This is a genomic window from Blautia sp. HCP3S3_C12 (genome assembly GCF_052064155.1).
Classification (GTDB): Bacteria; Bacillota; Clostridia; order Lachnospirales; family Lachnospiraceae; genus Blautia_A.
Genome location: NZ_JBQHWC010000020.1, coordinates 1 through 57,671, shown reverse-complemented (window position 1 = coordinate 57,671; position 57,671 = coordinate 1). Strand labels below are relative to the sequence as shown.

Annotated in this window: 49 protein-coding genes, 3 pseudogenes, 1 CRISPR repeat array and 1 riboswitch (1 of these 54 running past the window's edge); of the genes and pseudogenes, 3 read left to right on the top strand and 49 right to left on the bottom strand. The window is 41.0% G+C overall.

Annotation, left to right across the window (positions count from 1 at the left end; all coding sequences use genetic code 11):
* A protein-coding gene (locus tag ACTNDS_RS13830; protein WP_441036411.1) for a transglycosylase domain-containing protein crosses the window boundary here: on the top strand, window positions 1-946 show its 3' end. 1,649 nt of this gene lie to the left of the window's left edge; only the last 946 of its 2,595 coding nucleotides appear in the window; its start codon lies off the left edge, out of view; it ends in the stop codon at window positions 944-946.
* Between the two features lie 78 nt (window positions 947-1,024).
* Here the strand turns inward: ACTNDS_RS13830 and ACTNDS_RS13825 are convergent, their stop codons facing one another.
* From ACTNDS_RS13825 to ftsH, 4 genes are all read right to left on the bottom strand, one after another.
* Window positions 1,025-1,960 carry an ROK family glucokinase gene (locus tag ACTNDS_RS13825; protein ID WP_433845150.1) on the bottom strand — a complete coding sequence of 312 codons (936 nt, stop codon included), beginning with the start codon at window positions 1,958-1,960 and terminating at the stop codon, window positions 1,025-1,027.
* A 67-nt stretch (window positions 1,961-2,027) separates the two neighbouring features.
* Window positions 2,028-2,963, bottom strand: coding sequence for an HPr(Ser) kinase/phosphatase (gene hprK / locus ACTNDS_RS13820; protein WP_441036408.1), 936 nt, complete (start codon window positions 2,961-2,963; stop codon window positions 2,028-2,030).
* 78 nt (window positions 2,964-3,041) lie between these two features.
* Complete coding sequence (gene uvrC / locus ACTNDS_RS13815) at window positions 3,042-4,898, bottom strand: excinuclease ABC subunit UvrC (protein ID WP_441036407.1); 1,857 nt, start codon at window positions 4,896-4,898, stop codon at window positions 3,042-3,044.
* 231 nt (window positions 4,899-5,129) lie between these two features.
* A complete protein-coding gene (gene ftsH, locus ACTNDS_RS13810) occupies window positions 5,130-7,067 on the bottom strand; it encodes an ATP-dependent zinc metalloprotease FtsH (protein ID WP_441036405.1) in 1,938 nt (645 codons plus the stop codon).
* A 225-nt stretch (window positions 7,068-7,292) separates the two neighbouring features.
* Between ftsH and ACTNDS_RS13805 the strand changes: the two genes are divergently transcribed.
* A complete protein-coding gene (locus tag ACTNDS_RS13805) occupies window positions 7,293-8,774 on the top strand; it encodes a DUF1846 domain-containing protein (RefSeq protein WP_441036403.1) in 1,482 nt (493 codons plus the stop codon).
* Between the two features lie 121 nt (window positions 8,775-8,895).
* Here the strand turns inward: ACTNDS_RS13805 and ACTNDS_RS13800 are convergent, their stop codons facing one another.
* The 13 genes and pseudogenes from ACTNDS_RS13800 to ACTNDS_RS13740 all read right to left on the bottom strand — a co-directional run.
* The gene (locus tag ACTNDS_RS13800; RefSeq protein ID WP_441036401.1) at window positions 8,896-9,645 is read right to left on the bottom strand and encodes a glycerophosphodiester phosphodiesterase; all 750 of its coding nucleotides are present in this window, start codon (window positions 9,643-9,645) and stop codon (window positions 8,896-8,898) included.
* Window positions 9,646-9,876: 231 nt separating this feature from the next.
* The gene (locus tag ACTNDS_RS13795) at window positions 9,877-11,208 is read right to left on the bottom strand and encodes an ABC transporter substrate-binding protein (RefSeq protein WP_441036399.1); all 1,332 of its coding nucleotides are present in this window, start codon (window positions 11,206-11,208) and stop codon (window positions 9,877-9,879) included.
* Window positions 11,209-11,256: 48 nt separating this feature from the next.
* A complete protein-coding gene (locus ACTNDS_RS13790) occupies window positions 11,257-12,096 on the bottom strand; it encodes a carbohydrate ABC transporter permease (protein WP_226840044.1) in 840 nt (279 codons plus the stop codon).
* Window positions 12,097-12,179: 83 nt separating this feature from the next.
* Complete coding sequence (locus ACTNDS_RS13785; protein ID WP_022379913.1) at window positions 12,180-13,037, bottom strand: carbohydrate ABC transporter permease; 858 nt, start codon at window positions 13,035-13,037, stop codon at window positions 12,180-12,182.
* A gap of 61 nt (window positions 13,038-13,098) precedes the next feature.
* Complete coding sequence (locus tag ACTNDS_RS13780; RefSeq protein WP_441036396.1) at window positions 13,099-14,232, bottom strand: ABC transporter ATP-binding protein; 1,134 nt, start codon at window positions 14,230-14,232, stop codon at window positions 13,099-13,101.
* Window positions 14,233-14,328: 96 nt separating this feature from the next.
* Window positions 14,329-15,123 carry an HAD-IIA family hydrolase gene (locus tag ACTNDS_RS13775; protein WP_441036394.1) on the bottom strand — a complete coding sequence of 265 codons (795 nt, stop codon included), beginning with the start codon at window positions 15,121-15,123 and terminating at the stop codon, window positions 14,329-14,331.
* 455 nt (window positions 15,124-15,578) lie between these two features.
* Window positions 15,579-15,719, bottom strand: coding sequence for a hypothetical protein (locus ACTNDS_RS13770; RefSeq protein WP_441036393.1), 141 nt, complete (start codon window positions 15,717-15,719; stop codon window positions 15,579-15,581).
* A gap of 123 nt (window positions 15,720-15,842) precedes the next feature.
* The gene (locus tag ACTNDS_RS13765; RefSeq protein WP_441036392.1) at window positions 15,843-16,652 is read right to left on the bottom strand and encodes a carbon-nitrogen hydrolase family protein; all 810 of its coding nucleotides are present in this window, start codon (window positions 16,650-16,652) and stop codon (window positions 15,843-15,845) included.
* 163 nt (window positions 16,653-16,815) lie between these two features.
* Complete coding sequence (gene galE / locus ACTNDS_RS13760) at window positions 16,816-17,832, bottom strand: UDP-glucose 4-epimerase GalE (RefSeq protein ID WP_177285109.1); 1,017 nt, start codon at window positions 17,830-17,832, stop codon at window positions 16,816-16,818.
* 341 nt (window positions 17,833-18,173) lie between these two features.
* A pseudogene (locus ACTNDS_RS13755) lies at window positions 18,174-18,874 on the bottom strand (hypothetical protein).
* Window positions 18,875-18,878: 4 nt separating this feature from the next.
* On the bottom strand, window positions 18,879-19,805 hold the full coding sequence (locus ACTNDS_RS13750) for a nucleotidyltransferase family protein (protein WP_022380562.1): 927 nt from the start codon (window positions 19,803-19,805) through the stop codon (window positions 18,879-18,881).
* A gap of 159 nt (window positions 19,806-19,964) precedes the next feature.
* A complete protein-coding gene (locus ACTNDS_RS13745; RefSeq protein WP_441036390.1) occupies window positions 19,965-20,843 on the bottom strand; it encodes a carbohydrate ABC transporter permease in 879 nt (292 codons plus the stop codon).
* A gap of 13 nt (window positions 20,844-20,856) precedes the next feature.
* Window positions 20,857-21,099 (bottom strand): annotated as a pseudogene (locus ACTNDS_RS13740) (sugar ABC transporter permease); the annotation flags it as partial.
* 126 nt (window positions 21,100-21,225) lie between these two features.
* Here ACTNDS_RS13740 and ACTNDS_RS13735 point away from each other — a divergent pair.
* A complete protein-coding gene (locus tag ACTNDS_RS13735) occupies window positions 21,226-21,546 on the top strand; it encodes an AraC family transcriptional regulator (protein ID WP_291816165.1) in 321 nt (106 codons plus the stop codon).
* Between the two features lie 18 nt (window positions 21,547-21,564).
* Here the strand turns inward: ACTNDS_RS13735 and ACTNDS_RS13730 are convergent, their stop codons facing one another.
* From ACTNDS_RS13730 to ACTNDS_RS13575, 32 genes and pseudogenes are all read right to left on the bottom strand, one after another.
* Window positions 21,565-22,821: an ABC transporter substrate-binding protein gene (locus tag ACTNDS_RS13730; RefSeq protein WP_441036387.1), complete on the bottom strand. Its 1,257-nt coding sequence runs from the start codon at window positions 22,819-22,821 to the stop codon at window positions 21,565-21,567.
* A gap of 144 nt (window positions 22,822-22,965) precedes the next feature.
* The gene (locus ACTNDS_RS13725) at window positions 22,966-24,303 is read right to left on the bottom strand and encodes an ATP-binding protein (RefSeq protein WP_441036385.1); all 1,338 of its coding nucleotides are present in this window, start codon (window positions 24,301-24,303) and stop codon (window positions 22,966-22,968) included.
* A gap of 8 nt (window positions 24,304-24,311) precedes the next feature.
* Complete coding sequence (locus ACTNDS_RS13720) at window positions 24,312-24,980, bottom strand: response regulator transcription factor (RefSeq protein ID WP_441036383.1); 669 nt, start codon at window positions 24,978-24,980, stop codon at window positions 24,312-24,314.
* Between the two features lie 240 nt (window positions 24,981-25,220).
* Entirely contained in the window at window positions 25,221-26,990 is a 1,770-nt protein-coding gene (locus tag ACTNDS_RS13715) for a Na/Pi cotransporter family protein (RefSeq protein ID WP_441036382.1), read from the bottom strand.
* A 347-nt stretch (window positions 26,991-27,337) separates the two neighbouring features.
* Complete coding sequence (greA, locus tag ACTNDS_RS13710; RefSeq protein ID WP_008705914.1) at window positions 27,338-27,838, bottom strand: transcription elongation factor GreA; 501 nt, start codon at window positions 27,836-27,838, stop codon at window positions 27,338-27,340.
* Between the two features lie 15 nt (window positions 27,839-27,853).
* Window positions 27,854-30,616, bottom strand: a complete 2,763-nt coding sequence (locus tag ACTNDS_RS13705; protein WP_441036379.1) for an NYN domain-containing protein — start codon at window positions 30,614-30,616, stop codon at window positions 27,854-27,856.
* Window positions 30,617-30,721: 105 nt separating this feature from the next.
* Window positions 30,722-31,010: a CRISPR direct-repeat array (repeat unit 30 nt; unit sequence CTTTACATTCCAATATGGTTCTACTTTAAT).
* A gap of 190 nt (window positions 31,011-31,200) precedes the next feature.
* Window positions 31,201-33,114: a CRISPR-associated helicase Cas3' gene (cas3, locus tag ACTNDS_RS13700; protein WP_441036377.1), complete on the bottom strand. Its 1,914-nt coding sequence runs from the start codon at window positions 33,112-33,114 to the stop codon at window positions 31,201-31,203.
* Window positions 33,114-33,443 carry a CRISPR-associated endonuclease Cas3'' gene (locus tag ACTNDS_RS13695; protein WP_441036375.1) on the bottom strand — a complete coding sequence of 110 codons (330 nt, stop codon included), beginning with the start codon at window positions 33,441-33,443 and terminating at the stop codon, window positions 33,114-33,116. Before ACTNDS_RS13695 ends, cas3 begins: the two co-directional genes overlap by 1 nt.
* Window positions 33,444-33,522: 79 nt before the next feature.
* Window positions 33,523-34,623: a CRISPR-associated protein Cas5 gene (gene cas5, locus ACTNDS_RS13690; RefSeq protein ID WP_173720708.1), complete on the bottom strand. Its 1,101-nt coding sequence runs from the start codon at window positions 34,621-34,623 to the stop codon at window positions 33,523-33,525.
* Between the two features lie 20 nt (window positions 34,624-34,643).
* Window positions 34,644-35,525, bottom strand: a complete 882-nt coding sequence (gene cas7i / locus ACTNDS_RS13685; RefSeq protein ID WP_441036373.1) for a type I-B CRISPR-associated protein Cas7/Cst2/DevR — start codon at window positions 35,523-35,525, stop codon at window positions 34,644-34,646.
* On the bottom strand, window positions 35,518-36,882 hold the full coding sequence (cas8a1, locus tag ACTNDS_RS13680) for a type I CRISPR-associated protein Cas8a1/Csx8 (protein ID WP_118587920.1): 1,365 nt from the start codon (window positions 36,880-36,882) through the stop codon (window positions 35,518-35,520). The genes cas7i and cas8a1 overlap by 8 nt, the downstream gene beginning before the upstream one ends.
* 9 nt (window positions 36,883-36,891) lie before the next feature.
* The gene (locus ACTNDS_RS13675; RefSeq protein ID WP_441036371.1) at window positions 36,892-37,629 is read right to left on the bottom strand and encodes a CRISPR-associated endoribonuclease Cas6; all 738 of its coding nucleotides are present in this window, start codon (window positions 37,627-37,629) and stop codon (window positions 36,892-36,894) included.
* Window positions 37,630-37,967: 338 nt separating this feature from the next.
* Complete coding sequence (locus ACTNDS_RS13670) at window positions 37,968-38,909, bottom strand: hypothetical protein (RefSeq protein WP_441036369.1); 942 nt, start codon at window positions 38,907-38,909, stop codon at window positions 37,968-37,970.
* 448 nt (window positions 38,910-39,357) lie between these two features.
* On the bottom strand, window positions 39,358-39,666 hold the full coding sequence (locus ACTNDS_RS13665; protein WP_441036367.1) for a CGGC domain-containing protein: 309 nt from the start codon (window positions 39,664-39,666) through the stop codon (window positions 39,358-39,360).
* 67 nt (window positions 39,667-39,733) lie between these two features.
* Entirely contained in the window at window positions 39,734-40,489 is a 756-nt protein-coding gene (locus tag ACTNDS_RS13660; protein WP_008705921.1) for an ABC transporter ATP-binding protein, read from the bottom strand.
* The gene (locus tag ACTNDS_RS13655; protein WP_441036365.1) at window positions 40,489-41,574 is read right to left on the bottom strand and encodes a FecCD family ABC transporter permease; all 1,086 of its coding nucleotides are present in this window, start codon (window positions 41,572-41,574) and stop codon (window positions 40,489-40,491) included. Before ACTNDS_RS13655 ends, ACTNDS_RS13660 begins: the two co-directional genes overlap by 1 nt.
* A 14-nt stretch (window positions 41,575-41,588) precedes the next feature.
* On the bottom strand, window positions 41,589-42,713 hold the full coding sequence (locus ACTNDS_RS13650) for an ABC transporter substrate-binding protein (RefSeq protein WP_441036363.1): 1,125 nt from the start codon (window positions 42,711-42,713) through the stop codon (window positions 41,589-41,591).
* Between the two features lie 115 nt (window positions 42,714-42,828).
* Window positions 42,829-43,104: riboswitch (cobalamin riboswitch) on the bottom strand.
* Between the two features lie 78 nt (window positions 43,105-43,182).
* Complete coding sequence (locus ACTNDS_RS13645) at window positions 43,183-43,833, bottom strand: ABC-2 transporter permease (RefSeq protein WP_441036362.1); 651 nt, start codon at window positions 43,831-43,833, stop codon at window positions 43,183-43,185.
* Window positions 43,830-44,675, bottom strand: coding sequence for an ABC transporter ATP-binding protein (locus ACTNDS_RS13640; protein ID WP_441036360.1), 846 nt, complete (start codon window positions 44,673-44,675; stop codon window positions 43,830-43,832). Before ACTNDS_RS13640 ends, ACTNDS_RS13645 begins: the two co-directional genes overlap by 4 nt.
* 3 nt (window positions 44,676-44,678) lie before the next feature.
* Window positions 44,679-45,050, bottom strand: a complete 372-nt coding sequence (locus ACTNDS_RS13635) for a GntR family transcriptional regulator (RefSeq protein WP_008705927.1) — start codon at window positions 45,048-45,050, stop codon at window positions 44,679-44,681.
* A gap of 134 nt (window positions 45,051-45,184) precedes the next feature.
* Entirely contained in the window at window positions 45,185-46,435 is a 1,251-nt protein-coding gene (uraA, locus tag ACTNDS_RS13630) for a uracil permease (RefSeq protein WP_441036358.1), read from the bottom strand.
* A 331-nt stretch (window positions 46,436-46,766) separates the two neighbouring features.
* A complete protein-coding gene (locus ACTNDS_RS13625) occupies window positions 46,767-47,360 on the bottom strand; it encodes a hypothetical protein (RefSeq protein WP_441036356.1) in 594 nt (197 codons plus the stop codon).
* A complete protein-coding gene (locus tag ACTNDS_RS13620) occupies window positions 47,347-47,838 on the bottom strand; it encodes a type III toxin-antitoxin system ToxN/AbiQ family toxin (protein ID WP_441036354.1) in 492 nt (163 codons plus the stop codon). The genes ACTNDS_RS13625 and ACTNDS_RS13620 overlap by 14 nt, the downstream gene beginning before the upstream one ends.
* Before the next feature lie 233 nt (window positions 47,839-48,071).
* Window positions 48,072-48,314, bottom strand: a complete 243-nt coding sequence (locus ACTNDS_RS13615) for a DUF1016 N-terminal domain-containing protein (RefSeq protein ID WP_441036353.1) — start codon at window positions 48,312-48,314, stop codon at window positions 48,072-48,074.
* Between the two features lie 377 nt (window positions 48,315-48,691).
* Window positions 48,692-49,450, bottom strand: coding sequence for a hypothetical protein (locus tag ACTNDS_RS13610; protein ID WP_441036351.1), 759 nt, complete (start codon window positions 49,448-49,450; stop codon window positions 48,692-48,694).
* A complete protein-coding gene (locus ACTNDS_RS13605; RefSeq protein ID WP_441036349.1) occupies window positions 49,434-50,393 on the bottom strand; it encodes a MarR family transcriptional regulator in 960 nt (319 codons plus the stop codon). The genes ACTNDS_RS13610 and ACTNDS_RS13605 overlap by 17 nt, the downstream gene beginning before the upstream one ends.
* A 173-nt stretch (window positions 50,394-50,566) precedes the next feature.
* Window positions 50,567-51,142, bottom strand: a pseudogene (locus ACTNDS_RS13600) (M15 family metallopeptidase); the annotation flags it as partial.
* Window positions 51,143-51,515: 373 nt separating this feature from the next.
* Window positions 51,516-51,788, bottom strand: coding sequence for a VanW family protein (locus ACTNDS_RS13595; protein ID WP_441036347.1), 273 nt, complete (start codon window positions 51,786-51,788; stop codon window positions 51,516-51,518).
* A gap of 93 nt (window positions 51,789-51,881) precedes the next feature.
* Window positions 51,882-53,015 (bottom strand): sensor histidine kinase, encoded by a 1,134-nt coding sequence (locus ACTNDS_RS13590; protein WP_441036418.1) that lies wholly within the window; start codon window positions 53,013-53,015, stop codon window positions 51,882-51,884.
* Window positions 52,999-53,718: a VanR-ABDEGLN family response regulator transcription factor gene (vanR, locus tag ACTNDS_RS13585; RefSeq protein ID WP_118582214.1), complete on the bottom strand. Its 720-nt coding sequence runs from the start codon at window positions 53,716-53,718 to the stop codon at window positions 52,999-53,001. Before vanR ends, ACTNDS_RS13590 begins: the two co-directional genes overlap by 17 nt.
* A gap of 970 nt (window positions 53,719-54,688) precedes the next feature.
* Window positions 54,689-55,900 (bottom strand): tyrosine-type recombinase/integrase, encoded by a 1,212-nt coding sequence (locus ACTNDS_RS13580; RefSeq protein WP_002576318.1) that lies wholly within the window; start codon window positions 55,898-55,900, stop codon window positions 54,689-54,691.
* Window positions 55,901-56,045: 145 nt separating this feature from the next.
* On the bottom strand, window positions 56,046-57,257 hold the full coding sequence (locus tag ACTNDS_RS13575; RefSeq protein ID WP_002576319.1) for a tyrosine-type recombinase/integrase: 1,212 nt from the start codon (window positions 57,255-57,257) through the stop codon (window positions 56,046-56,048).
* Window positions 57,258-57,671: the final 414 nt, after the last annotated feature.

The following is a 57,671-nucleotide window of genomic DNA, read 5'->3' as shown; positions in this document are numbered from 1 at the left end:
AGTAACCCCTGATCTGGGACTGAAATATCTGGATAATTTTGGATTTACCACCCTGGCACACGGAACAGAAGCAGATAAGGATGCCAATGGCAATATCTGGAGTGATGCCAACCTTGCCACAGCACTTGGTGGTATTACCAAGGGTGTCACAAATGTAGAATTATGTGCTGCCTATGCATCTATCGCAAATAGCGGTAATTATATCAAACCAATTTACTATACCAAAATCCTGGATCATAACGGTAATGTACTGATCGAGAATACCTCTGTAGAGCGTTCTGTAATCAAGGAAAGCACTGCTTATCTCCTTACAAGTGCTATGGAGGATGTTGTCAAATACGGTACAGGTACCGCCTGCCAGCTTGATAATATGGCTGTAGCCGGTAAAACCGGTACTACTGAAGCTTATAACGATGTTTGGTTTGTGGGATATACCCCTTATTATACCTGTGCAATATGGTCCGGTTATGATAACAACGAAAAGCTTCCTGATTATGCACGTAAATATCACCGTAATCTTTGGAAAAAAGTTATGACAAGAATCCATGAGGGACTGCCTCAAAAAGATTTTGAGAAACCTGCAAGTGTAGAAAAACTGAGCATCTGTGCTATCTCCGGACTTCTTCCAAGAGCCGGCTGTCCTGTAACCACAGAATATTTCGATGTAGGTACTATGCCAACAGAATACTGTGAAGAACACTTCTACGACGAAAGCAGTTATGATTATGATACTTCAGATCAGACAGATTCTTCCAGCACAGACACTTCTGATGCCGAAAATACGGACACTTCCGATGCCGAAAATACAGACACTTCTGATGATAGCACTGATGGCACCGAAAACACGGATGGCACTGACGGTGACAACACCGGAGATAATGATTATGATAATACTGGTGATACCGATGATGGCGGCGATGATAGTCAGTATCAGATTGATTATTAATTACTCTTCAAAAAAACCGCATTCTGCAAAAACAGAATGCGGTTTTTTAATTTTCTAATTTTATCTATATCTTCTTTATCAGATCACCATTCTGGCAGAACCATAAATTCCTGCATCATTTCCCAGCTTTGCCAGAATGATCGGAGTTTCCTTGCATGCTGAAAATGCATACTTTTTATAATGTGTTTCAATACAATCGATCAAAGGCTGTCCTGCTCTGGAAACACCACCACCTATTACAATGGCCTCTGGATCAACAACGCAGGCAAACACAGCAAGGGCACTTCCCAGCTTCTCTCCAACCTCATCCATAACTTTTGCAGCCAGCTTATCCCCTTCTTTGTATGCATCCAGAACATTTTTCGCAGAAAGTCTGGAAAAGCCACGAAGAACACTCTCCTCATCAGTAGCTTCCATAACTCTTTTTGCCACACGTACAATGCCTGTTGCAGATGCGTACTGTTCCAAACAGCCTCTGTTTCCACAGTTGCATTTTTCTGTCTCATCATGCTGAACAGCTGCATGACCAATCTCTCCTCCAGCTCCATGGGAACCGGAAATAATTCTGCTATCCAGAATAATTCCGCCTCCAACGCCTGTGCCAAGGGTAACCATAATTACATTTTTAGCTCCTGCTGCCGCGCCCTTCCAGGCTTCGCCGAGAGCAGCTACATTGGCATCATTGCCTGCCATAGATGGAAGACCTGTCAACTCTGTCAGCTCTTTGGTCACCGCTTTAAATCCCCAGAAGAGATTTACTGCACACAAAACCTCCCCTTTATCATTGACCGGTCCCGGAACGCCAATTCCCACACCATCGATTTCCGCCTTATCCAACTTTCGTTCTTCGATCTTATCCAAAATTGTTTTCGCAATATCCGGAAGAATGGCCTCGCCGTTATTCTCCTTACGCGTAGGAATTTCCCACTTTTCCATCAAAATACCATCCGTCTGAAAAAGTCCGCATTTTACCGAAGTACCACCTACGTCAATTCCAAAACAATACTTTCCCATATTAGCCTCCATTATTTATCTTTTTCAGTATTTATACCGTACCTTCTTGCCCGGTCATACTCATGCATTATTTAGTCTCCCGTTTCTTGGCAATATTAGCCTGTACTCGCTTATAAAGCTCCTCCGCCGCATTATAGCCCATTTTTTTCTGTCGATGGTTAACTGCCGCAGATTCAACGATAATTGCCAGATTTCGTCCCGGACGAATTGGCAGGGAATGGCATACTATCTTATTGCCCAGATATTCCGTGTATTCCTCATGAAGTCCCAGACGATCATACTCTTTATCTCTGTCCCACTCCTCTAGCTTGATCACCAGATCCACCGACTGTGTATCCTTAACACTCTCAACACCAAAAAGAGTCTTTACATCAATAATTCCAATACCACGAAGCTCAATAAAATGTCTGGTAATATCCGGTGCAGAACCAACCAGAGTAACATCACTAACTTTTCGAAGTTCTACCACATCATCGCTTACCAGACGGTGTCCTCGCTTGATCAGTTCCAGAGCAGCTTCACTTTTACCGATTCCACTCTCGCCTGTAATAAGTACACCTTCACCATATACATCCACCAGAACACCATGAATAGAAATACAGGGTGCCAACTGAACTCCCAGCCAGCGGATAATCTCAGCCATAAAACTTGATGTTATTCTCTCTGTCACAAATGTAGGCACATGATATTTCAACGCCAGATCAATCATATCCTGAGATGGTCTGGTCATCGTGCTGAAAATCACACACGGAATCTTGCTTGAAATAAACCTCTCATATTTAAACTTACGTTCTTCGTCACTGAGCTGCATCAGATAAGTATACTCCACATATCCGATAATCTGCACACGTTCATTTGCAAAGTGCTCCAGATACCCTGTAAGCTGAAGTGCCGGTCTGTTGATCTCAGCAGTTTTTATCCAGATCTCAGCCAGATCAATTTCGGGAGTAAGATTGTGAAGTCCCAGCTCCTGTACTAATTTTGTCAACTGCACACCCTTCATTTGTTTTCTCCTTTTCAGTTAAAATCTCCTGTTTTTTATTATAGCACACTCCTATATATAATGTAACCCTTAACCTGATTACTTACTATTTGACACATGAAAAAAATCATATACCTGCTGTGCACTTCCTGCGTTCATACTCTCTGTCTCTGTCAGTTCTTCCAGGGAGGCATCCCGGATATTTTCCAGGGATTTGAATTTCCGCATCAACGCCTTACGTCTGGTTTCTCCGATTCCCGGAATATCATCCAGCAGAGAATGTACCTGTTCTTTGCTTCGCAGAGACCTATGGAATTCTATAGCAAATCTGTGGGCTTCATCCTGAATTCTGGTGATCAGACGAAAGCCCTCGCTTCCTGCATCAACAGGAATTTCCGCATTGTTATAATAAAGCCCCCTGGTCCTGTGATGATCATCCTTTACCATACCACATACCGGAATATTAATTCCCAGTTCTTCCAGAACCTTCAGTGCAATATTCACCTGTCCTCTGCCTCCGTCCATCAGAATCAGATCCGGCAAAATAGAAAAGCTATCAAACTCATCCTTTCCTTCATGGGTGAAACGTCTGGTCAATACCTCTTCCATACTGGCATAGTCATTGGGGCCCTGCACCCACTTAATCTTAAACTTACGGTAATCACTGCGTTTTGGCTTTCCTTTTTCATAAACTACCATAGAGCCAACAGATTCAAATCCACTGATATTAGAAATATCATAAGCCTCCATCCTTCTGATCCCGGAAAGTCCCAGCCAGGTCTCTATCTCATGGACAGCACCGATTGTTCTGCCCTCCTCACGCCTGATACGTTCTCTGTCTTTATCCAGAACCATTCTTGCATTTTCTTCTGCAAGCTCCACCAGTTTTTCTTTGGTTCCTTTTTTCGGCACCCGGATATATACTCTCTGTTTTCTCCTGGAAGTCAGCCATTCTTCAATAATCGAAGCATCCTCTATTTCTCTCTGGAGCATGATCTCCCTGGGAATAAAAGGCGTCCCTGCATAAAATTGTTTGATAAAACTGGATAACACCTGTGATCTGGTATCACCCCTTGCCACTCTAAGAAAGAAATGTTCTCTGCCGATCAGTTTACCTCCTCGGACAAAAAATACCTGCACTACCGCGTCCTGCTCACGCAGATCCAGACTGTCATCCATGGCAGCTGCAATAATATCCTTATCTTCTTCCCCGTAGCTTGTAATTTTCTGTCTCTCCCCAATCTTCTGAATACTGCGGATAAGATCCCGGTATTCCATAGCATCTTCAAACCGCATTTCTTCGGATGCTGTCACCATTTTCTCTGTAAGCATGTCAATGGTATCCTGAAAGTCTCCATTTAGAAATTTCAACAGTTTACCGATGCTCTTTTTGTACTCCTCAGAAGTTACATATCCCTGACAGGGAGCAGCACACTGTTTCATATGATAATACAGACATGGTCTGTCCTTTCCACAGTCCCTGGGAAGAACACGGCTGCATGAACGAACTTTATACAGCTTGCGCACCAGTTCGATCACATCCTTTACTGCCCCTGCACTGGTATAAGGGCCAAAATATTTAGCTTTATCCTTACGCATTCTCCTGGCAAACAGTACTCTGGGATATTCTTCATTTACCGTTACTTTGATAAAAGGATAACTTTTGTCATCCTTAAGCATGGTATTATACTTTGGCCGATGCTCCTTGATCAGATTACACTCCAACACAAGGGCTTCCAGTTCAGAATCTGTAATGATATATTCGAATCTGGATATATGTGTTACCATCTGTTCTATTTTGGCCCCTTTATTCCGGCTACTCTGAAAATACTGCCGAACCCGGTTTTTCAGGCTTACTGCCTTTCCCACATAAATGATCTCATCCTTCTCGCCATGCATAATATAAACCCCCGGTTTCCCCGGAAGCTTTTTTAATTCTTCCTCTATCTGAAACAATATCTATTACCTGTTCCTTTCACTTACCATAATATCAGAAGCATTCATTAGATAGTCATAATAATTGTAAATTATGACTCTGACTTCGTCAATCATCACCGCAATATTTCCGATTAAGAAAAAAGGCTGTGTTACTGTTCACTCCGTTCCCAGCAACACGCTTCGCGGGATGTTACCAGCGAACAGTAAAAAGGCTGTTACATCATTTTAACGTAACAGCCCATTTTTCACCTATTCTTCTGTTTTATCTTTCAGTTCAAACTCGTCCAGATTCTCCGGAATATCCATTCCCATCTCCACGGCACGAAAAATCTTCATAAACTCTTTGCCTGTGATTGTTTCCCTTCGGATCAGATATTCAGCAATCCTGTCCAGTGCTGCTCTGTGACTGCCAAGAAGCTGCTTCGCCTCCTCATAAGAATTATGAAGAAGTATCATTACTTCATGATCTACCTCTGTTGCTGTATCATCTCCACAATTCAGCACAGCTCTTCCGCTTAGATACTGATTCTCCTGTGTAGCCAGTCCCATCAATCCAAATTTCTCAGACATACCATATTGCGTAACCATAGCTCTTGCTACCTTGGTAGCCTGTTCAATATCATTTGCCGCACCTGTAGTCACTGTATCAAAAACCAGCTCTTCTGCCGCACGGCCGCCAAGATAACCTACAAGCATAGCTTCCAGTTCCTTCTTGGTATTAAGATACTTCTCTTCCTCAGGTACCTGCATAACATATCCCAGTGCTCCCATGGTTCTGGGCACAATGGTAATCTTCTGTACTGGCTCTGCGTCTTTCTGCAGTGCACTGACCAATGCATGTCCCACCTCATGATAAGAAACAATCTTTCGCTCCTGAGCACTGAGAATCCTGTCTTTCTTCTCCTTGCCCACCAGAACTACTTCCACTGCTTCCAACAAATCTCTCTGAGATACTGCACGCCGGCCATTTTTCACTGCCAAAATCGCAGCTTCATTGACCATATTTGCCAGGTCTGAGCCAACTGCACCGGAAGTTGCCAATGCAATGTTTTCAAAATCCACAGTCTCATCCAGACTGACATTTCTGGCATGTACTTTCAGAATCTCAATTCGGCCTTTCAGATCCGGACGGTCAACAATCACCCGCCTGTCAAAACGTCCCGGACGGAGAAGAGCAGGATCCAGAACCTCCGGACGGTTGGTAGCCGCCAAAATCAGAAGCCCCTTGGAAGTGTCAAAACCATCCATCTCCGCCAGTAACTGATTCAAGGTCTGTTCTCTCTCATCATTTCCGCCGCCGTAATGGGAATCACGACTCTTTCCTATGGCATCAATTTCATCAATAAAAATAATACAGGGAGCATTTTTCTTTGCTTCCTCAAACAGATCACGAACACGGGATGCACCCACGCCTACAAACATTTCTACAAATTCAGAACCTGATAAAGAGAAAAACGGCACATGCGCTTCTCCTGCAACAGCCTTTGCCAGAAGGGTTTTACCTGTTCCGGGAGGTCCAACCAGAAGCGCTCCCTTGGGAAGCTTAGCTCCAATAGTTGTATATTTACCGGGATTATGAAGGAAGTCCACTACCTCCTGCAAGGATTCCTTGGCCTCATCCTGTCCTGCCACATCCTTGAAGGTTACTCCTGTATCCTTCTGGATATAAGCTTTGGCACGGCTCTTACCAACTCCCATCATTCCGCCGCCTTTATTCATTCGGCGCATAAATATCATGAGAAGTGCAAACAGCAACAGTGTTGGAAGCAGAACACTTACCAGCATAGCCACTACTTCACTGACAGCGTCCGGCGGCTGTGACTGAAATTTAATTCCTGTCCCTTCCAGACGTTCTGTGAGCTTATCCTCTGACTCCATCTGATTGGTATAATAAACCTTTTCCGAAAAGTCCGAATCCTGCTGCTTGGGCACAATCGTCAGGGTATCTGATTGCAGTGTGACTTTTTTCACTTCTCCGTTGTCTACCATTTTGATAAATTTATCATAACTGATCTCACTGGAATTATCTTTGAGCATATTGGTAAACATAGCAAAACACACCAGAGTGATCAGAAGGCACACCAGAAAGGCAAGGATCGACTGATGATTTTTATTCGGATCCATTTTACCCGGACCCTTATTATCAGGACCATTGCCATTTGGGTTATTGTCCATGTGATTATCCATTTTGTTCCTCCTATTTATTATCTATTTTATTATAAAGAGAATTTTCCTATAAATCAACCTGGATATTTGGAAATCCTGTCTGTTTTTGAAAAAAATAGAAAAATATATTTATTTTTAATTTAAATTTATCGTTACAAACCTGTTCTTTTGTAGTATACTAATGGCAAAGTGTTTTTAAACATAGGAACAGATAGAAATAATAGGGAGAGGAAAGGAAACGAACAAATGAAGATAGGATTTGACAACGACAAATATCTGAAAATGCAGTCCGAACATATTCGGGAACGTATCAATAAGTTTGGCAACAAGCTTTATCTGGAATTCGGCGGCAAGCTTTTTGATGACTACCATGCTTCCAGAGTTCTTCCGGGATTTGAGCCGGACAGCAAACTGCGTATGCTGATGCAGCTTTCTGATCAGGCAGAGATCGTTATTGTAATCAGCGCCGCTGATATTGATAAAAATAAAGTCAGAGGTGACCTGGGTATCACTTATGATGAAGATGTACTCCGCCTTATGGAAGTCTTTACAGAGCGCGGACTTTATGTAGGAAGTGTCTGCATCACCCAGTATTCCGGACAGGAAAGCGCAGATGCGTTTAAGAAACGTCTGGAGAAGCTTGGAATCAAAGTATACGTGCTTTATCTGATCCCGGGTTATCCGAATAATACTTCCTTTATTGTAAGTGATGAGGGATATGGCAAGAACGATTATATCGAAACAACAAGACCACTGGTTGTCATCACTGCTCCAGGACCCGGAAGCGGAAAAATGGCCGCCTGCCTTTCTCAGCTTTACCATGAATACAAGCGCGGTGTCAAGGCAGGATATGCCAAATTTGAAACTTTCCCAATCTGGAATATTCCTCTGAAGCATCCGGTAAACCTGGCATATGAAGCAGCTACTGCAGACTTAAATGATGTGAACATGATCGACCCGTTCCATCTGGAAGCATATGGAGAAACTACCATCAACTACAACCGTGACGTTGAAGTTTTCCCTGTTCTTCAGGCTATGTTTGAAAAGATCATGGGCGAGTGCCCTTACAAATCTCCCACAGATATGGGCGTTAATATGGCCGGTAACTGCATCGTTGATGATGAAGTCTGCAAGGAAGCTGCACGTCAGGAGATCATCCGCAGATATTATAAGAGCATGGAAGCTCTGGTTCGCGGAGCCGGACGTGAGGAAGAAGTTTTCAAAATCGAACTTCTGCTGAAACAGGCTCATGTAACCATCGAAGACCGCAAGGTGGTTCCTGCTGCGTTGAAACGCGAAGAAGAAACAGGTGCACCTGCTGCTGCCCTGGAACTTCCTGACGGACGTATTGTTACAGGTAAGACTTCTGAACTTCTCGGGGCATCCTCAGCACTGCTTCTGAATGCACTGAAAGAACTGGCAGGAATCGATCATGACAAACATGTTATCTCTCCGGAAGCATTAAGACCGATTCAGGCACTCAAAACAGAATATCTGGGAAGCAGGAACCCAAGACTTCATTCTGATGAAACTCTGATCGCGCTTTCCATCAGTGCTGCTGATAACGAAGACGCAAAGCTTGCGCTACAGCAGATTCCGAAATTAAAAGGCTGCCAGGTTCATACTTCCGTACTCCTGTCTCAGGTGGATATCCTGGAATTCCGTAAGCTGGGTGTTGAACTTACCTGTGAGCCGAAATCTGAGCATGCTAAGAAACTGCAGAAATAATTTCTGAAATGGTTTTCAAATAGCAGCAGAAAACTCTGAAAATCCACAATATCTATATAATGATACAAGAAAGAATCCTGCCTGAACATATGACAGTTTCATATGAACAGGCAGGAATTTTTTATTTCTCTATAATCTCAATCGCTCTGTCCGGATAATTGGTAATGACTGCTTCTGCACCTGCGTCTTTTACCAGCTGGATGTGTTCTGGTTTGTTGGCAGTCCATACGTGCATTTTCAGTCCGGCACGTTTGACTTCTTCTATGAATTGTGGGTATTTCAGGTGATAAACTGCAGGGTGTACGGCGTTGATTCCGAGATTTTTGGCGTACATGGCTGGATTTACCCATCCGTCACTGAAAAGGATTCCGGTCTGTACCTGATTGTCTAACTGTTTTAACTGCAACAGGCTATAATGATTAAAGGAAGAATAGATCAGTTGGTCTTCCATATTCATTTCTTTTACCAGTTTCAGAATCTTCTCTTCCATTCCCGGATAGAAGCAGATGCTGTTCTTTAGTTCAATGTTTATCATCATGTCTGTGGTGCGCATGAGCTCCAGTACTTCTGCCAGAGTTGGAATGTGATAAATTCCCGATGGTTCTGCGGGTGTGCTGACTTTTAATTCTTTCAATTGAGCCAGTGTCATATCTTTGATCAGTCCGGTTCCGTCTGTGACACGATCTACGTTTTCGTCGTGCATAACGATGAGTTCGCCGTCTGCGGAAGTATGTACATCCAGTTCGATTCCGTCTGCGCCCTGTCTGATAGCAAGTTCAAATGCTTCCAGAGTGTTCTCCGGTCTGTATCCGCTGGCACCCCTGTGTGCCCATACTTTTGTTGTTCTCTTTATTGTTTCTGTCATTTCCATATGCCTCTCTTATATAAAATTCATTTACAATATCCCCCAATAATATATTTCACCTTTTCCATCTCCGCTTTTTTGCAAAATACCCAGACAGCTAGGCTGTCATATTGTGGAAATTACCGTAAATCTTCATAAACAGGGAACCGCATACGCAGCCCCCTGTCCTCATTTAAGTATAAATATTTTTCCTGTGAATGATTATAACACCTCTCGGTATACTGTTTTCAATATTTTTTATTCATTCAGCAAGTTATAATCTTCGATAGATTTGTTCATATCAGAAGCCATTTTGCTCACCGCATCCTCTGCAGATTCTTTTCCGTTGAGCATATTCTCTACTTCTGTCTCTACAATCGCACGTGCTTCCGGGAATACACTGAGAAGTGCACCTGCATATTCCGGTGCAGAATCATGAAGCTGGTCAATGGCTGTCTGGAACTGTGGGTATTTTGCAATGTTGTCTTTGAATACCTGCTCGTCATGTGCTGCTGTTGTTACAGGGAAGTATCCTGTCTGTGCATTCCAGTATGCCTGTGATTCCGCAGATACCAGATATTTTACAAATTCCCATGTAGCTGCTTTCTTTGCATCATCCTGGTTGTCAAGCATCCAGAGAGAAGCACCACCGATGGATACACCACCTTTATCATCATCTGTAATGGATGGGAAGTATGCGGTACCTACTTCAAAGGAACCGTTTACATCCTGCAGAATCTGTTTCAGGGACGCTGTGGAACCTAATGTCATAGCTGCTTTTCCGGAAGAGAAATCTGCAAGTCCGGAATCTCCGCCTCTTCCTACGTTTGGTGCATAGCCTGCGTCATAAAGTTTCTTCCACTCATTAAGAATATTCAGTGCACCTCCGTTTTCATCGAATGCAACCTTTGTAGCTGCTGCCTCACGTCCGTTTCCGTTATCTACATATGGCAGACCCTGTTTGCACATAAACTCTTCGAAAAACCATCCATAGATTCCCATGGATAATGCTTCTCCCGCACCGCCTTTGTTTACAAGGTCATCTGCAACCTCTGCGATTCCCTCAAGGCTTGTAGGTACCTCTGTCACACCTGCTTTGTCAAACATATCCTTGTTGTAATAAAGAATCGGTGTAGAGGAGTTAAATGGCATGGAATATAATTTATCATCTACTATATAATAAGCTGTGATATTTGGTTCCAGATCAGATACATCATATCCTTCGCTGTCAATCATGTCCTGCATTGGGATCACCCATCCGGAATCGATCATGAAACGGGTTCCGATATCATAAATCTGCACCAGATCAGCTCCCATATTTCCAAGCTGGGCACTTTTTAACTTATTGATCTCATCGTCATATTCTCCCTGATACTGAGAATCCACTTTAATTCCATATTCATTTTCTTCATTAAATTTATTTACCAGATAGTCCAGTGCTTCCCCGTTGACACCGCCCATTGCGTGCCAGAATGAAATCGTTGTTCCCTCCGGAATGTCTGCCTTTTTCTCTGCTGCCATGCAGGTAGTTGGAAGAATTGCGCTGAATACTGTTGCTGCTGTTAATAATACTGCGAGTTTACGCTTCATAACTTACCTCTTTCTTTTCATGTTGTTTGTTTTTGTTTTCTCTATTTCTCAGCCTTTTACGGCACCTGAGAACATACCTCTGATCAGCTGCTTCTGTCCTGCAATGAATATGGAAATGGACGGAAGGATAATCAGTACTACGCCTGCGATCATCAATGTAATAGACTGGGAGTCTACGCTGTCCAGCATACCGATACCGATCTGCACAGTACGCATCTTGTCTGATCCTGTCACAAGTAATGGCCACATGTACATATTCCATGCATTAATAAATGTGTACACTGCCATAGCTCCCATTGCTGATTTTGTCAGCGGCATCAGAATCTGCCAGATAAATCGCAGATTGGAGCAGCCGTCAATCTTCGCTGATTCATACAGCGAAATCGGAAATGTAAGATAAAACTGTCTGAACAGGAAGATTCCCATTGCAGATGTGAGATAAGGCACGATCAGTACCTGATAGGAATCCAGCCAGTTCCATCCGCTGACTGTCAGGTAATTGGAAATAATCGTTGCCTCTCCCGGAATCATCATAGTTGCCATCACCAGCATAAACAGCACATTTTTTCCTTTGAAATCCAGAAAGGAAAAGGAAAACGCTGCCAGTGAACAGGAAATGATCTGTCCGAAAGTGATGAGACCTGCTACCAGGAAAGAGTTTACTACAAAACGAACCAGTGGAACCTTCTGCAGTGCCTGTCGGAAATTCTCCAATGTCGGATGTTTGGGCAGGATATTCATATCCAGAGTAAAAAGTTCACCGGATGGCATAAATGCAATACTTACTGCGTATAAAAGAGGCAGAAGAACAATTAACGCCACGACAATATTTAATGCAATGTGTCCGGCAGTTCTGGCCACTCTTTTATATTTCTGCTGCGCCAGCATTTTTGCTTTTACTTCCTGAAACCTCTGGCGTTCCAGAGCCATCTGTTTTTCTTTTTCAGCAGTGATGCTGCCTATCTGTGACATTAATATTTCACTCCTTTTTTCTCGATTTTAAACATTACCAGTGTAAGTACCAGCACGATCAGGAAAAGTACAACTGACTGGGCTGCTGCACTTCCAAAACGGTAGTTAAAGAATGCATCTCTGTAAATAGAGTACACGATCAGGTTTGTAGATTCTCCCGGACCGCCCTGTGTCAGGATCTTGACCTGTCCGAATGACTGAAATGCCTGGATGATGTTTACTACTAATGTATAGAACATCATTGGTGCCAGTCCCGGAAGTGTCAGGCGGTAGAATTTCTGAAATGAACTTGCTCCGTCTACAGAAGCCCGTTCATAAATAGTTTCATCAATGTTACTTAATCCTGCTGAAAAATACAGGAAGTTGATCCCGCTATTGAGCCATGCAGTAAGAACTGCTACGCAGATCAGTGCATATTTCGGATCACTGACCCAGTTGATATCCAGATGGAAAATCTTGTTGATGATTCCCACGGACGGATGAAGCATGATCTTGAAGATCATAGCTGCTGAACTGGATGCGATTGCCATTGGCAGTGCATATGCAGTACTGAAAAAACGGATTCCCGGAAATGTTTTGTTGCAGAGGACTGCTGTTGTAAGTCCCAGGATCATACTGACTGCAACTACGATCACAACAAAGATCAGAGTAACTGCCAGACTGTTCCAGAATGAGGATGACTGTAATAATTCTTTGTAGTTGCCAAGTCCTACGAATAGTTTTGCCTGTCCCATCTTATTCGTTTTAAAAAGACTTAAGTATAAAGTCTTAAAAAACGGGTAGAATAAGAAGATTCCAAAGATCAGAAAGCTTGGAAACAGGTATGCGTAGGCACCTGTGTTTTTTAACTTCTTCATGTATTGAACACCTTTCCTGTTTTTATGAGTTTTATATTGAACTTTTGAACAATATCATTGCTTATGAAAACATCCCTTTTCTCAGAGTGATATTCTCCTGAGTTTCCAGATCAAATGCTGAAATGTATGCCATGTCGATCCAGAGTGTTACTTTATCGCCTTTATCAAGCAGACTGTCACCGGAAACTTTTGCACAGCAGTCCTGACCATCGTGATTGAAATGAAGGATTACTTCTGCCCCAAGCAGTTCTCTGGCTGTGACTGTGACTTCCATTTTCCACTCTCCTCTGGTATCTGCTTCTGCGGGTTTTTCCAGGAAATGTTCCGGACGGATTCCGAGTTCAATGTTTCTTCCAACATAGCCCTGACGTTTCAGGATTTTCCATAAGAAATCCGGGATTGGGATGTCTCCGTCGTTCTCTGTACGGAATGTAGGGATTCCTACCTTTTCCATTGCCAGACCTTTGATAAAGTTCATAGATGGAGAACCGATGAATCCTGCAACAAACCGATTTACCGGATAAGCATACAGATTCTGCGGAGTATCTGCCTGCTGTACCACTCCCTGATTCATCACTACGATCCTGTCTCCCAGAGTCATTGCTTCTGTCTGATCATGAGTAACGTAAATAATGGTGTTTCCAAGGGCTTTGTGAATACCTGCAAGTTCTACCCTCATCTGGGTACGAAGTTTTGCATCCAGATTGGATAATGGCTCATCCATAAGAAGTACTTTCGGCTCACGGATGATGGCATTTCCGATAGCTACTCGCTGACGCTGACCGCCTGAAAGATTCTTCGGTCTTTGTTTCAGCAGATTTTCCAGTCCCAGAAGTTCTGCCACATGGTGAACTCTTTTATCAATTTCTTTTTTCGGTACTTTTCTTACCTGCAAAGAGAAAGCAATGTTATCGTAAATATTCATCTGTGGATAGAGAGCATAGCTCTGGAAAACCATTGCAAGGTCGCGCTCTTTTGGTTCCAGATAGTTGACCAGTTTGTCTCCGATCCATAATTCACCGTCGCTGATATCTTCCAATCCTGCGATCATTCGGAGTGTGGTTGACTTTCCGCATCCGGACGGACCAACGAAAACTACCAGTTCCCCTTTTTCTATTTCAAGATTAAAATTCTTTACTGCCTGAAAGCCGTTTTCATAGCTTTTGCAGATGTCTCTTAATATGATTTCCGACATTTGATTTTCTTTCCTCTCCTGCTTTTACAATTAATATTTTTCACTGATATTTTGGGGTCGGGCTGTTTTGGCAATGTAATACCTTTTCAGTTATCTTTATGAAAAATATCCGGCAAGTTTCCCCAGTGACTGGCACCGGAAACCGTTTTTCCATTCTTCTGCACTGGCTTCGCCTGTCAGTACCAGACAACTGTCAATGCCTGCCCGTTTCCCGCATTCCATATCTGTGTAGATTCTGTCACCGATAAGCAGGGTCTGTTTCGGAGTGCATCCTGTTTCTTCCAGACAGGCATATACCATTCCGGGTGCAGGTTTACCGATATATTCCGGTTCTCTGCCAACAGATGCCGTAATCATCCGGCAGATGGAACCGCAGTCCGGTACCATTCCGAAATCAATGGGGCAACGCAGATCCGGATTTGTTGCAAACCAGGGAACCTTTGTCTCTGTGAGCTGTTTGCAGACCTGAACCAGTTTCTCATAGGTAAGCTCTGTATCATAAGCGCAAAGTACGCAGTCTACATCATCCCCTGCCTGATCTGTGATGTTCAGGCCTGCTTTTCGCAATTCGCTGCAGTAGGTTTCGGTAGCTGCTACCAGGATTTTCTCGTTTCCGTAATATTTCTTCATGAAATCTCTGGCGTAAGTTCCTGCAGTGATAAATTCCTCTTCCGTAGTTTCAATTCCCCAGTCATGAAACTGCTCTACATAATCACTGACTGCTTTGGACGAGTTATTTGTCAGAAACCGGAAAATTCCACCGTTTTCTTTTACTGTCTGAAGAAAGTCTGCTGCACCCGGAAGAAGTTCACTTCCCAGAGCAACAGTTCCGTCAATATCCAGGAGGAACAGCTTTTTTTCTTTTATCATTGATGCAAGATTGTTCTGCATATTAATATTTCTCTCCTCTTTTTGAGCTATATTTCTTTTTATTGTCATTGCACTGTTCACCGATATTTTGCTTTTGACCACTAGAGCGTGTTTGAAAAATGCTCTGGTATTATTATAAAAACTTTTTGGCATCACCAACAATCTTATTTTGGTCAAATGAATGTTAAATGCGCATAAAAAAATCACGACTGTTCGCCGTGATTTTTTTACATTTTGATTTTATTGCTGTTGCCTTAATTACCTGTTTCTGCCTTATTCAGGTATTGAGAATGAGCTCTTTTCTCATTTTACTTAGATTTTATTTGTTTATTTTACAGAGATTCCGGTCTTTCTACCTCATAGTTTGACCAGTCAGTCAACTGTAGTAGATGCAGATGTATCTGCACTGTCCTGATAAGAGCCTACTGTGATTGTATAATCACTGTCGCCTTTTACATAAGTTGTTCCGTCTGTTTCTACGATGGAGACTGTTTTGCCGTCTGCATCTGTGATAGTTCCTGTGTTTGACAGGGATGTGATGGTGCTGTTGCCGTAGAGCCCACAGATATTGCTGTTATCATAACTCCCATGATCATTGCCAGATGTTTATATTTCATAGTAATACCTCTCTGTTCTTTCTATTTTGAATTTTCTCTGTTTCTTTTGTTTTTGTTGATGGTATTACTATATCTAATAAATATGTTTGATCTATGGTCAGTCTGCGAAAAAAATGTGTTCTCCTATAAATGGTACATTTCAGATTTGCGGTGTTTTAATAATGGAAGCTGCTCTCTGATCTGGTCTTCCCGGTCCAAATCTATTTCTTCTATTAAAATGCCCTCTTTCTCATCCAACTGTTTCATGACCCTTCCCCAGGGATCTGTTACAATAGAATGTCCCCAGGAAATATATCCTGCCTGTGTATCTCTGGCAGGAGCACATCCAAGCATATATATCTGATTGTCAAGGGCTCTTGCACGGAAAGTCAGTTCCCAATGTGCAGGGCCTGTAGTCATATTAAATGCTGCAGGGACGAAAATCATCCTTGCATCGTCCAGTGCCATTGTGCGGGCAAACTCCGGGAAGCGGATGTCGTAGCAGATCATGACACCCATTTTCCCAAATTCAGTATCAAATACTGTGGCATGATCTCCCGAAGTCAGAGTATCTGATTCTTTAAAGTACTGGCCATTTTTTACATTGATATCAAAGAGATGAGCTTTTCTGTGCTTGCCAATCTGTTTTCCATCTCTGTCAAAAATATAAGAAGTGTTGTAAACATTTCCCACATCATCTGCTTCCGGCATGGAGCCAGCGATCAGATAAATATGATACTTTCTGGCATAATCAGACATTGCCTGCCAGGATGGACCACCTTCTTTTTCTGCATAAACTGGAAAATTTTCGGTCTGATACGGACAGCAGAACATCTCCGGAAGGATTACAAAGTCCGGATTTTCTGCCTTTATTTTTTCTATATAAGTGCCGGCAGTACGGATATTTTGTATTTTATCTTTTACTGTGGGCATCTGAATTGCTACTACTTTCATATGCGTCCTCTCCTTTCTTTTATCTATTATAGCCGAAAAAAATCACATCGCCAATCCTACATTAAAACATCCCCCACGCATGAACAGTCTTTCCATGTGTGGGGGATATTGATTTTCCGCAGGCAAGTTGTTAAATGCACCTGCATTCAGTTGATTTAATTAATTATTCTTCATAACCATTCGGGTTATTGGACTGCCATCTCCAGGAGTCGGCACACATTTCTTTAATTCCGTTCTCAGCTTTCCATCCCAGTTCTCTCTCTGCTTTGGAAGCATCGGAATAGCAGGTTGCAATATCACCTGCACGGCGTGGTTTGATTACATATGGGATCTTAACACCTGTAGCAGCTTCAAAATTCTTCACAATGTCAAGAACGCTGTAGCCCTTTCCTGTACCAAGGTTGTAAATGCTTAAACCGGAATTATCTTCGATTTTCTTAAGAGCTTTTACATGTCCTTTTGCAAGGTCAACTACGTGAATGTAATCTCTCACACCAGTTCCGTCCGGAGTATCATAATCATTTCCGAATACACCAAGTTCTTTCAGTTTTCCAACTGCAACCTGTGTGATGTATGGCATCAGGTTGTTCGGGATTCCGTTTGGATTCTCTCCGATGGTTCCGCTCTTATGAGCACCAATCGGGTTGAAGTAACGAAGAAGAACCACATTCCATTCCGGATCTGCTTTCTGAATGTCTGTCAGGATCTGTTCCAGCATGGATTTTGTCCATCCGTATGGGTTTGTACACTGTCCTTTTGGACACTCTTCTGTGATCGGGATAATTGCCGGGTCTCCGTATACAGTTGCAGATGAGGAGAAGATAATGTTCTTTACATTATGTTTTCTCATAACATCTACCAGTGTTAATGTTCCTGCAATGTTATTCTCATAATATTCCCATGGCTTTGCAACAGATTCTCCTACTGCCTTTAAGCCTGCGAAATGAATACAGGAATCAATATTTTCTTTATCAAAAATTTCATTTAAAGCATCACGGTCCAGGATATCTGCTTTGTAGAATTTCACTGGTTTGCCTGTGATCTTGGATACTCTGTCCAGTGATTTCTCGCTTGCATTGCTTAAGTTATCCAGAACTACAACATCATATCCTGCGTTCTGCAATTCTACAACTGTATGGCTTCCAATATAGCCTGCTCCACCTGTAACTAAAATTGCCATAATAATTCCTCCTAACCTGTCTTCCTGCTACAATACTTGTTTTTTTGCAATTTCTGTTAATTTTTTCTTTTTCAACAATACCTATATTAGTTCACAGCATCAGAAATATCCTTGATAATTCTGAGTGTAATCTATAAAATTCTGCGATATCCTGTTTCACATCTGCAAAATTTACCTCTGTATTTTACAGCACCCTATATTCAGAACTGTAAAATACCGTTGCCTGACACATCATGTATTGTAGAAAATCCTGCGAAAATATGATTTCTCTCATATCCCCGCAGGATAATTCTATCCGAATCAGTTCATAAATACAAGTCTTTATGGACATGTACATTTTTTTATACCTGTTTATACTTATTTACAATCTCTTTCATCCGGGAAAGTTTTTCTTCCATGTCTTTCACCAGTTTGAACTGTGTTCTGCAGCGATCCAGATTATGTCCCTCTCTATGAATCTTGAAATAATGATCTCCCTCCAGATAGTCTGTGAGGAAACGCATCCCACATGCAAAGGTCATAAGAATTGCTCCCATGGGAAGCATATCCAGTTCTGTCCACCGTATTATGAAAATTTACGATGGTTTCATGAAGAGTTTCTGCCGGATAGTCCGCAAGCAGCCTCTGGAAATGTCCGAAAGCAACTGCACTCTGGTAAAAATCTTCCTCATCTTTTACTATGTCATAGCATGTGGCATTTTCAATAAACAAATATACTCTCCAGTATTCCCCATCCTCATCTACATAATAAGGAAGTCCATCCTTTGTCATCACAAGATTCAGAGTCTCTCTCCACATCTCCACCGTTTTCCTGAATCTTTTTCTTCAGCCAGGCAGTAACACCTCTGACATTCTCCATCAGTTCCACGGGTTTGGTAAAAATACTCCTGTTCATTTTCTGAAGAATATAATGTTTGCCTGTATCATAAGTCAGGCGATAAGTATCATTGATATGTCCGCTTCCATAAGGAACACATTCTGTCAGATTATCTTCCAGAACAAATGCACTGGTGATATTCTTTATCTCCCGGTTAATTTCCACTCAATTATTCCTCCCATAATTTCTGTGGATACAGCCCTCCATCTTTTAAATTCTGAATGGCAGCTACTACCACAGGTTTATCTTCTTTGTAGGTTACGCCATACCATTTATCCATAGATTTCAGAACCTTTACAGTTGCTCTCTTCTCACCGAGAAGTTCATCTACTACAAATGGCAGGAAATATTCACATTTCAGCGGGTTTACTTTCAGATTCTCATCCAGGAATTTAGGGAATCTGTCTTTCAGCTCTTTTAGGATACTTGCGGAAAATCCCCACATATTCATGGATACTGTACTGCCTTCCGGAAGCATAGTCCATGTTTTTCCATCGTCTTCTGTATAAGCTGTGCCGCCGTCATGCTTTTCGATATGGGTACGCTCGTTGATCTTAAGAAGATGTCCTTCTTCATCTGTAACGCACACACCTCTTGCCACATGGCCATTCTCTGTCAAAGTATTTTCCAGTTTATAGCCGACCATCATATATCTGTAAGTATCTGCGGTATCTTCGTTCTCTGTCAGGAAATCATATGCCATCTTAAATGCATGGCTTCCATAATAGTCATCTGCATTGATTACAACGAATGGTCCGTCGATTTCATTGATACAGCTTAATACGGCATGTCCGGTTCCCCATGGTTTCACACGTCCTTCCGGTACTTCATAGCCTTCCGGAATATTGTGAAGATCCTGGAAAACATATGATACTTCCAGCTGATTACTGAGGCGGTCACCGATGGCGCTTCTGAAGTCTGCTTCATTTTCTTTTTTGATAATAAATACTACTTTTTGGAATCCGGCCTGTACTGCATCATAAATGGAGAAATCCATGATGATGTGTCCCTCTTTGTCCACCGGATCGATCTGTTTCAGACCGCCGTAACGGCTTCCCATACCTGCTGCCATAACTACTAATACTGGTTTCTTCATAATTTTTTTCCTCTTTTCTTTAAATGTTTTTCGTTACTCTCAGATTACCTGGTAACTTTTTACATTCATCTTATCATACTATGATTTCGAGGTCAAAACGTGTTACATAATACCTTTCACAATCGCAAACAATTGGTATTGTCCTGCTGTCCTCTAATATTATCCCTTAATACCACCGGTAACACCACCGATGATCTTCTCAGACAGGAAAATATACAGAATAAATGTCGGCAGGAATACAATGATTACCGCTGCGAACATTCCGGCCCAGTCACCTGTATATTTCATGGAGTTGATCATTCCATAAAGTCCAGGTGCAACAGGTTTCAGCTTGTCTGAGCTTGCGAAGATCAATGACAGGAAATACTCGTTCCAGATATTAATAAAATTAAAAATTGTCACTGTTACAATTCCTGACTGTGCCATGGGAAACATGATTTTCCAAAAAGTACGTATGGGAGGGCATCCGTCGATTGCTGCCGCTTCCTCATAGGTTCTGGAAATATTGCTGAAGAATGTAAGCAGGAAAATGGTCGTATAAGGTACATTAATTCCTACATATAATATAATCAATACAGTTCTTCCTGCTGCCACATTATTCAGGATTCCCATACCGGAAATAATGCTGAAAAGGGGAAGAACAACCATGATTGCCGGAACACCCATGGCAGATACGAAGCTGGTCTGGATAAATTTATTTGCAATAAAATCAAATCTGGACAATACATAAGCTGCAGGTGCACACACCAGAATCAGAATTGTACAGAAAATCACGGAATAGATCAGAGAATTTCCGAAGAAGCCTGCGACTCCGGCACCGTTCCATGCTTTAGCATAATTTTCAAAATGTAATCCGGACTCAAACTTCAGGGCTTTTCCCTGGAAGATTTCTGCTGTTGTTGAAAAGCTTGCCCCGAATACCCATCCCAGAAGCGCAATGGTAAAGATTACCCAGAGCAGCAGGATGATGTATCCCGGCAGGAGTTTGACTTCTTTTTTCAGATTAAAGGGTCTGCGTGCCTCTTTTTCTTTTGCCATTTCTCATCCCTCCTTAGAATTCCAGATCATCATCTTTGATCACTCTGTTACAGATTGTAAATACAATGACTACGCAGACACTGAGCAGTACACCGATGGCCGCTCCCAGACCTGCATTTCGTTCTGTAACTGTATTACCGCCGCCAAAAATCTGCATATACATATAAACATAAGGGGTAATTGTCTGTGTGTCTGCAGTTACTGTGGAGAAAAGCTGTGACCATACAAAAAAGCCTACACTGCTTACAGACCACACGATATCTACCATCTGACAAGTGGGCAGCTCATCTTTCACAGACCAAATGAATTTCATAACCTTATTGCCATAGGAAATACCGCTCCTAATATTGTGGTAGTTTCTTTTGAATGCGATTCTCCATGTATGAAATTCTTTGAGAAAAAGTTGCTGAAACTTTCTGATTCTGAGAGAAATCTCATGGGAATGCTGATCGCTGAGGCCCGCCGCTGTATCGCAACCCCTCTGGATGACCCTTATACAGAAAAGATGGAAAAGAAAGAAGATTTTTTGTTTGGTTCTCAGCAGCTGATCCGCGAAAACCAGATGAACTTCGCACAGATTTCGGAATTTCTGGGATACTCTTCCATCCATTACTTTTCCAGACAGTTTAAAAAAATTTCCGGAATGACACCTACAGAATATATTACATCAATAAAGGCGCTCTCAGAACGAGAGCGCCAGTAATACCAGACAGCTTTTTTCTTATTTCATATTACTGAGATTTTCAATAAATTCCTCCGGTGTTTCCTCCAGTTTTGTGAGTTTTACAAGTTCTCTCTGTAACCCGTCTTTATAATCTGCCGTTTCCAGTCCTGCTGCCCACATATAAGTTTTTTTCATTTTATCCAGATAATCACTTGCCTCCGCAATGGCTTCCGGCCATTGGGCATTCTCTGCATCTGCCGGAACAGACTGCACAGCATCAGTGATTTTCATATCATTTTCTCCAGTGCAAATGGAATAGGCAAAATCAAAGGCTTCCTGCTTTTTCTCAGATCTGTCAGTAATTCCAAAGCCCTGGGCACCTGCCATAAGCCCCTCAGTGCCATCCACTCCATCATTTACAGAGGGCCAGGGAAAAAATCCCCATCGAATATCACAACGTGTATTCTCCATCACTTCATTTGGTCCCCATGACCCCTGCAGGAACATAACAGCCTCTTCATTGCCAATCTGATTTTGTCCCTCCGGATACTCGGCCGGAGAAATTTCGCTCATATACCCTGTCCAGAATAAGGTTCTGATATCTTCTGCTGCCTGTAACGCCTCCGGAACCTGATCCCAGGTATCATTCTTAATAATCCGCGCTACTTGATCCTGTCCTACATATCTGGCCAGCTGATACCCAAACAATAAATCAAGATAGGCAGAATCACAGACCATAGGGCTGGCACCAATGTCACTTATTTTAAGCTTTCTGCACACTCTGAGAAACTTTTGCCAGGTTTCCGGAATATCCTCATCTGTAAGACCAGCCTTCTCCCAAAGATCCTTGTTATACCACACTCCTGTTATATAAGGCTGATAAGGCATGGTCAGAAGCTTATCCTTTCCCCACCTTTCAATCTGTTCCAAAAGTATGGGCATTACATGTTTCTCATAATCTACGGAAGCAGCTATTTTTTTCAGATCAGTGAGATATATTCCATGCTCCTGCACCATTCGCTGATAATCATCATCAAAAAGATCTATTTCTTCTCCTGCGTCTAAGGCCGGTCCGATCAGAGATCTGATCTCCCTGCCCTTCCACTGGATCTCCACAGAAATACCTGTAGCCTCCTGATAGGCGTCTGCTGCTTCTCTGATCACCTCTGCCTGGGGTTCATCCTCTTCCCACATAGACCAATATATAATACTCTGTTCCGGGATTTCATCGGATGCGGATGCAGGAATCTCTCCTGCTGCAAGCAATATCGAAAGGCAACTCAAACCAACCAAAATGCTTTTCCATTTTTTCATACTGAAAATACCCTCCATTGTCTCTGCCACCATAAAAACATAACTGTATTATTCTATTTTCCCTAATATTCATCTGTCTGTCAATCCCCAAAAAGAAAACGCATTACCATTTATCCCATTCCTGGTAATGCGTTTTATATTTTTTTAATTTTTAAATAAAATCTCCATCTTTGTTCCCCGTCCGGGTTCACTGTCAAGGAGTATCTTTGCATAATGTAAAGCTGCACCATGCTTTACAATAGAAAGCCCCAGACCTGTACCTCCAGTTTCACGGGAATGACTTTTATCTACTCTGTAAAAACGTTCAAAAATCCTCTGCTGTTCGTTTTCCGGAATACCGATTCCGTTATCTTCCACACGGAAATAAGATTTTCCATTGAGTTTTCCCACAAAAACCTTAACCTCTCCACCTTCTGATGTATAACGTATAGCATTGTCCGTAAGATTATAAAACATTTCATACAATACATGACGTACTCCCTGAATCTGTGCAGAGTCTCCTGCATATTCCAGCCTGATTTTTTTCTTTGCCGCACGATTCTGGAGATTATTGATCACATCTTCTCCAAGTTCACCCAGGTCAACAGGCTCAAACATAGTTTCCCCATTTTTCTCATCCAGTCTGGAAAGCTGGATAATATCTGCAACCAGATTGGATAACCGTTCAGACTCATGATAAATTCTTCCTGAAAAATCCTGCATCTTATCCTGTGGGACCATTCCGTTCATCATAAGCTCTGCATATCCGGAGATTGACATAAGAGGAGTTTTCAATTCGTGGGAAACATTTGCTGTGAACTCTTTTCTCGCACTTTCTGCATTCTTCAGATCTTCCAGCTGCTTCTGAATCTGTCTGTTCTGCTGATCCAGACGAAAAAGCAATGGCCTTAATTCTTCGTAACATACATGCTCCAGAGGATGTTCCAGATCAATCCGGTTGATAGGCTCTATCAGCTTTCTGGTCTGTTTCTGTACAAGAAAAAGTTCAATTACAAGAATCACGCATACCAGTCCGCCAAGCAAAAGAAAGCTGGTTAGCATTGTTAACAGAAGACTATCTGTAGTCCTGGCTACTCGCAGAACCTGATCATCCTTTAATTTTACAGCATAATAAAACGTCTGTTTGGATAATGTGTCTGAATAGCGGACCATCTCACCGGATCCCTGCTTCTCAGCTTCAATAAATTCCGGTCTGTTACTGTGATTTTCCATTTCTTCCGGATTCTCAATACTGTCAAACAACACCTGACCATCTTTTCCCAGAAGAGTGATCCTGCTGCTGGTGGCATCTCCGACCCTGTCTGAGAGAAAAGCCTCTCCGTCTTCTTCCAGACCGGTTTTAATATATGCAGCCTCATCCCTTACGCCCTGCTTCATATATATGTCATATCGGTTATACATAACGGTTCCTGCTGCCAGAAATGTAAGTATTACTGATAGGATAATAAGCAAACTTGTATGACTGAATATTTTCTGTTTCATCTCTTCCCCTATTCTCCAATCCTGTAACCCACTCCACGGACTGTCTCGATCAAATCTCCGGCTTCACCCAGCTTCTGTCGTAAAGTTCTCACATGAACATCCACAGTTCTTGTTTCACCATCAAAATCATATCCCCACACATGGCAGAGAATCTGGTTTCTGGTCATGACCAGACTTTTATTTTCCATCAGATACTGAAGAAGTTCAAATTCCTTTCTGGTGAGTTCAATCTTTTCTTCCTGATATCGCACTTCATGGCGCCCTACATTCAGATAAAGTTCCCCATAATGAAGTTCCCTGTCCTCATTCTGACGGGCACTTCGCCTGAGTACAGCTTTTACTCTGGCAATAAATTCCATCATTCCAAAAGGCTTGGTAATATAATCATCTGCTCCGCCTTCCAGTCCTTTTACTTTATCAAATTCCGCTTCCTTGGCCGTTACCATGATCACCGGAACATCTTTCACCGACGACATACTTTTCAGCTGTGCCAGGATTGTATAACCATCATCTCCCGGAAGCATGATATCCAGAAGGATCAGCTGCGGTATCTCTTCCTTAAGTGCTTTCATCAGCTCAGCACCATTCCCAAACCCCTTGGCTTTGAATCCTGTTGTTTCCAGTGTATAAATAAGAAGCTCTCTGATATTACGTTCATCTTCCACACAATAGATCATCTTTTCTTGCCCTCCTCTTTATTTTTCAGTATACTTATTTTTTCATATTTACACAAGTCTGTAACCTGTATCCTCCCCAAATTCCATTACCCCAGTCAAGAAAATCCATTGCTGTGAGTAGGTCAGTAACATGAAAAATCCGGTGCATCTCCCAGAGTATATTCCAGGGTGCCCGGACTTTTCTTTTTCTGTTATTTTTTATACCAGTTTCTATCCACCATTCAGATAACTTCCATATGATTATGACAACTGATATTTAATCCGTGCATCCTCCAGCTCGTGATAGAAGGCTTCGTCTGGATGGGTTTTCACTGTATTCAGATGGCTGTGCGTATCATACAGATCTTCACTAACCTGTGTTACACAGACACCGATATTGGAGCAGTGATCTGCCACACGTTCCAGACAGGTGGTGATGTCCGAAAGGATAAATCCCATCTCAATGGTACATTCGCCGTTTCGCAGTCTCTGTACATGACGACGTTTCACTTCTTTGGAAAGCTCATCTATTACTTCTTCCAGCGGTTCGATCTTCTCTGCAAGCTGCGTATCCTGTGTATCAAAAACTTTGTATGCCATATTGATAATATCTTCCACTGCCTGTCCAAGCACCTCCAGGTCCTTCTTTGCATTTACGGAAAACTTCAGTCCTTTTTCATAAAGCTCCTGTGCTGATTCCATAATATTTACCGCATGGTCGGAAATACGTTCAAAATCCCCAATACAGTGAAGCATAATGGAAAGGCTGTGACTGTCTGCTTCTGAGATATCTTTGTGGCTCAATTTCACCAGATAAGTTCCAAGTTCATCCTCATAACGGTCAACCTTGGCTTCCATATTTTTTACACAATCTACACCTTCTTCACTGTACTTATCCACCAGATCCAGTGCTGTAAACAGTGCATTGTGGGATTCTTCTGCCATTTTTCTGGCTGCATTGCGGCTCTGCTCTACTGCAAATGCCGGTTTCTCCAGAAAACGAGGCTCCAGGATCATAAACTCTCTGTCCTCTGCTGAAACAACAACGTCCTCTTTTTTGTCCCGGATTGTAAGACAGGCAAGTTTCTCCAGTCCCTTTGCAAAAGGAAGGAGAATGATCGTTGCAGTAACATTAAATACACTGTGGATAACAGCAATTCCTGCCGGTGTTGCTACCTGATGGAAGAAAGAAAATCCAACAACTGCATTTATAAGATAGAATACAGTCATAAAGATAACCGTACCGATCAGGTTGAAATACAGATGTACTGCTGCTGCACGTTTTGCATTCTTCTTGGCTCCGATTGCAGAAAGGATTGCAGTAATACAGGTTCCGATGTTCTGTCCCATAATGATCGGGATTGCTGCACTGAACGGTACTGCACCTGTAAGACACAGGGCCTGCAGAATACCTACGGATGCAGAAGATGACTGGATCACTGCAGTAAGAAGGGCACCTGCTATAACACCTAACAACGGATTTGAAAATTTAAGTAACAGGTTTGTAAATTCCGGCACTTCTGCAAGGGGTTTTACAGCAGAACTCATCATATCCATACCGTACATCAGGATTGCAAAACCAATAAAAATACTTCCGATATCTTTCTTCTTTGAATCATTGATAAACAAAATAAAAATCACACCAATGATCGCAAGCACAGGGGAAAATGATGTTGGTTTAAACATCTGAATGATAAAATTATCACTCTGTATTCCTGTCAGGCTTAAGATCCAGGAGGTGATCGTAGTACCAATATTGGCACCCATGATCACTCCTACTGCCTGTGATAATTTCATGATCCCTGAATTTACAAAACCTACTACCATAACAGTCGTAGCTGAAGATGACTGGATCACTGCTGTTACTCCTGCTCCCAAAAGCACTGCTTTTATGGGATTTGAAGTAAGATTTTCAAGAATCTTCTCCAGCTTTCCGCCGGAAACCTTCGCAAGGCCATCTCCCATTGCATTCATACCATACAAAAATAATGCAAGGCCTCCGATCAATGTTAATATACTGAATAAATCCATGATTATTCTCCTTTTCCCTTTTCATAAGTATATGGTTATTTACTTTCTGCCATCTGATGGCAGTCTCAGACATGTGCAGGCATATATATATATGTTTTTTTGCGATACATATCCCTGACTTGCTTCTCATCATAACCATGCTTTGTAAAATCATCCCTATGAGAATGTTAAATCCATGTAAAATTTCCAGTCATCCTATTCATTCTGTGTAAGGTTCCCATAAATCCATCCGTATTTTTGATATAAAAATAAAAAGAACCATTGCAGGAGATATGACACTAACCGGTGTTCATCTCTTACAATAGTTCTTTTATCAATCCGGATCCTGTATTTCGACAGTATTATTATCAGAATCCGCGGATCTCTTCATCCTCGGAACCAGTCTTATCAATAGAACGGATTTCCAGGAAGTAACTGTAGTTATCATTTACCTTTACTTCCACTCTGTCTCCAACCTTGTGACCTTTCAGAGCCATACCAATGGGAGATTCAATGCTGATGCGGTTTTCCATGGAGTTTCCTCTTATGGAAGTTACCAGCTTATATTTCTCAATCTCATCGTCTTCCTCGAAATATACCTCTACAATATCATCCATTCCAACTTCATCGTCTTTGGAATCATCAGAAACAATGGTTGCTGTTTTCAGCATATTCTCAAGGTAGCGGATGCGGCTTTCATTCTGGTTTTTGTGCTTCTTTGCCGCATAATACTCAAAGTTCTCACTCAGATCCCCCTGGGCTCTTGCTTCTTTTACAGCTTCGATTGCCTCTTTTCGTACAACCAGCTTGCGGTGGTCAATCTCCTGCTGGATTTTCTCAACATCCTTCTGTGTAAGCTTTTCTTTCATGACTGCATCTCCCTTTTACTGTTTTCCAAGTCTTTTCTCTTTCATATATTGTGCCATTTCATCAGAAATATTGTCGATCAGATAATTTTTACTGCTCTGACGTTTCTCATGCCATTGCTGGCGGATCTGATTTTCTGTAGCTTTTATTTCGTCCCGAAGACCTCTGGCAGACATACGGTGGGCACCCTGTCCCATGATGATAATCTGCTCCAGTCCATCGGAGGTAGCTACCGTTACCTGGTTTTCACGGCCGATCTTATGGACCGTTTTCTCGATATACTGATCTGCTGTCTCAGCTTCTTTTGTGTAGACTACGTGGATGTTATGATAGGTGATCACTTCCTCTGCATGGCCCTCTATCTTGTAAGCGTCAAATACAAGAATTAACGTACATTTCTTAAAGCCCTGATAGTTGCTCAGAATATCCATCAGTTTTGTCTGAGCTGCATGGAGGTTTGCATCTGCCAGCTCTTTTAAATCTTCCCAGGCATAGATGATGTTATAGCCATCTACAAGGAGATATTCTTTTTCTTTCTTCTTAGCAGAAGAACTGTTGCGGTAATAGCTGCCGCTGTCAGATTTTGCAGAAAATGTTCTCTTAAACTGTGGTTCTTTGTAACGCTTGACCGGTCCGAAAGTTCTCTCAAAAATAGCTTTCAGTTCTTCCTCATCCTCATAGCTTCCTACGCCGGCATTCTTTGGCGGGCAATAACCTGAGTCTCCCTGATTCCTTCCATTCCTGTTTCCTGCTGTACTTTCTTCACTATCCGATATGGTATCACTCAGCTCAGACTCGTCAACCCCTTCTAAGTGCATATAATCCTCTACTTCATACCATGGCACCACAAATCCAGCTCCATGAGCACAAAATACAGAACCCGTGGGATTGTCCAGGTCACGTTCGGAATCATATCCAATCTCCTCTACAATTTCATCCTGATTCTGACATGGGGCATAGCCCTTCAATGAACAGAATAATCTGCCCCGTCCCTTTGTATAGGAGGTTACCTGTGTCTGATAATCTCGCATCATTGATACAGGCGCACTCCCCTTCAATACCATCATATCATCCTCATCCGCTTCCGGCTGCTGGAAGGTTCCATTCATTTTCTGAATATCAGTCATAGCACGCCCGATCATATCTCCCGGAATCTCAAGTCTGAACTCATAATATGGCTCAAGCAGGACACTCTTTGCTTTCTTTAATCCCTGCCGCACAGCCCTGTACGTCGCCTGCCGGAAATCGCCGCCCTCTGTGTGTTTCAGATGGGCACGTCCTGTGATCAGTGTGATCTGCATATCTGTGATGGGAGAACCGGTCAGTACTCCCGGATGCTCCCGTTCTTCCAGATGAGTCAGGATCAGTCGCTGCCAGTTACGATCCAGCACGTCCTCACTGCATGCAGTAAAAAACTGCAGTCCACTTCCCGGCTCTCCCGGTTCCAGAAGCAGATGTACTTCTGCATAATGACGCAGTGGCTCAAAATGACCTATCCCTTCTATCGGCTCTGCAATCGTTTCTTTATATACAATATTTCCTGTGCCAAACTCTACTGCTACATGGAAACGCTCCCAGATCAGATGCTTTAATATCTCGATCTGAACCTCACCCATCAGCATGGCATGGATTTCTCCAAGCTGCTCGTTCCATACAATGTGAAGCTCCGGTTCCTCCTCTTCCAGCTCTTTGAGTTTCTTCAGCATCTGGTGAACATCACAGTCCTCGGGAAGCAGAATTCTGTAATTTAATACAGGTTCCAGAACCGGCATCTCAGATTCCCGTTCAATCCCAAATCCCTGTCCCGGATGTGTCTGGGAAAGGCCGGTCACTGCACAGATAGTTCCTGCAGGAGCTTCCTTTGCAAGCTCAAATTTCGCACCGGAATAAATACGGATCTGATCCGCTTTCTCTGTATCTGTAAGAAGTTCCTTTACCTTCAATGTTCCTCCGGTGATTTTCATATAGCTTAAACGATTGCCCTGATCATCTCTGGCAATCTTGAATACTTTTGCCCCGAACTTAGACGGATATGTCGGTGTCTCGCAGTATTTTTCCAAACCATGGAGGAATTCTTCTACACCTGTCATTTTCAGCGCAGAGCCAAAGAAACATGGGAAAAGTTTTCGCTCTTTGATTACTTTTTGGATATCTGATGTTGATATTTTCTCTGTTTCCAGGTATTTTTCAAGCAGTTCCTCATCGCAGACAGAAACATCTTCCAGAAACTGAGAATGCAGAGCTGATATTTCATCTTCTGCTTTCTCCGCTGTTTCGTCAATACTATTTTCCATTCCACTTGTGTTTTCCCAGGTGAAATCAACGCAATTATCACTTAATCGCTTCTTTAATTCTGCCAAAAGTTTCTCTTTATCAGTTCCGTCCTGATCCATTTTATTGATAAACAGGAACGTCGGGATCTGGTATCTTGCCAGAAGTCTCCATAAGGTCATGGTATGTCCCTGCACACCATCCGCTCCATTGATTACAAGGATGGCATAATCCAGAACCTGCAGTGTCCTCTCCATCTCTGCCGAGAAATCCACATGTCCCGGCGTATCCAAAAGAGTTATCCCCCTGTTCCCCAGTTCAAACTCTGCCTGTTTGGAAAAAATCGTGATTCCGCGCTCCCGCTCCAGGTTATAGGTGTCCAGATAAGCATCCTTATGATCCACCCGCCCCAGCTTACGAATCTTTCCAGTCAAATACAAAATCCCTTCCGACAACGTAGTCTTACCGGCATCTACGTGCGCAAGGATACCTACAACAAGTTTCTCCATAGTATATTTAAAAGCTCCTTTTTCTTTATGAATTGATATATAAGTATTGGCTTAAATAAAATTAATCGTTTGTATCAATTAAAGAACTATTTTAACATAAGAATCTATATAATTCCAATATGGTTCTACTTTAATTTCCTGTGTCTCCGCCGGTGTTGCTTTGTCGGTTCTTTACATTCCAATATGGTTCTACTTTAATGATTGTGCCAAGAAACTTGCTCGTACATATAGTTACTTTACATTCCAATATGGTTCTACTTTAATCCAAGTGGCGTACTGATATCTACATTGTTTGCCTGCTTTACATTCCAATATGGTTCTACTTTAATAGAGTATAGCCGCTAACCCAATACCTTGACAATTACTTTACATTCCAATATGGTTCTACTTTAATCTATAGCTGTCAGTTCCGCATATTTTTTATGCTTATTTGCTCATTTTTGCCGACTTCACTATATCTGTTCTATTTTCCCATTCATTTTATCATGTTTTTCATCAAAAAACCACTCATTCCCTTTATTTACATACCATTGTCGACCTCTTCGCATTTTTATTTTATCGAACATCGACAGAACTTTTCATTATTAATCTACATCATCTACAATTCTATAATATCCCATTTCATCATATCGACATTGCATAACTTTAATTTTTTCGCCTGGACTCAGATTAATTGATTGATATTGATGCATACATCCTTTTTTCATAGCCTTTTCATAAGAGTTCCAGTGATAATATGGAATTTCAAGCGAATACTGCAAAATATTACTTCTTAAACATTTTCTTTCAATTGCAGTTAATCTTTCTGAATTTAATTTCTGAGATATAGTATCTATTTCTTCTTTATATTTTTCATATACTGTTTCAGGAATGATCGTCTCACTTAAAATATTTCTCAATTTATTTTCATTTTTCTTAAAAGAATATATACTAATAGAATCTATGAAACGATACTTTTCCCTAAATTTCTTTATAAAATGACTTTGAGAAATATTTTCCGTTGTTAAGTATCTGTTAATCAACTCTTGTTTCTTACTTTCAGATAGTTTTCCATTAATATCATGGATTGATTTATTTGACAACTCAAATATTGTTTTATCAATAAATCCTTTATTCCCCAATATGAAATCGCCCTCATCCAATTGCGTATATACATAACAATTGTACATGGTCACATTTTTTGCGCCTTTTCTATTGCATCTTCCAAATCTCTGAAACAAAGAATTTAAATCAAGAAGCTCTGTAAATAAATAATCAAAATCAATATCAAGGCTTGCCTCTACAATTGATGTCGCAATCCAAATTCCCGATTGTTTATCCAGATTCCCATTTTTGTCATAAGTCTTTCCAAATTTTATAATTTCTTCTTCAAGTTTAGTTCTGTCTTTTTTTATGAAACGACTATGAAAAATATTTACAGTAACTGATATATTTTTACCTGCTACTTCTGCCTTCACTTCTTCCATAAGTTTTTGTGCCGTAGCAATTTTATTACAAACTACCAGTATTTTATTACTGATGCCTTTTCTTTCATTTTCTTCATATAGATCCAGAATATCTTTTGCATTAATTTTTCTATCCCTGACTTCTACATTATGGCGAATGGAATCATTAATAAATACTTTTTGATTGTCCTTTGAAAATCCAACATATTTTTCTAATAACTCTTTTACAAATGGAGATAATGTTGCTGTCATAATCGCTATTTTTCCACCCATCTTTGCAATATGTTCCAGTCCATATATTAGATAGGCCAACAAATCAGGGCTATACATTTGAATTTCATCAATTACAATTCTTGAGTAAGACAAGGTTGTCAATTTCAATTCATATCCCTGATATTTAAATACAAAATTAAATAGCTGATCCATTGTTGAAATACTTAATGGAATAGAAAATGCTTTTCCCCTTTGCTCATACTGAAATATTTCTTCATCTGTTCCCACATTCTTTTTGACATAATACTCCAACGATTCAGAATGAAGAAGACTGACTTTCTCAGACAAATTTTCATTTTCCAGTATATCTTCGCACACTCTGTCATAGATTGCATTAATCGCAGTTCGTAACGGTAACACAAAATATCCTTTATGATTTCCAATCCACCATAAACCGCCCTCCGTTTTTCCCATTCCTGTTTGAGCTATGGCAATAATATTCTGATTTTGTTTTTCCATACAAAATCGTTGTAGTGAATTCCATTCCACATTGGGATTTTTTCTTTGCCACTTTCTCATACAATTTTCCAATCCCTGTTCCAGAAAATCATGAGGATACTCAATCATATAATTTCCACTGGCACTATAATCACATTTATGTAAATACCCTTTAATTTTTACTGCTCGAGTATCTTCAATATCCTTAACCATAGCCAATTGAGTATAAAACTTTTTGGATAATTTGAAAATTTCATTTTTAACCTCGGCTAAATTTTCCTTAATTGTATCTTCTCTCTCCAAAATAGTCTTTATCGGATCACAATAATCATGATGATACATTACTGCAAAGCAGACTCGTGCATAATCCCGTTATCATGCCCTTTTATCTTTTGAACCTGGTCCTCATTTACAAAATATACTGACAGTACATTATGTGGGATTTCTCTATCTGGATCAAAATATTGTTTTTCTTTTGCGAGAACTCTCTGTTGAAATCTTTCCGTTACTTTTCCAATATCATGATAATAACAAGCCTGTTTTACCAATTCGTATAAGTCATCTGAGTCAATATATCCCATTGTTTTTAATGTTTCTAAATGCGTCAATAAATCATTTATATGTTGTTGAATCGTTTTATCTGGCTTTGCCCAATACCTTTCTAAATTCATCCTTTGTCTCCTTCATTTCCCAGAATGCATTCCTTTATTATAGAAGCAAGGCAGCAAACTCCCATTTGCTGCCTCAATTTTAAAGAAAATTAACAATATAATTTTTCCCATCTTCCTGATCCAGGTATATTCCATTTCCAATTTTATCGATACCATATTGTGAAATATATACTACAGATTTTTTTTCAAAAATTCTTTTTCCATCTTTTAACTCATAATTTTTATTCAGATAATATCTGGTTCCATTTGCTTTCATACGATTTCGTATTTTATATGGATAAACCTTTCTCTCATCCGTTTCTTCATCCAGTTTCAGAGCTTCAGAATCTATATAAGCAGAATACTCACTTGTCGCCGAAATATTTCCAGTTTCAACTAAATCTATAACTTTTGCCTGCTGTATATCTACCATGTCTTCACTTCTTCCAATAGATTTTATGTCAGTCCAATGCTGTTCCAGATCATGTAAAACCGCATCATCTGCCTGTATATGAATAATCAATTGAATATTATTCAGAACTTCATAAAATTTCATAGACTTAGTTAATGTCCGAAAATAAGAAATAGGTTTCGTATAGTTTTCTCTTACATATTCATCATATCGCTGCTTTATTTCTTTCTCATACTTTTTAAGCTCATTTTCTCTCTGAAGTACACTTTCATATGGAATGCCCGCTGCTTTTGCCTTTTTTCTTTTCTCTGCTAATGCTTTTTTTCTTTTCTTCAAATGATTTAAAACTGGCCCAAGTCTATTTTTCTTGAATTCAGAAATAGTATCATTTAAATCCTTTAACTGTTGATACTCTTTCAATAATGTTTCATTGTATACCTGAATTGTTATATTTTTTCGAAAACTATTTCCCTGTGGTTTCTTAGCTACAGCAACCTTGTCAAACGCAGTCGACAGCATTTCTCCATTTTTCATTTTTACAAGAATTCCTCTGTCATCTTGTAAAGAATTCAAGAAACAATAATCGGTATACGGTTCACGATGCATAGATTCATACTGTCCTTGTATACTTACATTCATTGGATGGTATTCTGTGTATCCACATGCTTTATGCAACGCTCCAATTACTGTTGAAAAAGGGGGGAGCGGATATGTCATTTTATTATCCACACATTCTGGTTTCCTGTAATTTGCGCTCGTCTGACGGATAACCAGTCGAAATGCTTTCATAACAGAATCTCTCCTTTCTGTTAAACGCCATAGTATTCTCTTACTTCTTCTTTTAAAGCCTGGAAAAATTCCGGCATATTCATTGTTTTCAGAGTTTCTTCTATTTCTTTTTCATTTTCCAGTGTCTGCCCTTTTAATAATGCCGCATGAAATCCCTGATTTTTCTTTATAATTAAATCCTCCGATAATTCCAGTCTGTCTTCTTTTACATGTACTACATTTTCAAAATAATGTGTTTTCCTCTCTGACAATCCACCTACTGCAAAAACAGGTTCCGCATTATCCATGTTTCCTTTTACTATCAGGCTTAACGTTTCTACTGCATTAAGCAACATGCATACTCTTTCAGCTTTTTCCTCTGCTTCTGCTTCCTCCTGAAAGTTATCATCTTTTCCCACCATTTCCAAATCTATTGTTATACTGTAAATTTTTAAAGATTTATCATATTCGTACTGATATGGCATTAATCCTACCTGATCTGCATGATTCTGCACATTTAATCCATTTTCTTTTGCATAATTCGTGGCCATATAAAGGTTATTGTGAAATCTTGGCTGACTTACAAAGCTTTCGCAGGAAATGGCATCTGTTACGTAAAATGAACTATTTCTGATATATGTAGTGCCGTTTGTATTCATATATCCACCTTCTAAAGCTCTGCAATTAGATGCATTTGATTCTTCTGTAACTTTTTTCTGCACTGCTCCATCAATCTCTGTTTTCAAGTCTTCATATAAACCAGATTGAGTCATAATTGCATTTTTAAGACTCTCTCTGCTTCGAATTGTATACACTTTTCGATTTCTAAATACCTTTTGTACACTGGCGATATTTCCCAGAGATTCCGAATAATTAGATGTCATATTGGCTACTATTGTAATTGTCAAAGCTTTCTTATTCATTCTCCTTACCTCCCGTTTGCTTATCCTGAACTTTACTTTTCTTTGTCATCGCATTAGCAAATGTATAAGCTAATTCCTTGTTATCCTCAAAATTTTCAAATAAATCATAAACAAAATCAAATTGTATATCTGTATAATTGGACAATTGGGCAAGAATATCCAAAAATGCACTATAATCTTTCAGTGCAAGTGAACTTGTCAACCTCTGACGATAACTCTTTCTCTTATTCTCTGGTAATCTTTCAGCTACTTTTTTCGCACACGCATATGCAACAGTCATTCCTTTTGTCATGTTTTTTCCTCTTTCTTTTATCAACAAATTTAACTTAATCAATAAACTAACCAAGTATTCCGAGTCTCGTTTTAAAAAGAATTCTATCAATTCATCTGCATCTTTTAGGTTTAATATGCAATCCATGACTTCTTTTTGAACATCCAGATAATATTCTTTTCCTAATTGAACACTAAAACAAAAAGGTTCATATACCTCCAATTCAGACAGAATATCAATGCTACGTTTTCGAATATATAAAGTTTCAAAAAAATCTCTGTTTCTGTTTTTAGTTATCACTTCTACATCGTAATCTATGAAAGCAGAACTTTCTTGGATAGATTTAAATAAAATTTTTCGGGCAGTTTGATATTTGTCCGGTTTTTTTTCCTTTTCTTCTCTAAGTTTGTCTATTAACTGCTGATTTGTATCTATAAGTTGTTTGACAGAATAATTATCATTAATAAATAAAGATTCACGTTCTCCACAAAAAGCAAATGGGATAAAATCAAATAGCTGGCAGTCTTCAGATGCAAAGCTTTCTGTTCGAAATGCAAAAGAAAGATTTTTAGATTTTCTCGCACCATCTATATAATATCCCCAAAGTCGGCAACAATCTCGTTTTTCCTCAAACAATAAATTCGGGTTGGCAAAATCAGCATACATATCCGATTTGTTTCGGAATGTTTCCTGTGTCAATATTAACCTGTTTTTTCTTATACATTCTAATATTTCTACCTTATTATCTCCATCAAATTTGATTTTCCCAAATATTTTTTTCATAATCGCATTGCTTTTAAGTAATTCATTAATCTGCTTTTTCTCTTCCTGTGAAAATTCATCTTTTCTCAATTGAATTTCCAGTCTTTTATGCGGAAACGATAATGAATAATACTCCTCTGCAAATTCCAGAAATCTTTCCCGAGTAATATCTTCCTGATTGAATGCAAAATACTCGTCCTTAATCTCATATTCCAGATTCTGGTTATATAAATATTTTTCCAGACCTACAATTGCAGCAGAATATCTCCAATCTGAGGGAATAACATGCGTATTAAAAAGTGCATCATTTACTTTTTTTATCATTCTGCCCTCCTATATCTGCTGAATAATCTGCAACAAGCCATATCCCATCGACGAGTGTCCACCAACCCCTACCTGATAAAAATATTGCAGAATTTCAGGTTTTGCTTCTATAAGGAAAAATCCGATTGATATATCTATAAATTGTTTATATATGCGTGTTACAACCTTTTTTCCTGATATAGTTTTTATTTTTATCTCCTGCACCTCATTCTCAGCAAATCCCGCATAAATAGCTTGTCGCTTTAAACTATCGCCTGCTTTTTCTTCAAACTCTTTATCATTGATCGTATAATAATTGTCTGTATTGTTCTCTCTGAAATGTTCTCTAATAATCAATCCACCACCTGGAACAGTACGAAAGATTACTTTATCACTCGTAATCACTTCTTCTTGTACTTTTACAATTTTCTTAAGTATCATACTATTTTTATCTGGCAAAGGAAATCTTTTATGCTTCATTCCAATAAAAGCAAAATAAAAAATCTGCCCTATTTTGCTTTTATCACTTGCTGAAAATATTAATTTCAATCGAGGAGAAGCCAGAATAATTTTTTCTTTCTCATATTGCGGTTTATCAAATAATGGAACAAAACAATAATCTTTTCTGTCAGTCCCGGTAAAATAGTGTTCATAATATTTTCCCTGATTGCATTCTTCCAATGTTTTCTTCAAAAAAGAAACAAACATTGCCCGATTGTCAGACGGAATAATGTTCTTCTCTAGTTCAAAATATAATTCAATACGCACTTGCTACTCCTTCCTTACCATTTGCACATTTTTCCTATATTTTGATATTACTACATTTATTATCTATATACAATAGTTTTATTATTAAGTATAATTTTATAATACTTGGTTTATATTTGTTTTTTATTTCTTGCACTTGTTTACTGATTTGTTATATACTTTAATTGTATCTGTTGTTCCACATTGGAATGTAAAAAGTATTATAAATTTTTACAGAATTAATAGTTGTTCCACATTGGAATTTCTCATTGCCAAAGTTAAACAGGTATCTATATCTTTAACTGGCATCATTGGAGTAACAGAAAAGAGCGCGCATAGCAAATGCACGCTCTTTTCTGTTACTCCACCTTTATATCCATTTTTTCATTTACCCATCCTCTGATAGTTTCTTCACTTTCGCAAAGAATCCTGGCTACCTTTTCAATTGAATCTCCCTCTTTAAAAAGGGAATTTGCAATTTTACGCTTTTCCTCTTCTCGCCCAATCTTTATCCCATCATTTTTTCCAGCTTCATACTCAGCTTTCCGAAGTTTTCTTTTTTCCTCTTCCTCATTGTATTCAAATATACTCATAGCGACTACCTCCGCTCGATTCTTTTGCAGAAATTCTTTGAGAATTCCCTCCTGGATGCTTTCGCTCACTGCACGTTCTACTGCCGTATTCAGTTCCATTTCATTAGAATATCTGCGTACTTTGTCAACATACTGAGCATATTCTCTTAGTGTCCGGCATTCTTCCATCAGTTTTTTATTATGCCCTACATTGATATTTAATGTGATGACCTTTAATTCAAGATTTGGCTCTCCTGACATATTCTCATACGATTCTGACAGATAATCTACCCAACGGTCTTCTTTTTTCTCTGTTCCGTTATAGAATACGATAAAATTCGGTGTGGGTATTCTCAGTCTTGTTGATGTATACAGAGATTTCCAATCCACCAGTTTCTGATATTCACTGGAAATGTAAAACAAATCTCTTAAAGGCATGTTCGGGTTATACGTAGACTGATGTTCATACAGAAACAGATTCGTATTTATAATAAAAGCCAGATCATTCTTCATTCCCATATAGATTGCGTTCTCAAGTGTCACAATCTCTAATTGAGCAGCATCTGTATAAGAAGTTTCATTGATTGCATTATACAGCGACAACAGATTCTTTCTGTCTGAAAACAGCATACGGAAGACTGTATCTTTGTACTTACGGTTTGCAGTTGCTGTGTTGCCTTTCAATCGGTTTCTTTTCACAGTAATTTTTTTGTTCTTTCTTTTTGCCATTGGCAATACCTCCTGTTTTCCGCAGGAGTCAAAGAACATATCGTGCTATTCTTATCACTTCTCAGCTCCTGCTTTTCATAATTAACTGGAATTAAAAGCATGGATTTCTGAATTGAGATTAGAATAATCAGACGGCAAAAATGCCTTGAAATATAAGAGAAATATGCTTTATACTTATGTTAGCATTACTTACTCTTATTTTCAAGGCATTTTATATTCTTTTTATTTTATAAATTGTATGGAAGTTACTGTTCACACGCCACTGTCCCGCGAGGTGTTTTGGCATGAATATGCCAAAATCCCGAGACATACAAGCCAAAATTCCATTGCCGCAGGCAATCTGGAATGAATTTTGGCTACGTTACTGTGAACGGAGTGAACAGTAACGTATGGAAACTTTTTTATTCCTTATGTGTCCCTCTGACTACTTTGATTCCACGTTTTTCTATCATATTGCAGATCTGTGTGTCATCCTTGGACATTCATGCTTTCCATCCGGGAGACGACAGACACCTACGTGGATGGCACTGATCTTTTCGCTGACCAGTCTGTCTATCTTTTCCAGGATTCCTTTGTCTTCTATGGGGTCTGTCGGGTTGGCGCCTTTGCATCCGTTACAGGTCATCATTGCTGCCAGACAGGTATCTTCCGGATAATCCTGAAAGAAATCGGTTCTGTTCTGAAATGCTGCCAGGCATCCAACTCTGGCGCATACATTATTAGAATGAATACACGTCAAAATTCCTATTTTATTCATCTTTTTCCTCCATATATAGCAGGCCAGAGTCAAAATTTTTTCTGACTCTGGCCTGTCAATTCTCATATTATAAAAATAAAATATGCATCTTCCCGCGGCTGTCATTTACCACTTCCGAATCTACCTGGTAAATCCTTTTGATCAGCTCCGGAGTGAGTACTTCCTGTGGAGTTCCATATCCTTCCAGCACACCATCTTTCAATACATAAATCTTATCGCAGTATGCCGCCGCAATATTCAGGTCATGGATAGCTGATATTACAGTTACGTTAAGTTTCTTTACCAGTTCCATCAGCATGATCTGATGTGTGATATCCAGATGGTTAGTCGGCTCATCAAGGATCAGTGCAGGTGTCTGCTGTGCAAGTGCTCTTGCCAGAATAACCCTCTGTTGCTCTCCACCTGACAGCGTAGAAAATGTGCGATCCGCAAATGCATCCATCTGTACCGTTTTCAGTGCTTCTTCAACAATCCGGTAATCTTTTGCATTATCCCGTTCCAATGCTTTCTTATGAGGTGCACGTCCCATCAACACGACTTCCCGTACGGTAAAATCAAAGTTGTAGTAATTGTGCTGTGCCACAACTGCCATTTTTCTGGCGGAGCTTTTTACGCTCATGGAATGGAGTTCTTCGCCGTCCAGATAAACGGCACCTGCATCTGGCTTCAGGATACGGTAGATGCATTTTAATAATGTAGATTTTCCGCTTCCGTTTGGTCCGATGATCCCTACCAGTTCCTTATCCTTTGACTCTATGGAAATTCCCTTCAGTATCTGTCTGGCGTGAAATCCAACCTGAATATCTTCTGTAGTGATTTTCATTACTTACTACCTCCAAATCCATAGGATTTCCGCACAAGCAGATAAATAAAGCATGGAGCACCGATAATAGATACCAGCACACCGATCGGCATCTCAGAATTCTTCAGGATCACACGACATGCCACATCACACCAGATCAGGAATGATGCACCAAGCAGTGCACTTAATGGCAGTAATCTTCTGTGGTCTGTTCCAAACAGGATTCTGATCACATGAGGGATCACAAGTCCTACAAAGCCGATCACACCTGCACAATATACTGCAAACCCAATCATTACAGAAGCAACGATCAGATAAAAAGTTCTCAGCCTGTGCAAATCAGTTCCCAGTGTGATCGATACATCATCTCCTAACAGCATCAGATTCAGATTACGATATTGCGTCCAGAAAATAATCACACAGATCAATGTAACAGGAAGCATCACACCTGCTCTGCTCCAGCTTGCACCTGCAAGGCTTCCCATCGTCCACTTCATTACTTCTGTTGCTGCATTTTTGTCGTTGGTGATATAGATAACAAAATTGGAAAAAGCAGAACATACCGCACTGACAGCCATTCCGGCAAGGATCAGTTTGGCAGAAGTGGCTTTTCCGCCCATATTTGCAATAGCAATTACTGCAAAAGAAGTGACCATTGCACCAATAAATGCGGTAACACCGACTGAGTTTCCACCGAGAAATCCGCCAACTCCAAGCATGATCGCCAGTGTTGCACCAAGGGATGCACCGGATGAAATACCAAGTACATACGGATCTGCCAGTGGGTTCTGGACAATCGCCTGCATAACTACGCCACAGACGGAAAGAGCCATTCCAACTGCCAGAGCCAGCAGGACTCTGGGCAGCCGGATCAGCCACACAACATCGTGAACTGCGCCTTCTGCATAGGCGGACAAGCTTTTGATATGAAACAATTTATATGCAATGACACTGTAAACATCTTTCAGTGACAGATCTGCATTTCCAAAAGTGATTGCTGCAAGAATGGAAAAAATCAAAAATGCCGCAAGCCCGATAAGAACTGCCACATACATGGATGTCCTGAGCACACTGCCTTTTTTTATCTGTGAAACCTGTTCTTTCACTGTTATTTCCTCAATCAGTCAAGATTCACATCCGGATATAATCCTTTTGCGAAAGTTTCAATACCATCCTGTGTACGTGTTGCACTTGCGTACATTTCACTGAGCATGATCGGATAAACACGACCGTTCTTTACAGCGTCAAGGCTCTGAAGTGCTTCATCATCCTTGATAACGGCAAGCTGGCTTTCTTTTACAGTTTCCGGATCATCACCTGCATATGGCATGTATACAACAAAAATCACATCAGGGTTTGCTGCAATGATATCTTCTTTTCCTGCTGTAGAAGCATCCGGATTTGCCAGAGTCGCACCCAGTTGTGTTACCATATCTCCACCAAGGCTCTTTGCACCATAGTTTGTGATATCTTCTCCAAGAGGTTCCAGAACCATTACGCTTGGTTTCTCTTCTACATCTGCTGTTGCTGTAAGAGTTTTATCGATCACTGCCTTTGCATCATCTACGATTGCCTGTGCTTTGTCCTGTACATCAAAAATATTTCCAAGATTTAAGATGTCTGTAAATTCATTTTCCAGAGTTCTGTCTCCGTCAGGACGTGTGTTTGTGTTGTAATAAGTGTTGCAGCCTTTGTCGATCCAGTCTGTTACATTTCCGAGATTTTTATCAGAAAACAGGGAGCTCCAGGATAAGATCATGTCTGGCTCCAACATCGTTACAGTCTCAAGGGATGGGGTAAATTCATCAAGATAATTTGTTTTTGAAAATGCATCTTTAAGTTCATCCGGAACTTCATTGTCAAGACCTGCAGTAGCTACCAGACGGTCTTCCAGGCCAAGTGCAAGCATGGTTTCAATGCTTCCCTGATATACAGCAAGAACTTTCTCCGGTGCCTTTTCATAGGTTGTTTCGATTTCATTTCCATCATAATCATAGGTTGTGATGGTCAGAGGATATTCTGTCTTTGTACCTTCTGCGTCTGCTGTCTTATCTGCATCTGCTGAATCCTGTGCGTCTGCATCTTCCTGTGTATCAGAGTCTGCATCTGCTGCCGGCTGATTGTCCTCTTTGATTGTCTCAGAGTCTGCTCTCTCTGCTGCAAAAGCTGCCGGAGCTGCGGAAACTGCCATAGCTGCTGCCATCATAATTGCCATGATTCTTGTGGATAAATACCTGTTTTTCATTTGACTTCCTCTCTTTTCGTATATGTTATTTACCTGTTCGTGTAACCGAAAAGATGGGACTTCAGAAAAAGTAAAATAGAAGTGATAAGAATAACGGATACTTTTTACGGAAGCTCCTTCTTTACGCTGTCAGGCAGGTTTCCTGACTCACAGATCACAGAAAGTTCCCATAAAATAAAAACTGATACAACATCCATGCTTCAGCAGTTCATGAATATTGTATCAGAAATATTTCCAGATACTCTCTGGCAGCCGGATTCCGCCTTCTCACATATTTATGCAATGACATATTACAATCCCGCTTTTTTCTGTATACAGTGGCCGCAACCGTTCAGGCATTTCACCTGATTCCCTCTCACATTATCATACACAAAATCTGCGTATGATAATGTTCACTTAACAGCTATTCAATTACGCTGATATAATTTTAGCACACTGCTTTTATAATTACAACCATATTCGAGACACATCAGAATTCTTTCTTCTCCATAAGCCGGACACCAATCCAAAAAGATCCCATATATACAATTACTGTAAATAATACAACTCCGGCCAATACCATTCCCCAGTTCAGTCCATTCAGCCATGCACCGACTGCGTCTGCTGAAAGTCCCATTGTTTTTATCAGAATATAAACTACGGCAATTATAATAGCCCACATGACCATTGCAATATAACGTCCTTTTTCTGCTCCAAAATGTATTACAAGCGGGAGCGATACTGACAACATAAGAAGCGCCAGTGGAATGTATATCAGAGTGTCAATAATTTTCTCACTCAGGCACCCCTGAAGCTCTGCCACACCTTTACAGATCACTCCCGTTATTGCTTCAATTCCCCACGCTGCAGCCGTAAGCCCTGCTCCCAGCAGATATTTCTCCGCCACATACTGTTTTCTGGTAACCGGCAAGGTCATAAGAAATGCAAGACCATTATCAAACTCATCATAACTTATAGTTGTAATTGCAAAAATTGCTGTGGCAATCGTAAAATATCCTATAGCAAAACTGACGCTCCCGCTTCCTGCCAGATTCAGGATGACTCCCATTACAATAACCAGGATAAAAAACTGTTTCTGCTGTTTCATCAGTTCTATATCCTTTACAAATAATCCCTTCATACCTGTTCCTCCATCATCACTACCAGATCATCAATCTTTCCATTCTCAATTACAGCATCCGGGTAATTTTCCATATAAAATTGTTTCTGGTTTGTCAGACACCTGTATCCATAAGCTTCTTTCCGGATCTTAATAAGGTATTGCTGATCCAGTTTTTCGTACTCTTCTTCTGCAACTTTAAGAACTGCATAATCTGACAGCAGTACATCTGTATCCTCATGAAGGATAATTTTTCCGGCATGGATCATATAAAAATCGTCACAAAGACTCTCCAGATCTGATGAAATATGTGAACTGATCAGAATAGAACTGCTTTCATTTTCTTCCATATATTCTCTCAGCATGTTCAGCACCTCATCCCTGGCGATCACATCCAGACCAACTGTGGGCTCATCCAGAATCAGCAGTTCTGCCTTATGGCTTAATGCTGCCAGTACTTTAAACTTTGCTTTCATACCAGTGGAAAATTCTTTGATTTTCTTGTCTGTGGGCAGATTGAATCTTCTGCACTGCTGCAGGAATTTCTCTCTGTCAAAATCCGGATATATGCTTTTCATGATATTTGCCACGCCCGCTGCTGTCAGATACATACTGAAGCCTGAATCTGCAAAAACAACTGCCAGTTTCTGCTTATCCTCCGGCTTAAGCTCTTCTGCCTTTTTCCCAAAGACCTCTATCTCTCCGCCATCCGGATGAATCAAGCCGAGCAAAGCTTTAAATGTGGTGGATTTCCCGGAACCATTTCTTCCAATAAGTCCTGTAATCATCCCAGGCTGTACTTCCATAGAACAGTCCAGCGAAAAACCTCTGTAATGTTTCTGCAAATGACTGATTTTCAACATGTCTTAGTCCTCCATGATCATTTCAAAAAGATTTCTGATTTCCTCATCGTTCAGTCCACATCTTCTGCCCTTCATGATTGCCTGCTCCAGATCATGTTCTACTTCTTTGAGCTGTTCTTCCCTCATCAGGTTTTTATTTGTGGCTGCAACGTAGGTTCCTTTTCCATGAACAGTGACGGTAAATCCTTCTTCTTCCAGATTGTCGTAGGCTTTCTTCACAGTCAGGGCACTGATCTTCAGTTCCTTTGACAAACTGCGTACTGAAGGTAATACAGTGTCCGGCTGTAACTCTCCTCTGATAATCGCAGACTTAATCTGATCTATGATCTGTTCATAAATAGGTACCATGGATGAATTATTGATTATTATATGCATATGTTTCTCCTCCATCTACAAACAGTATATAACAGCGCATAACTGTTGTCAACTGTTTTATACTGTTATACACAAAAACCTCCGGACATTCCTGCCCGAAGGTTTTCGTTCATTTATATATCAGTTATCCAATATCACTGATCATTTGTCAGATGTAGCTTGTCCAGGATATAGAACACCAGGCTCAGTGCCATACCTACAACACATGCCAGTACCATGCCTGTCAGTTTTACATTTCCCAGATTCAGGGAGATTCCGGAAAGACCTACGATAAATACAACAGAGGTCAGTGTCAGGTTTCTGGATTTACCGTAATCTACCTTATTATCTACCAGCATACGAAGTCCTGATGTACCGATCATACCATAGAGTAGGAAAGAAATTCCTCCGATTACAGGACCGGGAATGGTATTGATCAGTGCTGCCAGTTTTCCAAGGAGGGAACAGCAGATAGAGAGAACAGCCGCACCTCCGATTACCTGCACACTGTAAACCTTTGTCATGGCCATAACACCAATATTCTCACCATAAGTAGTTGTGGGTACAGAACCCATACATGCAGACAGAGTTGTAGAAAAGAAGTCTGCAAAAAGAGAACGATGTAAGCCTGGTTCTTTCAGCAGATCTTTCCCTACAATCTTGCTGGTTACGATCTGATGTCCGATATGCTCGGATGTTACCAGAAGAAGTGCCGGGAAGATTGTCAAAATCGCTTCCAGATTAAATTTCGGATGCTGGAAATTAGGCAGCGCAAAGAATGTAGCCTCTTTTACTGCTGTAAAATCCAGGATTCCGCAGAGAACTGCTGCCACATATCCTGCAATGATTGCGATCAGGATTGGGATCACTGATAAGAATCCTCTAAACAGAATCTGTCCAAACACTGCAACTCCCAGTGTTACCAGAAATACGATCACATTTTTCATATCTATCTTATCGTCAAGAAGTCCTGCTGTACTTGCAGCACTTCCGGCAAGCTCCAGACCGATCAGTGCAACTACCGGTCCCATTGCAGCTGTGGGAAGCACGATATCAATCCATTTGGTTCCACATTTTCCAATGATCAGCGCCAGGATCATACCAGCAATGCCAAGAACTACAAATCCACCCAGTGCATACTGGTATCCGAATTTTGTCATGACCAGAATTCCCGGTGACAGAAAAGCAAAGCTTGATCCAAGGTAAGCCGGAGCTTTTCCCTTTGTGATCAAAATAAACAGTAAAGTTCCCACACCGTTCATCAGCAGTACGATGGCCGGATTGATCCCGAACAGAAACGGAACCAGTACAGATGCACCAAACATGGCAAACATATGCTGGATACTAAGCGGGATCAGCAGCTTTGCAGGCACCTTGTCTTCTACCTGAATAATTCTTTTTTCCACTTTTTCTTCCTCTCTTTTCCCTTATTTTTTCACATTTTGCTTCATTATACACATATTATTCTGAAAAATCCACTATCTTTTTCATGCACAAGAAAGAATCCTGCCCGGAGGGCTTTATTATGTTATAGGAACATTACGGAGTAATTTCCTATAACATAATAAAATCCCGGAGGCAAAAATACTTCCGGGATAAATAGCATAATATTGAACAGCAATAATTATCGTTTAGGTAACTTGGAAGGCTTGATTTTACTGGATTTTTGGAATGTAGTGTTGCAAACACGTTACAAACGTAGGACTACTCATTACTCCTCAGAACACCACATAGACTTCAATTAAGAAATCTGACAGCAAGTTCCTGAATAGCAAGTATCGGACCTTGTGCATATGTTTCTTGGGGATACGTTCTTTCCAGACGTTCTGTTTCTTTCATCAAAAAAGGAATCATTTCTACATCTCCTCGAAACCCAATTACTAAGCACAACATAGATCTTGAATATTCATTCCGGATATTGGAGTATTCTTTCATAAGCCAATCGCAACAGTTTTCTTCGCAGTGCAAGAAAAAATAAAGAGTATTTTCTATAAAGATATCCTGCCCGTTTTTCATAGTTTTTTCTTTTATGCATGGCATCATCACTGTTTCGTATTCCAGTAATTTTCCTCTTAATCTACTTCGGTTCCCTCCCGATAAAGGCTTTCGCATCAATTTCAACAGTTCTTCCGTTGTTTCTGCTTGTTCAATCATTCTTTTCGAACGCAAATCCTCTTCAGATTCACCAAGCGTTTTTTCTGAAATCGCATTGGCATATTCAACTGCTTCAGGCTCAAGATATAAACTATATTCAAATTTAGCTGCCGAGAAAGGTATATCCGGGTGTGTATCTAAAAATTTATGTACTTCTTTTTTACTAATAGTTGTCATAATGTTTCACAACCTCCTCCAGCAATGGCAAATCACAACATCTTTCCTTTATTCTCTTGTCATTGCCATTCAATTCTTCATCTTTCTTAAAAAGAATATCTCTTAATCTTTTTGCTGTTAACTGAATTTGTTCCCAATCAGCTTTAATACACTTATATTGATTTTGAAGCAAACGCTGATATTTTAAATCTTCCATTGCATCAATATCAATAAGAAGTAATGCCGATTCCACAACAGGTATCATATTATTAAAGTTGATTGCACCATATATTCCCTGATTAATTTTCCTAAAATCTTTTGTGTTCTTCATTTTACGATGCTTTTCTTTGGGCGATGCAAATGGAGTATAATATTTTATCCCATCAATCTCAAGTACCACGCCTACATACGGACGCTTTCCCTTTTTATTATCTGCAACTTTTGCATCATATTTTTTCAAATAATTGATGTATTCATCTTTGATATTATAAAATTTCATTTTTCCTCATCTGTCAAAAAAAGAGACGACATCACTCGCCTCTTTTTCAGGTTCTCTCTTTATGGTGGAGACTCACCGCTTTTTTAGGTTCTCTCTTTATGGTGGAGACTCACCTGCTTTTTTAGGTTTCCACTTTATGGTAGAAACTCACCTCAGACAATCTTTTGTCTATAATAAGTATATGCAATTCCTCCTAAAAAATCAATATAATTCCATAATTTTACTAAAATTCTCTAATAGTACATCGTGTTGATCTGCCGTTCTAACTGCCGGACGCTCCACACTGTGGAGCGACTTGGAAAGGTGCAATAAAATTGCCTCATATTACGCAGTCCTTGTACGCTAAATCCCTTCCCAAATTCTGCTGTTAGCTGTTCAGATAAATATTGAAGCAGCTTCTTTCCATATTCTGCTCTGTCATTTTCTCCACACGCTTTATAAATCAGTTCCCCAATCTCCCAATAAGTTATTACCATTGTGGAGTTCACCGCAGCACTTAACCTATGCTATGCTGTGCTGATACAATAGACTGGCGAATGGAATGATAGGTCTGTTCTGCATTTTGATTTATTTGCAGATTGTTATCCATTTTGTACTCTCCCTACTGTGGATGCTATTGAAATATTATACCACGGAATCAATAAAACTCTCAAATCAATATTTATTTATTGTAAAATCTCTTTCGGCTCTTTTCTGAGTGACAATGACGATCGAGTAGGAGACGGCTTTTGCCGCCGACCTCTCACACTACCGGACATGCGGTTCCGCATCCGGCGGTTCAGTTAACTTGACATCTCGCTTTACAAAGATATTCCTCTGCTGAGAGTAAACCAAATTTCTTCAAATATCTATATTAAAGTGTCTCGTACATTGCTTTTAATTCTTCCAGAATCTTCTCCTTTGTTCTGCCAACCAGCCCCAACTGTTTAATATCCACGTTTTCATTTTTCATACGCTGGACAAACTCTTGAATATCGGCATAAACTCCTTGGGGAGCCACTACCTTGGCGGTGGGATCAATCAACTCCGTCAGACGGAAAACATCATTCTTATGTTTCTTGATATTTTTGCTATCAACGTGTTCTCCTGCGGCCTTACGATCTGTCAAATCCATCCACGCTTTTGCCTTAAACGGAATCAAATATGCCGCATCCAAGACAGTCACTCCATCAACGGTGACTTTCCCCTGCTTCAAAAATTCATAGTAATCATCGTCCAAAAGAATAGCAGACAGACTCGAAATATCTTCGTCCATCGGTAACGGTGTTAGCACTGCATCTTCTGGAAGTTGGATGGCATCCAGCTTTCGCGTGAAAAGTTCAATCATTGCAGGATACTGATTTGTAATTGGGTGACTAAACCGATAAAACTGCGGCACACCCGAACTTTTGTTGCAATGCTCATATCCCGCCTGTTTTACATATTCCCAAAATTTCTTTCCGAAATTTGCGTCAACTGCTTCTATAATCAAAACAAGGTCAATATCCTTTGTCGCACGGAAGTCCAGTCCCTCCTCCGTCATCAGAATGTCACACGCAGTTCCACCAATGATAGCATATTGTTCTTCACTGCCCTTGAACCATTCCTTAAAGCTATCAATTCCTGTAACCATCTATCTTTCTCCACAGTTCATTCAGCATTTCTTCTACTGCTTCTTCAACCCGTTCATCTGCATCTTCTCTCAATGCCAATGCCAGCGAAAGCTCATCTACAATGTTTCGCGTGGACAATTTTCGTGGATTGTATCTCCACATCTCTACGGCCACTTGCACCTGCGAATTCTGCAAGCTATTGGTCATAACATCTTTCCATTGAGAGATTCTTTCTGCCGCATAACATCTGACATTCGGTGTGTTCAGCATGGAATACTCTGCCAACGCCGAATATCCACTTTCCAACAGCTCTGTTCCCACCAATTCTTTCGGAATATAAACCGTTCGTTTTATTGGATTCAGCAACTTATCTCCTGCTTTTTGGAACAGTGTTTTCGGAGAATCCTCAGATTGCATGATCCTCTGCACACCGACTTTTCTGATATGCAGCAATCCCATTTCTTCAAGCTGTCTTGATGCCCTTGATATAGAAGTAGGTGTCAGTTCCAAGTCTTTCGCAGCTTGACTTGTAGATAGTTCCTGTGCGCCTCCATAAATGAAATGCAGTAGAAGCATCTGCGCCGATGGAAGTATTTCTTCCCTTGTCTTTTTTTCGGCGCTGCACCGTTCCTGCAAATACACTGCCATAAAGGGCAAATAAATTTGCTTTCCATCTACAATAAATGGAATCTTCTCACGAATCAAATATTCTTTCTGGCGAAAGCTAAGTTCTTTTAGCACCAGCACAATAGGCAAGTTCTCATTATTCTGTATCCGAGCAATATGTTTTTTCAGTACTTCAATCTGCTCCAGTTCTGTCTTAGGATAAAGAAAAATCATCTTCTGTTCATTCATTGACACCATCTGTAAACGGTACCTTGTGGCTATAAAATTGGGCAAATGCTTAAACTCTACATCATCATAGGTAACCTTGACTCCCAGAACTTTATCGAGATATTCCATGTCATCACCTGCAATCTTAACTCTTTTTCTGTATTATAACTCTTTTTGAGTTAAGATGCAATATTTGAGTTAAGAACAGTTAAGAATCAACATTATTAAAAATTATTTTTACAAAAAACCCGATGCAACATGAGCATTACAGCCGCCAAACAAAACAGCGATTTTCAATCTTTTCATTGCTCTGCCTGCCTTTCTGCCAAATATTCCTCTAGACACAGCCCTTTTTCATACATCTCTGTGGCAGCCTCAACGCCAACATACCGATAATGCCATACTTCCTCGGCAACGCCCGTGATGTCGGTTTTATCTCCAGGGTAACGGAAGATAAAACCGTATTTGTAGCTGTTTTCTTGCAGCCAGGAATAAAGATCATAGGTGGCTCCGTTGATGTCCACGGCTAAACCAATTTGATGTTCACTGTATCCGGGAACAGATACCCATTGCTTTGCCAGTTCCTCCGCTTCGCTCTGGGAATTTCCCTCTTTGCGGTATCCAGCCACTTTGTCGTCATAGAGCTGCTGCTTTTTCTGCGTGCGGTAACCGGATACGACCATAGGCAGTTGATCCCAATTTCCTTCCTTTGCTGCTTCCAACATCTCCATGAGAGGATCATAGATGCGTTCATCTACTTTCTCACCGCCGGGCACCTCTACCAGTTTTGGCTCGTAGTTTTCGGGGATCGCGTTTTCATAGTTTACCAACACCAAGTTCCAGTCGGTGTCATCATTTGCTGTCTGCGTGTTTTGGGGTGAGCTTTCATCCAAAAGGCCAACTTGCACATCATCAGGCCCCTGCGTTGTGGTGTCGTTTACTTGGGAATTTTCAGGCGATTCTTTATCTCCAAACAATGTGAACGCATATACACAAACAGCCACGACTAGAATGACTGTGGCAATACTTCCCCAAGGAAAGCGCCTCCGCCGCTGCTTTTGCCTCCAGCGATGACCTTCATTGGGAACAGGCAGCATTTTTTCTTCCATCATATAAAGCCTCCTTTCTGAAGGGGAACAAAAGCGCCCCTGTCAGCATTTATTGTACTGAACAGCGGCGCTTGGAACTTTAATATGAAGTTGTTTATTTCCTAAGAAAATCCTAATGTAAGGGGGAGATTTTACTTATGTTCTATCCAGCGGCGGTCCACAGCTTTGCATCGGACACCACTTTCCCTCTCATATGATATTTGTCAACAGAAATCTGGATTTGAAATGTGTAGGCGGTGTTGTTTTTGACCTTCAAATCCAGCCGGCCTTCCGCCACCGCCGCGTCAATTCCTTGGGGAATGCCGGGCGTATTGCGGTGAAGGTCGATTCCATGTGTATGCTGTTCTGTAACAGTCAGCGGAGTATCCTTCCCATCATTTCGCTCCTTTCGGTGATTTGTTTCATAAAAGAGCAAATCCATGCTCCTGTCAGTATCATTCTACTGGACAAGAGCATGGATTGTTTTAATAAGAAGTTGATTGATTCCTAAGAAAATACAAAGAAATTGCTAATTTGACAACGGCAAAGAGACTGTAAATGTAACCACATGATTTTTGCTGGATGCGCTGATTGCCCCGCCATGCAGCGTGACGATCTCCTTTGCTATGGCTAATCCAAGCCCTGTGCCGCCTGTATCAGAGGAACGAGACTGATCTGCCCGGTAGAATTTATTGAAAAGAGACGCCAATGCCTCATTTGGAATATCTTCGCCGCTGTTCTGAAACCGAATGATGACTTCATGTTCCAATTTTTCTGCGGAGATCACAATCTCGGTATGTGGGAAGCTATACGATACGGCATTTTTCAGAATGTTGTTGAATACCCGTGCCAGCTTTTCCGGATCGGCTTCGATGGTCAAGTTCTCGTCAAGATGCAGGGTAACGGTGTTTCCCCTGGGAGCCAAAACAGGAGACAATTCATCCGATAGTTGGACCAGCATATAATAAAGGTCGATGGTTTCCTTGGACAAGGTGATTTTCTGAGATTTATATTTTGTGATCTCAAAGAATTCATTTACCATCGTCTCCAGTCGGTAGGCTTTTTCCAACACGATATGAACCCGCGCAGCCCTCTGCTCAGGGGGCATATTCGGATCTTCCTCCAACAGATTGAGGTATCCAATTACAGATGTGAGTGGGGTCCGAATATCATGGGCCAGGTACATAACCAATTCGTCTTTCCGCTGTTCAGCCAAAGCGGTTTCCATTTTTCGTTCTGCCAAAGTTTGTTTTACAGAGTTTAGCTTCCGCTCAAATGGCAGCATTTCCGGTGACAACTGGATTTGCTTTTCATCGTCTGCCAGCAATGACTCTATCCCTTGATTGACTTCTCTGAAATAGCCGGTAACCCACCGGAAAATTCGTACCATGAGGACTGTAAATATTAGAAGAACGGCCACAGCGAAAAAAATTTCTTTATTACCTCGAAAATGGTCACCGTAATAATAAAATGCTGCTTCATGCTTCATGTCGAATACGGTTTCCAGAATCCATACAATCAAATCGCCAATTCGCTGTTTCCAGATGAAAAGATACAGCCCCACCACCACAACGATAGAGGTAATGACATTCATGCAAACTCGTCGAATGAGTTTGGATTGAAAAGCAAAGTATTCGTCTTTTTTATCAACTTTCAATTTTATATCCTACCCCCCATATCGTCTTAATGAATCTGGGCTTGTCCATGCTATCTCCCATTTTCTCCCGCAGGTGGCGGATATGCACGGTGATGGTGTTGTTGGATTTGCTGTAATACTCGTCCTGCCAGATTTTGTGAAACAAATCTTCTGAACTGACTACATTCCCGGTATTTTCCAGAAGAATACGCAGGATCGAAAACTCCGTAGGTGTCAGCACCAAGGGCGTTTCCCCCAAAAAGCAGGTATGTGCCTTGATATTCATTGTCAAGGAACCGCAAACAAGATTATCTTCTGATGCGGCAGACGAGGTTTCACCGGTATCAGAATGAGCAGGATTGTACTTTTGATACCGGCGAAGCTGAGACTTTACCCGTGCAATCATCTCCAGAGGGCGAAACGGCTTTGTAATGTAATCATCCGCTCCAAGAGTAAGGCCGGTAATTTTATCAGTCTCAGCATCTTTGGCTGTCAGCATGATGATGGGGTAGGTATGATGTTCCCTGATTTTCTTGCATAGAGTGAATCCATCTATGTCAGGAAGCATAATATCCAAAATTGCAAGATCAATGGGGGTTGTTTCAATGCAGTTAAGGGCTTCTTGGGCCGTATAAAATTTGAATACAGTGTAGTTTTCGTTTTTCAAATAGACTTCTATTAAATCCGCAATTTCTGTTTCGTCATCGACTACTAATATTTTATTAGACATAAAGTCACTCTCCCTTCAAAGAGTATATATTATTATATTATCAAAGTCAAACACAGCACATCCTTATTATTTCATGAGAAAACATTAAGATTTTCCTAATTTCTCACAGATTGCAATATCTTGGGGCTGAATTTTGGCAAGTTAAGAAACCCCTTGATATATTAGTCGTATCTGTTCATCTCTAAGCTATATTATATTTCGTTCTTATTTATTAAGCAATGATTCGCCTATTAAATCAGGTCCACAACCAGAACAATCATACTTGTTTACCAGTATAATAAGGTCATTCCACAGCCGCAACCGGCACGATAAAATATTGTTGAGGTGAACGATTATGCCAGTTGATGATTTGGGCAAATTGGGAATGAGAATGCGCACTGCTCGAAATGAAATGGGGCTTACACAACAACGGCTTTCTGATTTCTAATTGTTGCTGTTGTTTCTGGAAATAGAAAAAGCCGCCACTTCAAAATCATAAAGTGACGGCCCTTTCTAATGCCGGAATCTCTGAAACAAAAAAGCACCCAGTTATTGTTACTGAGTGCCTGCATTAGAATCGTATTTAATTGTTCAGATTTGGTCAGATTATGCCAAACCCTCCAGCGAAAAATCCGGTGTCTGAGAGTGCCAAAATCACCCTCAAAAATACCCCCGAAATTGCTCTCCGGTTGTCCTATATTTAACCACTAAAAATTGGGTGAAAACGGCTCTCGTTTGGTCAAATGAGGTCAAACTATATCAGCCCGTTTAGGTATAAGAAAACCCCGGAAAACCTTGATTTTCCGGGGTTTTTGAACCATTTTGATATAGTCTGAGCAGTCGATTATCGTTTGCTGAACTGAGGAGCTCTACGAGCTGCTTTGAGACCGTATTTCAATCGTCTGAGCGATGATTTTCCTTGATATTCCGGGCTTTTTTGAGCCTCGGCCCCTCGGTTGTCCTATTCCTTAACCCAAAAAACAGGCCACTTTTACGAGGGGACAGCTTGATGAAATGCAGAATTTACTACATCGAATAGCTGTTCTGGTTTATTATACTTTACTCTTGCATAGATGTCCATAGTTGTCTTGCTGTTCTCATGTCCGGCAAGGTACTGGACCGTCTTGGGGTCAACACCTGCATACAGAAGATTGGTGATGTAGGTATGCCGCAGCAGGTGCGGTGTCACATCGAAGTCCAGGCTATACACAATGTTGGGATTGTTTTTCTGATGTCCTCCCAGACTCGGCTGAACAGTGTACTTGATGCTCTGTCCGTTCACATACTTATAATAGGTACGCTCCTTGGTAGACCGAACAACGATGTACTGCCAGACACGTTTGAACTGCGAATATGACAAGGGCTGTCCCTCACTATCGGCAATCACATATTCCGATTTGGAGGCAGCCTTGGCTTCCCGCAGACAATTCACAAGGCATTTGGGAATGGGAATATCCCTTCTTGCTGCTTTCGTCTTAAGCGTTGTAGAGATAACCGGTCTGTTATGCTCTGATCGCCATGCGCGCCGCACAGAGATATATGGAGTGGGTGCATCGAGGAACACACAATCCCATTGCAAGGCGAGAGCTTCTTCTCGGCGCAGACCGGCATATAAGCCGATCATGGTAAACAGATACGGCGGAAGTCCTTTGACGGTTTCCAGCAGCACTTCCACCTGCTGGTCTGTCAGCGAATCTTTCTTTTGGGTCGGTTTCCCTCCTTTTGCCGAAATCCCCTCACACGGATTGTATTCCAGCAACTGGCTCCGCTCTGCCGAGTAAAAAATGCACTTGAGGAGCATATTCACCGTATTGTGCAGGCTCTCGGACTTATTGGACAATGGGATCAGCGCCAGACGAATATCATCCGCTGTTACTTCCTCCATATACATATCTCCCAAAGGCTTGATAATGTAGTTCTTCATATTGGAGGCGTAGCCCTTCAGTGTAGCCGGCGACACTTTTGCGGATTGCATCAACAGCCACTTCTCACAATACTCGGCCACAGTAGGATGCTCCCGGTGGAAGATGATCTCCGCTACCTGGCGTCTCGCCTCCTGCTCTTTATCGTACAGTTCCTCGCAGGTAGTCCCATACAAGCTCACCTGCTTGCCGTCTGCGTCCAGAATCCGGGTTCTGTAATACAGGACACCCTTTCGTGTGACGGTTCCATATTGAGGTATGTTTTTTTTCTTCTTTGCCATAATTAATTTCCTTTCTCGCGTGGTGATGTATCTACACCTCCTTTTTATCAGAGATTTCAAATTGAATCAAAGATACGGCCAAGGAAAAACTAAGAGCGAGACATCCTTGTCTCGCTCTTACTTCATTTTCTGAATTGTTCGGAACTTACACAGCGTCCCATAAGTCAAAGGCACAGCCCATTGCTTTGACAAGATCATCCGGCCTGTTGTATTTGACCTTTGCGTAAATGTCCATCGTGATTTTGCTGCTTTCATGGCCCGCCAAATATTGTACCGTTTTGGGGTCCACCGAAGAATGAATCAGATTGGTGATGTAGGTGTGCCGCAGCTGATGCGGTGTCACTTCAAAATCCAGGCTATATACCACATGGCCGTTATTCCTGGCTTTTTCTCCAAGTTTCGGGTAAAGCATATATTTTACATACTTTCCGTCCACAAGTTTTCTGGCCATTCTCGGCTTTGCAGTCCGCGTCACAATATACTGCCACAGCCGCTTAAACTGTGTATAGGATAGCGGATCACCGTCCCGATTGGCAATCACATAATCCGAAGTGGATTTTTTCTTTGCATCTTTCAGACATTCAACCAGACAGACCGGGAGAGGAATGTTTCTTTGTGCCGCTTTGGTCTTTAGCTCGGTAAGAATGACCGGCCTGTTATGTTCTGTGTGCCATGCCCGCCGTACCGTTAAGTACGGAGCCTCTGCATCCAGATACACAGAATCCCATTGCAGCGCCAGGATTTCTTCCCGGCGCAGACCGGCATATAAACCGATCATCACAAATACATAGGGCGGCAAATCCCGGATCGTGTCCAAAAGCCGCTCAACCTGTTCATCCGTCAATGCCTGTCTTTCTTCCTGGGGAACTCCTCCCTTTGCATCCAGGTATATGGTCGGGTCCTCGTCAATCACATGGCTCTCCTTGGCCGCCCGGAAAATGGACTTGCAGAGAATCACCACAGACTTATAAACCGAAGCCGACTTCTTGGAAACAGGTACGAGGGCAAGTTGGATGTCATCCAGGGATACATCAGCCATTCTCTTGTCTCCCAGCCCTCCAATAATGTGCCGCCGCACCTTAGAGGTATAATCTGTCAAGGTGGTGGCCCGAACATGGACGGACTGCATCAGCAGCCACTTCTCACAGTACTCAGCAACCGTAGGCGATCTTCGACGAAACGTAGTACTGTCAATCTGCTCTAACGCCTCCAGTTCCTTGTCATAAAGCTTTTCGGGCGTCTTTGCATAAAGCGCCACTCTGTTTCCATCCGAATCTTCGACTCTGGTTCTATAATATTCAATGCCGTTAAGCACGACCGTACCATATTGAGGAATTGCCCTTTTTCTTTTTGCCAATTCCGTCACCTCCTAAGAATAATGTCCAGCGCTGTACCTTTGTTTTATCAGACATATTAGGTTCCAGCAAGGATACGGAACAGCTCAAGCTCGGACACTTCGCAGCTTGCGGTATGTAGCGCTTTTTTCCACTGGCTTTGCACGATGGGTGCATTTTGCGATATACTCCTGAAGGCCAGCATCTGTAAAGTACACGCAACCATTTTGCACATACTGAACATAGGAAATTAGCCCACTGTTTCGAGCTGCATCCAAAGTGGCAATGCTAATCCCCAGTAATTTGGCAGCCTCTTTCCGCGAAATCAATTTTTCCATAGGTGGTCCCGGTAATTGTCAAGATAGTTGTCAGTAAAATCTTGATTTTTTATTGGTTACATATACATCTGGGCTGCCGGACTTTACTCCGGGCTGAGA

Excerpts from the sequence above, each read along its gene's own strand:
- ACTNDS_RS13825 (WP_433845150.1), bottom strand. The coding sequence starts at position 1,960 with ATGGGAAAGTATTGTTTTGGAATTGACGTAGGTGGTACTTCGGTAAAA.
- hprK (WP_441036408.1), bottom strand. The coding sequence starts at position 2,963 with ATGAAGGGTGTGCAGTTGACAAAATTAGTACAGGAGCTGGGACTTCAC.
- ftsH (WP_441036405.1), bottom strand. The coding sequence starts at position 7,067 with ATGGATAATCACATGGACAATAACCCAAATGGCAATGGTCCTGATAAT.
- ACTNDS_RS13805 (WP_441036403.1), top strand. The coding sequence starts at position 7,293 with ATGAAGATAGGATTTGACAACGACAAATATCTGAAAATGCAGTCCGAA.
- ACTNDS_RS13800 (WP_441036401.1), bottom strand. The coding sequence starts at position 9,645 with ATGGAAATGACAGAAACAATAAAGAGAACAACAAAAGTATGGGCACAC.
- ACTNDS_RS13795 (WP_441036399.1), bottom strand. The coding sequence starts at position 11,208 with ATGAAGCGTAAACTCGCAGTATTATTAACAGCAGCAACAGTATTCAGC.
- ACTNDS_RS13790 (WP_226840044.1), bottom strand. The coding sequence starts at position 12,096 with ATGCTGGCGCAGCAGAAATATAAAAGAGTGGCCAGAACTGCCGGACAC.
- ACTNDS_RS13785 (WP_022379913.1), bottom strand. The coding sequence starts at position 13,037 with ATGAAGAAGTTAAAAAACACAGGTGCCTACGCATACCTGTTTCCAAGC.
- ACTNDS_RS13780 (WP_441036396.1), bottom strand. The coding sequence starts at position 14,232 with ATGTCGGAAATCATATTAAGAGACATCTGCAAAAGCTATGAAAACGGC.
- ACTNDS_RS13775 (WP_441036394.1), bottom strand. The coding sequence starts at position 15,123 with ATGCAGAACAATCTTGCATCAATGATAAAAGAAAAAAAGCTGTTCCTC.
- ACTNDS_RS13770 (WP_441036393.1), bottom strand. The coding sequence starts at position 15,719 with ATGAAATATAAACATCTGGCAATGATCATGGGAGTTATGATAACAGCA.
- ACTNDS_RS13765 (WP_441036392.1), bottom strand. The coding sequence starts at position 16,652 with ATGAAAGTAGTAGCAATTCAGATGCCCACAGTAAAAGATAAAATACAA.
- galE (WP_177285109.1), bottom strand. The coding sequence starts at position 17,832 with ATGGCAATTTTAGTTACAGGTGGAGCAGGCTATATTGGAAGCCATACA.
- ACTNDS_RS13750 (WP_022380562.1), bottom strand. The coding sequence starts at position 19,805 with ATGAAGAAACCAGTATTAGTAGTTATGGCAGCAGGTATGGGAAGCCGT.
- ACTNDS_RS13745 (WP_441036390.1), bottom strand. The coding sequence starts at position 20,843 with ATGGCAAAAGAAAAAGAGGCACGCAGACCCTTTAATCTGAAAAAAGAA.
- ACTNDS_RS13735 (WP_291816165.1), top strand. The coding sequence starts at position 21,226 with ATGAAATTCTTTGAGAAAAAGTTGCTGAAACTTTCTGATTCTGAGAGA.
- ACTNDS_RS13730 (WP_441036387.1), bottom strand. The coding sequence starts at position 22,821 with ATGAAAAAATGGAAAAGCATTTTGGTTGGTTTGAGTTGCCTTTCGATA.
- ACTNDS_RS13725 (WP_441036385.1), bottom strand. The coding sequence starts at position 24,303 with ATGAAACAGAAAATATTCAGTCATACAAGTTTGCTTATTATCCTATCA.
- ACTNDS_RS13720 (WP_441036383.1), bottom strand. The coding sequence starts at position 24,980 with ATGATCTATTGTGTGGAAGATGAACGTAATATCAGAGAGCTTCTTATT.
- ACTNDS_RS13715 (WP_441036382.1), bottom strand. The coding sequence starts at position 26,990 with ATGGATTTATTCAGTATATTAACATTGATCGGAGGCCTTGCATTATTT.
- greA (WP_008705914.1), bottom strand. The coding sequence starts at position 27,838 with ATGAAAGAAAAGCTTACACAGAAGGATGTTGAGAAAATCCAGCAGGAG.
- ACTNDS_RS13705 (WP_441036379.1), bottom strand. The coding sequence starts at position 30,616 with ATGGAGAAACTTGTTGTAGGTATCCTTGCGCACGTAGATGCCGGTAAG.
- cas3 (WP_441036377.1), bottom strand. The coding sequence starts at position 33,114 with ATGTATCATCATGATTATTGTGATCCGATAAAGACTATTTTGGAGAGA.
- ACTNDS_RS13695 (WP_441036375.1), bottom strand. The coding sequence starts at position 33,443 with ATGAATTTAGAAAGGTATTGGGCAAAGCCAGATAAAACGATTCAACAA.
- cas5 (WP_173720708.1), bottom strand. The coding sequence starts at position 34,623 with ATGAAAGCATTTCGACTGGTTATCCGTCAGACGAGCGCAAATTACAGG.
- cas7i (WP_441036373.1), bottom strand. The coding sequence starts at position 35,525 with ATGAATAAGAAAGCTTTGACAATTACAATAGTAGCCAATATGACATCT.
- cas8a1 (WP_118587920.1), bottom strand. The coding sequence starts at position 36,882 with ATGATAAAAAAAGTAAATGATGCACTTTTTAATACGCATGTTATTCCC.
- ACTNDS_RS13670 (WP_441036369.1), bottom strand. The coding sequence starts at position 38,909 with ATGGCAAAAAGAAAGAACAAAAAAATTACTGTGAAAAGAAACCGATTG.
- ACTNDS_RS13665 (WP_441036367.1), bottom strand. The coding sequence starts at position 39,666 with ATGAATAAAATAGGAATTTTGACGTGTATTCATTCTAATAATGTATGC.
- ACTNDS_RS13660 (WP_008705921.1), bottom strand. The coding sequence starts at position 40,489 with ATGAAAATCACTACAGAAGATATTCAGGTTGGATTTCACGCCAGACAG.
- ACTNDS_RS13650 (WP_441036363.1), bottom strand. The coding sequence starts at position 42,713 with ATGAAAAACAGGTATTTATCCACAAGAATCATGGCAATTATGATGGCA.
- ACTNDS_RS13645 (WP_441036362.1), bottom strand. The coding sequence starts at position 43,833 with ATGAAGGGATTATTTGTAAAGGATATAGAACTGATGAAACAGCAGAAA.
- ACTNDS_RS13640 (WP_441036360.1), bottom strand. The coding sequence starts at position 44,675 with ATGTTGAAAATCAGTCATTTGCAGAAACATTACAGAGGTTTTTCGCTG.
- ACTNDS_RS13635 (WP_008705927.1), bottom strand. The coding sequence starts at position 45,050 with ATGCATATAATAATCAATAATTCATCCATGGTACCTATTTATGAACAG.
- ACTNDS_RS13625 (WP_441036356.1), bottom strand. The coding sequence starts at position 47,360 with ATGACAACTATTAGTAAAAAAGAAGTACATAAATTTTTAGATACACAC.
- ACTNDS_RS13620 (WP_441036354.1), bottom strand. The coding sequence starts at position 47,838 with ATGAAATTTTATAATATCAAAGATGAATACATCAATTATTTGAAAAAA.
- ACTNDS_RS13615 (WP_441036353.1), bottom strand. The coding sequence starts at position 48,314 with ATGGTAATAACTTATTGGGAGATTGGGGAACTGATTTATAAAGCGTGT.
- ACTNDS_RS13610 (WP_441036351.1), bottom strand. The coding sequence starts at position 49,450 with ATGGTTACAGGAATTGATAGCTTTAAGGAATGGTTCAAGGGCAGTGAA.
- ACTNDS_RS13605 (WP_441036349.1), bottom strand. The coding sequence starts at position 50,393 with ATGGAATATCTCGATAAAGTTCTGGGAGTCAAGGTTACCTATGATGAT.
- vanR (WP_118582214.1), bottom strand. The coding sequence starts at position 53,718 with ATGTCTAATAAAATATTAGTAGTCGATGACGAAACAGAAATTGCGGAT.
- ACTNDS_RS13580 (WP_002576318.1), bottom strand. The coding sequence starts at position 55,900 with ATGGCAAAGAAGAAAAAAAACATACCTCAATATGGAACCGTCACACGA.